Origin of the sequence: Scardovia inopinata JCM 12537, from assembly GCF_001042695.1 — a bacterium.
In the GTDB taxonomy this organism is placed as follows: Bacteria; Actinomycetota; Actinomycetes; order Actinomycetales; family Bifidobacteriaceae; genus Scardovia; species Scardovia inopinata.
This window is the reverse complement of the sequence record NZ_AP012334.1, coordinates 1,326,447-1,384,117: the sequence shown is the minus strand read 5'-3', so window position 1 is coordinate 1,384,117 and position 57,671 is coordinate 1,326,447. Positions and strand designations below refer to the sequence as shown.

General features: G+C 49.1%; 46 protein-coding genes and 1 tRNA gene (2 of these 47 cut by a window edge). 32 read left to right on the top strand and 15 right to left on the bottom strand.

From position 1 onward, the window contains the following. Positions 1-157: 157 nt before the first annotated feature. The 3 genes from SCIP_RS05615 to SCIP_RS05605 all read right to left on the bottom strand — a co-directional run bounded on the left by SCIP_RS05615 (position 158) and on the right by SCIP_RS05605 (position 5,003). Positions 158-1,291 carry an endonuclease/exonuclease/phosphatase family protein gene (locus tag SCIP_RS05615; protein ID WP_231288055.1) on the bottom strand — a complete coding sequence of 378 codons (1,134 nt, stop codon included), beginning with the start codon at positions 1,289-1,291 and terminating at the stop codon, positions 158-160. 244 nt (positions 1,292-1,535) lie between these two features. Further along, entirely contained in the window at positions 1,536-3,200 is a 1,665-nt protein-coding gene (gene ffh, locus SCIP_RS05610; RefSeq protein ID WP_006293686.1) for a signal recognition particle protein, read from the bottom strand. Between the two features lie 33 nt (positions 3,201-3,233). Continuing rightward, positions 3,234-5,003 carry a cysteine--tRNA ligase gene (locus tag SCIP_RS05605; protein ID WP_006293687.1) on the bottom strand — a complete coding sequence of 590 codons (1,770 nt, stop codon included), beginning with the start codon at positions 5,001-5,003 and terminating at the stop codon, positions 3,234-3,236. A 157-nt stretch (positions 5,004-5,160) separates the two neighbouring features. Here SCIP_RS05605 and SCIP_RS05600 point away from each other — a divergent pair, with 157 nt between their 5' ends. The 4 genes from SCIP_RS05600 (at position 5,161) to argF (ending at position 10,414) form a co-directional block, all read left to right on the top strand. Then, on the top strand, positions 5,161-5,880 hold the full coding sequence (locus SCIP_RS05600; RefSeq protein WP_006293688.1) for a type 1 glutamine amidotransferase: 720 nt from the start codon (positions 5,161-5,163) through the stop codon (positions 5,878-5,880). Further along, positions 5,880-7,856, top strand: a complete 1,977-nt coding sequence (locus SCIP_RS05595) for an ABC-F family ATP-binding cassette domain-containing protein (protein ID WP_006293689.1) — start codon at positions 5,880-5,882, stop codon at positions 7,854-7,856. Before SCIP_RS05600 ends, SCIP_RS05595 begins: the two co-directional genes overlap by 1 nt. A 201-nt stretch (positions 7,857-8,057) precedes the next feature. Then, positions 8,058-9,380 carry an arginine deiminase gene (gene arcA, locus SCIP_RS05590; RefSeq protein ID WP_006293690.1) on the top strand — a complete coding sequence of 441 codons (1,323 nt, stop codon included), beginning with the start codon at positions 8,058-8,060 and terminating at the stop codon, positions 9,378-9,380. After that, a complete protein-coding gene (argF, locus tag SCIP_RS05585) occupies positions 9,377-10,414 on the top strand; it encodes an ornithine carbamoyltransferase (RefSeq protein ID WP_006293691.1) in 1,038 nt (345 codons plus the stop codon). The genes arcA and argF overlap by 4 nt, the downstream gene beginning before the upstream one ends. On the opposite strand, the gene rnc is transcribed toward argF, so the two are convergent. Then, positions 10,386-11,201: a ribonuclease III gene (gene rnc, locus SCIP_RS05580; protein WP_006293692.1), complete on the bottom strand. Its 816-nt coding sequence runs from the start codon at positions 11,199-11,201 to the stop codon at positions 10,386-10,388. The two genes, argF and rnc, sit on opposite strands and share 29 nt — an antisense overlap. A 141-nt stretch (positions 11,202-11,342) precedes the next feature. Between rnc and SCIP_RS05575 the strand changes: the two genes are divergently transcribed. Then, positions 11,343-12,491, top strand: coding sequence for a quinone-dependent dihydroorotate dehydrogenase (locus SCIP_RS05575; protein ID WP_006293693.1), 1,149 nt, complete (start codon positions 11,343-11,345; stop codon positions 12,489-12,491). A 52-nt stretch (positions 12,492-12,543) separates the two neighbouring features. Here the strand turns inward: SCIP_RS05575 and SCIP_RS05570 are convergent, their stop codons facing one another. Together SCIP_RS05570 and SCIP_RS05565 are read right to left on the bottom strand one after the other, a co-directional pair. After that, positions 12,544-13,737, bottom strand: a complete 1,194-nt coding sequence (locus tag SCIP_RS05570) for an NADH:flavin oxidoreductase/NADH oxidase (protein ID WP_006293694.1) — start codon at positions 13,735-13,737, stop codon at positions 12,544-12,546. A 110-nt stretch (positions 13,738-13,847) separates the two neighbouring features. Further along, a complete protein-coding gene (locus tag SCIP_RS05565) occupies positions 13,848-14,507 on the bottom strand; it encodes a vitamin K epoxide reductase family protein (RefSeq protein ID WP_006293696.1) in 660 nt (219 codons plus the stop codon). An 89-nt stretch (positions 14,508-14,596) separates the two neighbouring features. On the opposite strand from SCIP_RS05565, the gene SCIP_RS05560 reads away from it, so the two are divergent. Next, entirely contained in the window at positions 14,597-15,454 is an 858-nt protein-coding gene (locus SCIP_RS05560; protein WP_006293697.1) for a PHP domain-containing protein, read from the top strand. A 66-nt stretch (positions 15,455-15,520) separates the two neighbouring features. Here the strand turns inward: SCIP_RS05560 and SCIP_RS05555 are convergent, their stop codons facing one another. After that, complete coding sequence (locus SCIP_RS05555; protein ID WP_006293698.1) at positions 15,521-17,170, bottom strand: ATP-binding cassette domain-containing protein; 1,650 nt, start codon at positions 17,168-17,170, stop codon at positions 15,521-15,523. Between the two features lie 302 nt (positions 17,171-17,472). Between SCIP_RS05555 and SCIP_RS05550 the strand changes: the two genes are divergently transcribed. The 6 genes from SCIP_RS05550 to SCIP_RS05525 all read left to right on the top strand — a co-directional run bounded on the left by SCIP_RS05550 (position 17,473) and on the right by SCIP_RS05525 (position 23,803). Beyond that, complete coding sequence (locus SCIP_RS05550) at positions 17,473-18,483, top strand: LacI family DNA-binding transcriptional regulator (protein ID WP_040591316.1); 1,011 nt, start codon at positions 17,473-17,475, stop codon at positions 18,481-18,483. Between the two features lie 156 nt (positions 18,484-18,639). Further along, positions 18,640-20,127: a sugar ABC transporter ATP-binding protein gene (locus tag SCIP_RS05545; RefSeq protein ID WP_006293700.1), complete on the top strand. Its 1,488-nt coding sequence runs from the start codon at positions 18,640-18,642 to the stop codon at positions 20,125-20,127. 43 nt (positions 20,128-20,170) lie between these two features. Continuing rightward, positions 20,171-21,127, top strand: a complete 957-nt coding sequence (locus SCIP_RS05540; protein ID WP_040591474.1) for an ABC transporter permease — start codon at positions 20,171-20,173, stop codon at positions 21,125-21,127. Positions 21,128-21,272: 145 nt separating this feature from the next. Then, a complete protein-coding gene (locus tag SCIP_RS05535) occupies positions 21,273-22,217 on the top strand; it encodes a D-ribose ABC transporter substrate-binding protein (RefSeq protein ID WP_040591318.1) in 945 nt (314 codons plus the stop codon). A 126-nt stretch (positions 22,218-22,343) separates the two neighbouring features. Then, a complete protein-coding gene (gene rbsD, locus SCIP_RS05530) occupies positions 22,344-22,739 on the top strand; it encodes a D-ribose pyranase (RefSeq protein WP_006293701.1) in 396 nt (131 codons plus the stop codon). A 32-nt stretch (positions 22,740-22,771) separates the two neighbouring features. Next, a complete protein-coding gene (locus tag SCIP_RS05525) occupies positions 22,772-23,803 on the top strand; it encodes a ribokinase (RefSeq protein ID WP_006293702.1) in 1,032 nt (343 codons plus the stop codon). Here the strand turns inward: SCIP_RS05525 and SCIP_RS05520 are convergent. Further along, entirely contained in the window at positions 23,800-24,027 is a 228-nt protein-coding gene (locus tag SCIP_RS05520; RefSeq protein ID WP_006293703.1) for a DUF3107 domain-containing protein, read from the bottom strand. The genes SCIP_RS05525 and SCIP_RS05520 overlap by 4 nt on opposite strands. Positions 24,028-24,082: 55 nt before the next feature. Continuing rightward, the gene (locus tag SCIP_RS05515) at positions 24,083-25,834 is read right to left on the bottom strand and encodes a phosphotransferase (protein WP_006293704.1); all 1,752 of its coding nucleotides are present in this window, start codon (positions 25,832-25,834) and stop codon (positions 24,083-24,085) included. Between the two features lie 157 nt (positions 25,835-25,991). Here SCIP_RS05515 and SCIP_RS05510 point away from each other — a divergent pair, with 157 nt between their 5' ends. Further along, entirely contained in the window at positions 25,992-27,467 is a 1,476-nt protein-coding gene (locus SCIP_RS05510; protein ID WP_040591320.1) for an ATP-dependent helicase, read from the top strand. 45 nt (positions 27,468-27,512) lie between these two features. Here the strand turns inward: SCIP_RS05510 and SCIP_RS05505 are convergent, their stop codons facing one another. Continuing rightward, a complete protein-coding gene (locus SCIP_RS05505; protein WP_006293706.1) occupies positions 27,513-29,360 on the bottom strand; it encodes a zinc-dependent metalloprotease in 1,848 nt (615 codons plus the stop codon). Between the two features lie 390 nt (positions 29,361-29,750). Between SCIP_RS05505 and SCIP_RS05500 the strand changes: the two genes are divergently transcribed. Together SCIP_RS05500 and SCIP_RS05495 are read left to right on the top strand one after the other, a co-directional pair. Next, entirely contained in the window at positions 29,751-30,677 is a 927-nt protein-coding gene (locus tag SCIP_RS05500) for a S16 family serine protease (protein WP_231288057.1), read from the top strand. Positions 30,678-30,874: 197 nt separating this feature from the next. Beyond that, the gene (locus tag SCIP_RS05495; RefSeq protein ID WP_048349274.1) at positions 30,875-31,309 is read left to right on the top strand and encodes a DUF3052 domain-containing protein; all 435 of its coding nucleotides are present in this window, start codon (positions 30,875-30,877) and stop codon (positions 31,307-31,309) included. 707 nt (positions 31,310-32,016) lie between these two features. On the opposite strand, the gene SCIP_RS05490 is transcribed toward SCIP_RS05495, so the two are convergent. After that, a tRNA-Val gene (locus SCIP_RS05490) sits at positions 32,017-32,090 on the bottom strand. A 161-nt stretch (positions 32,091-32,251) separates the two neighbouring features. Here SCIP_RS05490 and SCIP_RS05485 point away from each other — a divergent pair. From SCIP_RS05485 to SCIP_RS05435, 11 genes are all read left to right on the top strand, one after another. Then, positions 32,252-33,514, top strand: coding sequence for a DivIVA domain-containing protein (locus tag SCIP_RS05485; protein ID WP_006293709.1), 1,263 nt, complete (start codon positions 32,252-32,254; stop codon positions 33,512-33,514). Positions 33,515-33,599: 85 nt separating this feature from the next. Further along, entirely contained in the window at positions 33,600-35,363 is a 1,764-nt protein-coding gene (locus tag SCIP_RS05480) for an alpha/beta hydrolase family protein (protein WP_050752397.1), read from the top strand. A 55-nt stretch (positions 35,364-35,418) separates the two neighbouring features. Then, complete coding sequence (gene recO, locus SCIP_RS05475) at positions 35,419-36,153, top strand: DNA repair protein RecO (protein WP_006293711.1); 735 nt, start codon at positions 35,419-35,421, stop codon at positions 36,151-36,153. A 2-nt stretch (positions 36,154-36,155) separates the two neighbouring features. Beyond that, a complete protein-coding gene (locus tag SCIP_RS05470; RefSeq protein ID WP_006293712.1) occupies positions 36,156-36,947 on the top strand; it encodes an isoprenyl transferase in 792 nt (263 codons plus the stop codon). A 49-nt stretch (positions 36,948-36,996) separates the two neighbouring features. Then, positions 36,997-39,111: a hypothetical protein gene (locus SCIP_RS05465; protein ID WP_006293713.1), complete on the top strand. Its 2,115-nt coding sequence runs from the start codon at positions 36,997-36,999 to the stop codon at positions 39,109-39,111. A gap of 14 nt (positions 39,112-39,125) precedes the next feature. Next, a complete protein-coding gene (locus SCIP_RS05460; protein ID WP_006293868.1) occupies positions 39,126-39,731 on the top strand; it encodes a hypothetical protein in 606 nt (201 codons plus the stop codon). A gap of 14 nt (positions 39,732-39,745) precedes the next feature. Further along, positions 39,746-40,345, top strand: a complete 600-nt coding sequence (locus tag SCIP_RS05455; RefSeq protein ID WP_006293714.1) for a hypothetical protein — start codon at positions 39,746-39,748, stop codon at positions 40,343-40,345. 14 nt (positions 40,346-40,359) lie between these two features. Beyond that, complete coding sequence (locus SCIP_RS05450; RefSeq protein WP_006293715.1) at positions 40,360-40,575, top strand: hypothetical protein; 216 nt, start codon at positions 40,360-40,362, stop codon at positions 40,573-40,575. 108 nt (positions 40,576-40,683) lie between these two features. After that, a complete protein-coding gene (locus SCIP_RS05445) occupies positions 40,684-41,100 on the top strand; it encodes a hypothetical protein (protein WP_048349272.1) in 417 nt (138 codons plus the stop codon). After that, positions 41,090-41,392, top strand: a complete 303-nt coding sequence (locus SCIP_RS05440) for a hypothetical protein (protein WP_006293717.1) — start codon at positions 41,090-41,092, stop codon at positions 41,390-41,392. Before SCIP_RS05445 ends, SCIP_RS05440 begins: the two co-directional genes overlap by 11 nt. A gap of 186 nt (positions 41,393-41,578) precedes the next feature. Beyond that, on the top strand, positions 41,579-42,253 hold the full coding sequence (locus SCIP_RS05435) for a TetR/AcrR family transcriptional regulator (RefSeq protein ID WP_006293718.1): 675 nt from the start codon (positions 41,579-41,581) through the stop codon (positions 42,251-42,253). A 118-nt stretch (positions 42,254-42,371) separates the two neighbouring features. Here SCIP_RS05435 and SCIP_RS05430 read toward each other — a convergent pair whose 3' ends face one another. Continuing rightward, on the bottom strand, positions 42,372-43,625 hold the full coding sequence (locus SCIP_RS05430) for an MFS transporter (RefSeq protein ID WP_006293719.1): 1,254 nt from the start codon (positions 43,623-43,625) through the stop codon (positions 42,372-42,374). A gap of 249 nt (positions 43,626-43,874) precedes the next feature. Between SCIP_RS05430 and SCIP_RS05425 the strand changes: the two genes are divergently transcribed. The 6 genes from SCIP_RS05425 (at position 43,875) to SCIP_RS08085 (ending at position 54,417) form a co-directional block, all read left to right on the top strand. Then, the gene (locus tag SCIP_RS05425) at positions 43,875-45,212 is read left to right on the top strand and encodes a glycoside hydrolase family 30 protein (protein WP_006293720.1); all 1,338 of its coding nucleotides are present in this window, start codon (positions 43,875-43,877) and stop codon (positions 45,210-45,212) included. A gap of 82 nt (positions 45,213-45,294) precedes the next feature. Further along, entirely contained in the window at positions 45,295-47,403 is a 2,109-nt protein-coding gene (locus tag SCIP_RS05420; protein ID WP_006293721.1) for a beta-galactosidase, read from the top strand. Positions 47,404-47,412: 9 nt separating this feature from the next. After that, positions 47,413-49,926 (top strand): glycoside hydrolase family 3 N-terminal domain-containing protein, encoded by a 2,514-nt coding sequence (locus SCIP_RS05415; RefSeq protein WP_006293722.1) that lies wholly within the window; start codon positions 47,413-47,415, stop codon positions 49,924-49,926. Positions 49,927-50,225: 299 nt separating this feature from the next. Next, positions 50,226-50,984, top strand: coding sequence for an ABC transporter ATP-binding protein (locus SCIP_RS05410; RefSeq protein WP_006293723.1), 759 nt, complete (start codon positions 50,226-50,228; stop codon positions 50,982-50,984). A gap of 71 nt (positions 50,985-51,055) precedes the next feature. Further along, a complete protein-coding gene (locus SCIP_RS05405) occupies positions 51,056-53,653 on the top strand; it encodes an ABC transporter permease (protein WP_231288061.1) in 2,598 nt (865 codons plus the stop codon). A gap of 122 nt (positions 53,654-53,775) precedes the next feature. Then, entirely contained in the window at positions 53,776-54,417 is a 642-nt protein-coding gene (locus tag SCIP_RS08085; RefSeq protein ID WP_006293725.1) for a hypothetical protein, read from the top strand. A gap of 260 nt (positions 54,418-54,677) precedes the next feature. On the opposite strand, the gene SCIP_RS05395 is transcribed toward SCIP_RS08085, so the two are convergent. Next, positions 54,678-56,843, bottom strand: coding sequence for an ABC transporter permease (locus tag SCIP_RS05395; protein WP_231851920.1), 2,166 nt, complete (start codon positions 56,841-56,843; stop codon positions 54,678-54,680). A gap of 153 nt (positions 56,844-56,996) precedes the next feature. After that, on the bottom strand, positions 56,997-57,671 hold the 3' portion of the coding sequence (locus SCIP_RS05390; RefSeq protein ID WP_006293727.1) for an ABC transporter ATP-binding protein. 27 nt of this gene lie beyond the right edge of the window; 675 of the gene's 702 nt are visible here — the last part of the coding sequence; the start codon falls outside the window, past its right edge; its stop codon occupies positions 56,997-56,999. After that, position 57,671: a 1-nt sliver of a TetR/AcrR family transcriptional regulator gene (locus tag SCIP_RS05385; RefSeq protein ID WP_006293728.1), read on the bottom strand. Its footprint extends 623 nt past the window's final position; only 1 of the gene's 624 nt is visible here; its start codon lies off the right edge, out of view; only part of the stop codon is in view: it crosses the right edge, with 1 base visible at position 57,671. The genes SCIP_RS05390 and SCIP_RS05385 overlap by 28 nt, the downstream gene beginning before the upstream one ends.

Below are 57,671 nucleotides of genomic sequence, written 5' to 3'. Positions count from 1 at the left end.
CGGCAAATATCAAATATGCCAGGGAAGTCATGGCAGATACCTTAAGTAGGATATAGCAAACATGCTAAATAAGGCATAGCAAACATCCTGTGTGAATGTAGCGAGCTTGAGTGAGATATTGAGTGAGATATGCTGAAAGGTTCGATGTAGTGAGATTTCAGCGATTTTTAACCTGAAGGGTTGCAATGAGAGCTTTGTGATCAGTGTGTGGAATAGTTTGGGTAGTCAAGGAAGTCGCCTGGATCTGACCTGTGTAGAGCACGTGATCAATCTCGATGAGAGCGGGGAAGAAAGGCCAGGATGCTGGAAAAGTGAGGTTCATCCCCTTGTGGAGGGCATAGGAGGAATCTGTTAAACCGCTGGAAAGAACTGACCGTAATACCGCATGGTGAAGATTTGAATTGAGGTCTCCCATCACGACATTAGCTGTGACTTGACTGGAGTTTTTCAGATCTGCATTGTTAATCTTGCTGAAGGCAGACAGGGAAGAAATACTGGAGGACCAGGATGCCCCTCCCCGGCCGGGTGACTTGGGGTGAGTACTGGCAAAAAGAACTCGCTGTCCATTCACAGATAAGGTTACTGTGGGAATTTGAGAGGATGCGATGGAGATGGATTGTGGGTGGGCTTCGATCGGCTGAATCCGCGTCCAGATGGCATTAAAACCACCATTATCTTTTGAACTGTAATTTCCCAGCTGCCTGAAAGGAAGTTCCTGGCTGATTCCTTCACGGTCGAGACGATCCACAAAACGAGAGGTCACCTCCTGAACACAGAGGACATCAACCTTATGAAGTTTGACTTGATGAAGGATACTACTGGTATCTGCTCTTCCATAGCGAGCATTGATGGTCATAACTGTTATGGTTTGAGCTGCGGAAGTGGGGGTTGTGGAAGTCGCGGAAGCTGTGGGGGTTGCTGACCTTGCTGAAGCTGCGGATTTTGTTGGCGATGCAGAGGCTGCAGTCTGTGCAGTCTGATCGGGCATGGCAAGCAGGCTAGCAAGGGCATGGGGAAGGGGCATGAAATATCCAAGAGACCAGAGAACTTCTATGGCAATCAGCAGCAGGCTGACGAAGGATTGTGCCCAGGCGCGTCGGCTGAGAGTTATCAGAAAGATAATCAGCAGAGGGACCAGCAACAGAGGAATCAGAGCGGTTGCTTCGGGCAAGGGGCGGAAATGCTCCAGCTGCACAGGCAGATAGTGAAGGCACATCCATAGGAAGAGCAGGACTAGAAGAATCCAGATAACCATCGTATTTTTCTTTCGTTTAGTATGTTTGACCATCATTCCCCTCGCTAAGCAGTGATTTTACTGCGTGCTTTTCTACTCGTAATTCTCGTAATTCTTGCGTTCGTATGCCTTATCCTGATTTAAGCATGAACCTTATCCAGGCTTGGAGGCAGGACAGGTAACCAGATAATCAGGCATCGTCTGGTTACCTGGTTACCTGACCATCTGGCCAGACGACTGACCGATCACCCGATCGCCTGATCACCCAATTACCTGATCGCATGGTCACTTGCTTATCCAATCAGGCGTTTCCTCCCGGAAGATTGAGATTGCCGAGGGATCCCAGATCCAAATCTTTCAAACTATCCAGATTATTAGGTAGGTTTGTCGGCAGCCCTTGAGAAAGATGCCCGCCTACTCCCTGATTCGCTGATCTCTGCGGATTTTTCATGAAAGCAGAACCGGAAGACCTGCGGCCGCCCAATTTCTGGCGTAAGGCTTGCTCTTCTGCCTCCCTCTTCATGGGGTTGCCAGAACGACCGGATTTGTTCTTATTCTTCTTTTTGTTCTTCTTCGCTTTACGCGGAGAATTCATGCCTCCCATGCCCGGAAGAGAGGTCTGGCCGCCAGCGACTTTTTTCATCATTTTTGCAGCCTGATTGAAGCGTTGGAGCAGGCCGTTAACGGCGGAAACGGTGACTCCGGAACCATAGGCTATGCGAGCCCTGCGGCTGCCGTCAATAATGGCTGGATTGCGCCTTTCCTGTGGGGTCATAGAATGAATAATAGCCTCGGTGCGGTCAAGTTCATGCTCGTCGAACTGATCGATTGCCTGACGATACTGAGCCATTCCTGGAATCATTCCCAGCAGTTTTTTCATGGAGCCAAGCTGACGAACCTGTTGAAGCTGGGAAAGAAAGTCATCCAGACCGAAACTGCCTTCTGCCAGCTTTTCTGCGGCCTGCCGGGATTCTTCCTCATCGAATTGCTTCTGGGCCTTTTCAATCAGGGTAAGAATATCGCCCATATCGAGAATGCGGGAGGCCATTCGATCCGGATGGAAAACCTCAAAATCCTTCAGACCTTCACCAGTGGAGGAGAAGAGGATAGGCTTGCCGGTCACCGAAGCCACAGACAGGGCAGCTCCGCCTCGGGCATCACCATCCAGTTTGGAGAGCACTACTCCAGTAAAATCAACACCCTGATCAAAGGCTTTGGCTGTTGCCACAGCATCCTGGCCGATCATGGCGTCAATGACAAAAAGGATTTCATTAGGGTGAACGGCATCACGGATATTCCGTGCCTGTTGCATGAGCTCTTGATCGACTCCCAAACGGCCTGCGGTATCAATAATGACCGTGTCATAGAGTTTGGATTTTGCTACTTCTATGGAGTCGCGGGCCACCTTCACCGGGTCGCCAGCAGTCAAACCGGGAGAAACTACGTCAGAAGTTGCTGACTGTACACCGGGTTCAGGGGCATAGACAGGAACGCCAGCCCTTTCGCCCACAACCTGAAGCTGGGTGACTGCATTAGGCCTTTGCAGGTCAGCTGCAACCAGCAGAGGGGTGTGGCCCAGGTCTTTAAGCCAATAGCCCAGCTTCCCGGCCAAGGTGGTTTTTCCTGCACCTTGCAGACCTGCCAACATAATGATAGTCGGAGGATTCTTGGCAAAATTAAGGGGACGGTCAACCCCGGCTCCAAGAATATCGGTGAGCTCATCGTTGACGATGGATACCACCTGCTGAGCAGGGTTAAGAGCCTGAGATACCTCTTCGCCCAGGGCTCTCTGCCGGACTCGGGCAGTAAAACTCTTGACCACGGTAAGTGACACGTCCGCGTCCAGAAGGGCTCGGCGGATTTCCCTGATGGTCCCGTCAATATCGGATTCAGAAAGTTTTCCCTTGGACCTGAGATTTTTGAAGGCCTCGGTTAAACGATCGGTAAGTGAACTAAATGCTGCCATAATTGTCCATTTTAGAGGAAAGCGGGTAAATTGTTACTGATTCAGTTTCCAACTTGTGCCTTGGGGGCTGTCTTCAATAGTGATTCCAGCTTGGTTGAGGGAGTCCCGGATAGCATCAGCCTGAGCAAAATCCTTGTTCTTTCGAGCCTCCTGCCGCCTATCCAGCTGATCGCTGACCAGGGCTTCCAGGGCTTCTAGAGCACTGACAGCCGATGAAGATCCAGCGGGTGCTGCGCTGCTCTTCTGACCGACTGGGGAATAGGCAGGGAAACCGTCTCCTCCGGGCAGCCATTGAGGATCCAGGGGATCCAGGCCAAAGACGTCGAGCATTGATCTGACCTGAAGGAGGATTTTTTTCAGACTGGAAAGGGAAGATCTGTCTGTCTGCTGAGCATGACTTTCGTTGGCGTTCTGCCAATTCTCCTCATTGATGAAGCCGTTCCCCCGGCGAATGGAGGTATAAATGGCTGCCAGGGCAGGAGAGACATTGAAATCTTCATTCATGGCTGTAACAAAATCAGATGGCAGATTGTCTGCCGTCAAGGAACTGACTTCATCCCGACTGGGTTGGCCAGTCAGTTCTCCAGCCCTGTCAACGAAGTTCATGATTCTGGTGTAAGCACTTTTGGCCTCTTCCAGAGTTTGATCTCCCCACTCCAGCATGGACCGGTAGTGGACAGTAACCAGGGCGTAACGGACCATCCAGGGGCTGTAATGTGTCAGGACAGAGTCTATGGACAAGCCGTTTCCCAAGGATTTACTCATTTTTTCGCCCTTTTCGGTTACCCAGGCAGAATGCATCCAATAATGGGCAAAGCCCCAACCTGCAGCGCGCGACTGGGCCATTTCGTTTTCATGATGGGGGAAGCGCAGGTCAAGCCCCCCACCATGAATATCGAAATCGTCTCCCAGATATTTGCGGCTCATGGTAGAGCATTCCAAGTGCCAGCCTGGGCGACCGGTTCCGAAGGGAGTCTGCCAGCGGGCACTGGGCGGGTCTGTCGGCTTAGACGCCTTCCACAGGGCAAAGTCACGAGGGTCATGTTTGCGTTCGGACTGATCCGCTGGATCGGTGGGATTGTATTTGTCATTTCCTGGTGCATCAACGGAAGGAGCTATAGCATCGGCGATTCGAGCCGCTTCGGCCAAGGAATCCGCCTCAGAGGAATCCGCCTCAGAGGAATCCGCCTCCGCCAGGGAGCCGCTTTCGGTCTCGCCGTCAGGCTGCCCGGAGGAGACCCCTGACTCCTGATGAGTCAGGGCCCCATACTGGCTCCAGGAAGGAACATCGAAGTAGACATTGCCGGAAGGGCTGCCGTCTGGATTGGGAATAATATAGGCATGACCCCGATCAATAAGACGCTGCACCAGATTGATCATGTCAGGAATATGGCCGGTTGCCCGAGGCTCATAAGTAGGATTGAGGACTCCTAGGGTGTGATAAGCCTTGGTGAACTCGGCTTCGTAATAGTAGGCTCTGGCCCACCAGTTCTGCCCTTGGGCAGCAGATTTGTCCAGAATCTTGTCATCAATGTCGGTCACATTGCGCACAAAGACAACTTCATAACCTAATTTCATCAGCCAGCGGCGAATAAGATCAAAAGCCACTCCAGCCCGCAGGTGTCCAACATGGGGGGAGCTTTGAACCGTAGCTCCGCACACATATATAGTTGCCTTTCCGGGAGTGATAGTAGTAAAATCAACAATCGCGTGCCGGGCGGTGTCGTAGATGCGGACTTTCTGGGCGGCTGCAGAAAGGGAACCCTGGGGTTCTATGGTCAGGCCGTTTATTGTACTGGTCATTTTTCCTCGTGATCTATGGGATGTTCTGACTTACACTTTAGCGCATAGAGCCTATTCCTTTTTTTAATCTCCCTCTTTCTGTCCTTTGCTTCCCGCCCCGCAGCCCCAACCCAGTCCTCCCTGGTGCCTTGTTGGATACCCGTGACACAATAAAAATATGGCACAATCGCAGGTTCTTATTTTTCAGCATGTTCCCTGGGAAAAGCCGGGGAGAATAGCGTATAGTTTAGAGGATTGCGGGCTGGACTACTGCACCCTGTCCGTAGCAGGGGAGGAAAATCCTGATCTGCCGGAAGTAGCCGATTTATCTGGCCTGGTCATTATGGGAGGCCCCATGGGCGCCAGAGATTTTGATGCATATCCGGGGCTAAAGGCCGAAAACAGGCTGGCTAAAGCTGCTATTAAAGCCGGAATTCCTACTATTGGGGTGTGCTTGGGTCATCAGATTATGGCAGCCGCTCTGGGAGCTAAAGTGAAGTCTGGAGACAATCAGGAGATTGGCTTTTTCCCCATCAGCCGGCAGGCCAGGGATTCATATCTGCCCTTAGGAAAGCAGCCTCAGACAGTTCTTCACTGGCATGGTGATACGGTGGCATGTCCGGAAGGAGGAACCTTGCTGGCTTCCAGCCAGAAAACCAAGAATCAGGCTTTTCGATATGGATCAGCTTTGGGGATGCAGTTCCATTTGGAGGTTGATTCCCTCCTTTTTGAGGAATGGATGTCGACGAAGGAAATGACTGGGGGAATGAAGAAATCTGACATATCCCGTCTGAAGGATGATTTTGATCGTTATTCGTCCTCAATTCAGCTCTTAGCCGATTCTGTCTTTTCTGCCTTTGCTGCTCGCTGCATGACTTTTATGAGGGATAAGGCCTGATGCCCACTTTCGATCTGGGCCTGGAACAGGTCTCCTTGTCGTATGCCACCAAGGATATTTTTGATGCGGTAACTATCGGAGTCAACGAGGGCGACCGGATAGGGATTGTTGGCCGCAATGGAGATGGGAAATCAACTCTTTTGGATCTTCTCTCTGGCAACAAAGAGCCGGATAGTGGCAGAATTTCCCGCAGGGGCGGCCTGTCTTTGGGAATTCTTCAGCAAAAGGACTGTCTTAACAATGATGATACGGTTCGGCAGGCTGCCTTATCGGGCAGGCAGGATTATGAATGGGCTGCCCTGCCTTCTACCCGGGAGATTGTTGAGACACTGCTGAACGGGATGAGCCTGGATCAGAAGGTAGGCTCCTTATCCGGCGGGCAGAGAAGACGAGTGGATTTGGCGCGCCTTTTGGTTGATAATTGGGATATTATTCTTCTGGACGAGCCTACCAATCATTTGGATCTGCCTACTATCCACTGGCTGGCTGAGCATCTGAAGAACAGGTGGGCCAGGGGGACCGGAGCCCTTCTGGTAGTGACTCATGACCGGTGGTTCCTGGATGAAGTCTGCACTCATATGTGGGAAGTACACGACGGAACCATAGACCCTTTTGAGGGCGGTTACAGCGCATACATTGAGCAGCGGGTGGAAAGAGACAGGCAGGCTGACCTGGCGGAAACCAAGCGTCGGAATCTGGCCCGCAAGGAGTTAGCCTGGTTGACCCGGGGAGCCAGAGCTCGGTCGACCAAACAGAAGTTTCATCTGAAAGCTGCCCGGGAGCTGATTGCTGATGTTCCTGAGGTGCGCAACACGGTTCAGCTAAAGCAAATGGCCACATCCAGGTTAGGAAAGGATGTGGTGGATCTGGTTCATGTTACTCAGATTTACCCGGTAGATAGTGCGGAGAATAAGGGATCTCAGGCGAAAGAAGGAGTTCAGCCTGGGCAGTCTGGGCAGTCTGCTGACGATCTGGTAACGGTGGATATGACCGTCGACCTTCCGGACAATTCCCGGTCTGACACTCAGTCTGCCAGAAAGGTCTCTCTTACCGGCAAACGGGTCCTTAACGATGTGACCTGGCTGATTGGTCCCGGGGATCGCTTTGGGATTGTGGGAGCCAACGGGGTGGGTAAGTCCACCCTGCTGAAAATTATTGATGGCAGTCTGACCCCTACCCTGGGCAGGGTAAAAATTGGGAAAACAGTTAAATTTGCTCTTCTGTCCCAGCAATTGGATGAACTGGAAAAACTGGGGAAATATACGGTTCGTGAGGTTCTGAGCCGGTATAAACCCACATATCTGGTAGAAGGGAAAGAAGTTACTCCTAGTCAGCTAATGGAAAGGCTGGGTTTTGAATCGGCACAGCTGATGACCCCTATTCGTGACCTGTCAGGAGGTCAGAAACGGCGGATGCAGCTTCTGCTTATCCTTCTCGACGAGCCTAACGTGTTGATTATGGATGAACCGGGGAATGATTTGGATACCGACATGCTGGCCGTTATGGAAGATTTGCTGGATTCCTGGCCGGGAACCCTAATCGTGGTCTCTCATGACAGTTATCTCTTGGAGAGGGTAACCGATCAGCAGTTTGCCCTGATTAATGGCAAAATTCAGCATCTGCCCGGGGGAATCAATGACTATTTTGCACTTTTGGATCAAGCATCAACCCATGGCGGACCAGGGTCTCACCTTCTGCCTGGCCGGGAGGAGACTTCATCGGGAGGCTTAGGGCAGGCTGATGACAAATCTGTCCGATCAGCCAAAAGGGAGGCATCCAAGAAGTCGACAGCCATTGAACGTAAGCTGAAAAAGCTCAGCCTGGCCCAGGAAAAAGTTATGAAGCATATGGCTGATCACGATCCCAGTGATTACGAGGGCCTGAACGATTTGAATTCTGAACTGACTGATCTGAAAAAGCAGGCTTCTGATTTGGAAGAGGAATGGCTGTCTCTACAGGAATTTATTGAAAGTTAAATAACAAAAAAGATAAGCACAGGCAGTCAGAGAGATGGGAGAAAGTCGTTGGAAGAGCAGAAAAAATGAGAAGAAGAGCGGGGAGGCCATTTCGTATGGCAATACAAAAATATGCGGAAAACTGCTAAAAAATGAGGGAATCCTTATATTTTCCGTCAATGTGAGGGCTTAGGCTGGGGAAAAAGTTCAAAGGAGCCACCTATGACAGAAGCGAAAGCGATAACACAGGACCGGCAGAGCGCTGCGAACGATGAAGGTCCTATCCATGTAAAATCGGAAATCGGCCGTCTGAAGAGTGTCATTGTACGCAGACCAGGCAGGGAAGTGGAGAACATTACTCCAACTTTGATGGATCGTCTCCTTTTTGATGATATTCCTTATCTTCCTGAAGCTCAGAAGGAACATGATGAGTTTGCCAGGACTCTGCGGGATCTGGGAGCTGAAGTTCTTTATCTGGAAGATTTGACAGCCCAAGCTTTGGAGGACGAAGAGGTTCGACAGAAGTTCGTCAGCCAGATTTTGGCGGAATCGCATTATCGTCTAGGCTATGTTCACGATGGCCTTCAGGAGTATCTTTTGAGTCTTCCTGCCCGGCAGATGGTGCAGAAAGTCATGGCTGGAGTCCGTAAGGACGAGGTTGATATTAGAATCATCAGCCTGGAAGAGCTGGCCGAGAATGCCAGCTATCCCTTCCTGCTGGAGCCCATGCCCAATCTCTACTTTACCCGTGATCCCTCTGCCATTATAGGAGATGGAGTCCTGATCAACCATATGGCTTTCCACGCTCGCAAACGGGAATCTGTTTTTATGGATTATATTATTCACTATCATCCCAGGTTCCGTGACAGGGAGATCCCGGTCTGGCGAGGCAGGAAGGTTCACTCCCGGATTGAGGGTGGAGATGTACTGGTTCTCAACGATCATGTGGTGGCCATTGGAATTTCTGAGCGGACATCGGCTAATGCAATTGAGGACGTGGCCCGGTCTCTTTTTGGCCGATCCTCGTACGATACGGTTATTGCTATTGATATTCCACACGGGCATGCCACCATGCACCTGGACACCGTTTTTACCATGATCAATACCAATCAGTTCACTGTTCATCCCTCCATCATGGATGCCAGGGGACATATTGACACCTACATTGTGCGGCCGTCGCCTGAACATGCGGATAGCAGCCTGAAGAGCGGCCAGGGCAGCTATGGGGATGGAGCTATCCAGATTACTCATCAGACGGATTTGGGGAAAGTCCTCAAGCGAGCTCTGGGCCTGAGCGACATTGATCTTATTCCCACCGGCAACGGGGATCCAGTCGTAGCTCCCAGAGAACAGTGGAACGACGCTTCCAACACCTTCGCCGTTGCCCCGGGGGAGGTAGTGACCTATAACAGGAATTATGTGTCCAATGATCTTCTGCGTCAGCATGGGGTTATTGTTCACGAAATAGAATCCAGCGAGTTGTCCCGCGGCCGGGGCGGCCCCCGCTGTATGACCATGCCGCTAGTAAGGGAGGACCTTGCGTGACCTCATCAAATAATCCATTCCAGGGCCGCAGCTTTTTAGCCTGCAAAGATTTTACTCCTGAAGAGATCAATTATCTGGTTGATTTTGGTCTGCATCTGAAGAAATTGAAGAAAAATCACATTCCCCACCATTATTTGGAGAGCAAAACCATAGCCCTCCTTTTTGAGAAGACCTCGACCAGGACTCGTTCGTCCTTTGTGGTCGCTGCCAACGATTTGGGGGCGCATCCTGAATTTATGGGATCCGACAGCACTCAGTTAGGTAAAAAGGAATCGGTGGAAGATACTGCCCGGGTGTTGGGAAGTATGTTCGATGGCATTGAGTACCGAGGCTTCCGCCACAGTGATGTAGAGACCCTGGCCCGCTTTTCCGGTGTACCTGTTTGGAACGGACTGACAGATGACTGGCATCCCACTCAGATGATTGCCGATTTTATGACAATCAAAGAAAAGTTTGGGCATCTTAAGGGGCTGAATTTGACCTTTGTAGGTGATGGACGCAATAACATGGCCAACAGTCTCCTGGTCGCCGGAACCATGATGGGGATTAATGTGCGGATTTTAGCGCCTTCTCAATTGCAGCCGTCTGAGCAGGTGGTAGCCATTGCTACAAAATTTGCCGCTGAAACCGGAGCTAATTTTCTTATCACGGACAACATTGCTCAGGCTGTTCATGGATCTAATATTATCTATACTGATGTCTGGGTTTCCATGGGGGAGAGCAACTGGGAAGAAAGAGTGGCTCTCTTAACTGATTACCAGGTGACGATGGATATGATGAAGCAGACCGGGACGCCGGATGATCAGTTGATTTTCCTGCACTGCCTGCCTGCTTTCCACGATACTGCTACGGTTTATGGAAAAGAAATTCAGGAAAAATATGGAATATCTCAGATGGAAGTAACCGATGAGGTTTTTCGATCAGACTATGCCTGGCAGTTTACTGAAGCGGAAAACCGGATGCATTCCATTAAAGCCATCATGGCGGCTACCTTGGGGAATTTGTTTATTCCTCTTCTGCCACCGGTAGAGTAGCGTCCGGCAGGCTTGCGTCCGGCAGGCTTGCGTCGTTGATGGATTCAGTTTTCGAGTCCAGCTGATGCCAGGCTTTCTGAGCTGCATCCAGCTGGGCTTTGCGTTTGCTACTTCCTCGTCCCCAAGCTACATCCTGGTCATTGATAAGCAGGTAAGCGGTGAACTCTAGATGGTTTTCGGGTCCGCTCATCTCCATTCTGTAGGACACTTCGCCCAGGTTCATCTTGTGAGCCTTGATGACAATGGCAGTTTTCCAGTCCAGGGCTGGTCCTTCTGTGGTATAAAAGGCAAGATTATCATCGAGCAAATGATGGATGACCTGGCGGGCCTTGTCAATTCCCTGTTCTATAAAAACAGCTCCGATGAGGGATTCCACCACATCGCAGAGGATGGAAGGTTTATAGGCCCCCTTGTCTCTCTGCTCGCCGATTCCCAACAAAATAAACTGGCTGATCTTGAGCTTGTCCCGGGCAATTTCTGATAGGGATTCTTCAGATACGACCTTGGAACGAATTCGGGACATTTGTCCTTCGCTATATGTGGGATGATTTTTATACAAAGTTTCCGTGATAACCAGTTCTAAGACGGCGTCTCCCAGGAATTCCAGCCTCTCATAATTGTGGGCCAGGGGATGCTCGTTGGTGAAGGACCGATGGGTGAGTGCCTCGACGAACAGGTCGGGGCTGATGCTGGTTCCCAGGGTTGAGAAAAGTTCCTGTGCTGCTGGAGAGAGAGCCCTGTCGTTGGATTTGTTCTGCTGATCGTGCTGGTGTGTTTGTTCACTCATAGGGCCATTCTAAGCGGGTGCCAGTCCAAAGGCAGAGAAATCTCATGGAAGAGTGCCTAAGTTCGTATACTGTGTTGTAGAGTGGAAAGGCAGCTAAATGAAGGCTGCTGGTCTCTTCAGTACCATAAGCGAGGTAGCAAGATGTCGTATGTATCACAGTCTCCTGTGAGGAATTCTATCAATTGGATCAGTGAAAGAGCCTTTCAATTTGCTTATAAAAACGTTGTCAAATCATACGTTTTCAATCAGTCACCGGATGAAGCCCACGAGCAGATGGTACGCTTCTGCAGAACCAGTCAGAAAATCGGCCCCCTGATGTGGCTTCTTCAGCAGATGCTGGACTATACTGATCCTATTTTGGAGACCAGGGTCATGGGAGTAGATTTTTCCAATCCTTTTGGGCTGTCAGCAGGTCTCGATAAAAATGCAGATTTGCCCCTGGTGCTGGAGAAGGCCGGATTCGGATTTGAAACAGTGGGATCAACCACGGCTCGGCCTTGTGCAGGCAATTCCCGACCATGGTTCCACAGACTTCCCGAGTATGCATCGATGATGGTTCATGTGGGTCTGGCGAACGATGGTTCTGACCAGCTTATTCGCCGGGTGAATCAGGCGTATAAACGGTCTCAGACTATGAGGCTGTCTGTATCTCTGGCCCGGACCAATGATGATCACAGTGGGGATATCGAGGAAGGAATTGAAGATTATTCCCAGTCGCTGACCAGGGCAGCAGGCCATTCGCACATGATTGAAATCAATATTTCCTGCCCTAATACTCGTGTCGGAGAGCCTTTTACTCAAGCGGACAACCTGGACAAGCTTTTTGCTCGCCTTGATCAAATTCCTCATCCTCAGCCTCTATTAGTTAAGATGCCTCAAGATAGGACCTGGCCGCAGTTTAAGGATTTGCTTGATGTACTTGCAGAGCACAAGGTTGAGGGGGTAACCATTGCTAACCTGCGCAAAGACCGCACCGGTCTGGATATTCCTCAGGATTGGGCCGGTAACCTATCAGGGCTGCCCGCTCAGAAGACTAGTAACGCTTTGGTTGCCAGAACCTATCAGTCGTATTCGGATCGGTTTGTTATAGCCGGTGTAGGTGGAGTCTTTACTCCTCAACAAGCATACGACAAGATCCGTCTGGGAGCCAGCCTGGTTATGTTCATCAGCTCTCTCATGTACAGAGGCCCTCAAAACATTACTACCCTCAAAAGAGGTCTGGCGGATTTACTCAGGAGGGATGGGTACACCAGCGTGGAGGAAGCAGTGGGCTCAGCCTTGAGAAGGTGAGCCCTGTCCCCTGAGTACTAAAGTATTAACAAGAGATTAACGAGAATATTAATTATCTCCTGGTACCGTAGGCTCCCCGCACATATTGAACCGGGTAGGGGGCTTGATGCTTATCTAAGCCTAACTTAGCTGCCGCCCGTAGAGGCCAGTATGGATCTCTGAGGGCGGCCCGGCCGATTTCCACCACATCAGCCCTGCCCTCTTCCAAAATTTTTTCGGCCTGCTTTGGCTTGGTAATCAGACCTACTGTTGTTACAGGCAAGTCGGCTTTGGATCTGATTTCCTGGGCAAAGGGTACCTGATAGTTTGGCCGGGAGGGAATGGTGACACCGGAAATCATCCCACCAGTCGAAACGTCGATCATATCTATCCCATGCTTTTTCAGGGCTTTAGCCAGTTCAACACTCTGGTAAATGTCCCAGCCGCCTTCGGCCCAATCGGTTGCTGAAATTCGCATGATCACCGGCAAATCATCCGGCCACACTCCTCGAACTGCATCGGCCACTTCCAAGGCAAAACGGATTCGATTGGTAAAGCTTCCTCCATATTCATCAGTTCTGTTGTTAATTAAAGGATCCAGGAACTGGGAAATCAGATAACCATGGGCCCCGTGAATTTCTACCATATCGAATCCAGCGGTTCGGGCGCGTAAGGCTGCATTTTTGAAAGCATCCACTATCTGTTGGATTTCTTGGGTAGACAAGCCCCGGGATGGGGCAAAATTATTATTGTACGGGGTATCGGTGGCGCCAACGGTCTGCCAGCCGCCTGCTTCAGGTGGAACGGAAGCATTGATGTATCCCAAACCAGAGCAGCCAGATGAGCCCTTCCTGCCAGCGTGATTCAACTGAATGGCGGGAATAGCGCCGGACTGCTTGATTCCGTCCACAATCCAAGACCAGGCTCCAATCTGATCATCGTTCCACAAACCCAGGTCATAAGGTGAAATGCGTCCTTCAGGACTGACCGCGGTTGCTTCTGTAAGAATAGCTCCAAATCCTCCCAGGGCCCTGGAAACATAATGCTGGTAATGGAAGGAGGTGGGCTTTCCGTCCTGGGCAAAGGCAGAGTACATGTCCATGGGAGGCAGCCAGATCCTGTTGCGGAAAGTGACGGACCGTAGGGTCAGCGGTTCAAAAAGGAGAGGGGAAGAGGAGGCAGCAGACTGATTCCCTTGTTTTTTGACTTTGTGAGCGGAGTCCTGTGTTTTCTGGGTAGTATTGTTTTTCTTTTTATTTTTTGCCATTATATCCTCCTAATGTATCCTCCTGGGCTATGTACACCTCCATCATACATTTTTTAAGGGAGAAAGGAAGGATTTTTAGGGAGAAAGGAAGAAGGCTTAAAAATAAAGTTTTAGCCAAAAATTGCTGATCCATCCCGGAGGAGAATGAGAGATATAAGAACGATAATCCACACCGCATCAACCAGAAGATCAATATTCAGGCGATAGTAAGTTTTTAACTTTGCTGCCAAGAATCCTTGGGAGGGTAGATTTTGAACAGTGACAGTAGCATGAGAACAGGTCATAAACTGAATGGTAGTGGCAAACATGAGCCCTAGACACCAGGGGCAGAGGGCGTTAATCACATAGAGTGACTGAGTGAAAAGCCAGTAGGAGTAAAGCAGGGCTGCTGCGCTGCCCAACCAGGTGCAGAGGGCAAACCACCGGGGCATTACCATGCGCGAAAGGCCAATGACGGCAACGGTCACAAATACAGACTCGGCTGCGATTCCAAAGAAAGCGTTGGGGAAGCTGAGCCCTGCCAGAGAGATAAATTCCGATTGCCAGCTCTGGGCAACAGTTGAACAGGAGACCTTTGCATTAAGATCGCATGACAAGGTCTGCCCGGGGTGACGAGCCATTTGCAGGGTTTCTGCGCTGAGGGCAAAAGAGACTATCAAGGCGGCCAGGGAAGCCAGGAGCATAAGCAGATAGGTCCATACTGGTCCCTGACGGCCTCTGACAGGAGACGGCTCGGTTTCCCTTGTTCTTTTTCCCAAATCTGCTACCATATTTCCCCTTTGATATGAATTTTCAGCAAGTATCGCCTGTTTTGTGTGACGGCCTGCTCTTATTCTCCATACTAGCTTAAAATAATTATATGACTCAACATGAGTGGGATCTTCATTGTCATACTGTTTATTCTGATGGAACTTGCACTCCGCAGGAGTTGATAAGTCAGGCCCAGCAGAAAGGGCTGGCTGGAGTAGCAATTACTGATCATGATACGACTTCCAGTTGGCAGCCGGCCAAGGCTGCATCTTTGTCGGACAAGTACCCCCTGATTCGGGGAACAGAAATTACGGCAGAAGCAGGGAAAACTAGTGTTCACGTTCTGGCTTACCTCTATGACTGTGAAGATAAGGCCGCTCTGGAGCTTTTTGCCCGCACCCGGCAGGCTCGATTGGAAAGAACCCATGAGATGGTTGACCGGATTTCGCGTGATTATCCCATTAGTTGGGAGAGTGTTCAGGCCCAGGTCAAAAATGGGGCTGAGACCACTATTGGTCGTCCTCATATTGCCGATGCTCTGGTTGCCGCTGGCGTCTATCCTGATCGATCTTCTGCCTTTGCCGGCATTATTAATGCTCGCAGTCCTTACTACATTCCGGTTTATTCTCCGGATGTAGACACGGTTGTGTCTACCATGAAAGCTGCCGGCGGTGTGGTCGTTATCGCCCATCCAGGGGCAGTATCCCGTAACCGGGTTCTCCTGTCCGATGCAGCAATCAAACATCTCACCGATTTGGGTCTGGATGGTCTGGAAGTATGGCATAGGGACAATCCGCCTGATCAGAAGGGCAGATTGATGGCTCTGGCTCGACGTCTGGAACTACTGATTACCGGGGGATCTGACTGGCATGGAGCAGGCAAGCCCAATCGTTTGGGGGAGAATGTGACCGATCAGGGAACGGTAGAAGAAATTATCAGCCGCGGTAAAATCCGCTTGCTGCCCTGATGAGCTTTTTGCTCACAATTTACTACCTGTTATTATCTGTAAAATATTAGGTAATATTAGGTAATACTAGGCTTGCTCTGCCTTATCCAGCTCGATGACTCTGGTAAACATGGCCCTTTCCCTGTCTGAGATTTTGTGAGCAACCTCAATAACAGTTCCGGGAAAGCCGGTAAGAATAGTCTCGTGGATTTGCTGCGATAACTGGGGGTCGAGAGCCGATGTTGCCTCATCCGCGATGAGAATGGGGCGTTTCTCCACCAAGGCCCGGGCTATTTCTATTCTTTGATTCTGTCCTCCAGATAGGTTGCATCCATTGATACCTACCTTATAGTCCCAACCTTTATCCTGGACTAAATCAAGCAGACCTGCTTGACGGGCAATGGAAAGAAGTCTCTCTTCAGGGAGCTTTCTTCCCAGGGTAATGTTGTAAAGAATAGTGTCGTTAATAATAAACGGCTTTTGCTGTATAAAAGAGAAAAATCTATGGGCAGCCTGCCATTGTCCGTTCATCGTAACGCCATCTATAGTGTATGATCCCTGGTTCAGGGCATAGTTTCCAATCAGCACATTCAGCAAAGTCGATTTTCCCCAGCCAGATGGTGCTTCCAGCAGGATCTTCTCCCCAGCTGTAACAGTAAGATTAACATGCTGCAGGATTTGTTTTCCACCCAGCTGGATACCACCATCAGTAAGAGCCAAGGAGGAAAACGCAGCTGGTTCTTTCTGACTTCCATCCAGGGATGTATTTTTTCTTCCCTTGCCAGCTTTGTCGGTTTTCGTCAGTTTTCTTTGGAGTTGAAAGGATTTGCTTGCTGAAACAACCTGTGTCAATTTATTCCACATAGGGGCAGAGCTGCGGATATCATTTATCTGGCTAAAAATTGATACCACCGGGTTGATAAAGGTGTTCGCCAGCTGAGCGATCATCATGAATGTTCCCAGAGTAATATTCCCCTGGGTAACAAAATAAATACCGACGCCAAAAGGAATAATCATACTGCACACATAAGCTACTGCTTTGGTAACTTCTGAAGCGGTTTCCTTCATACAATTCGTTCTCTTTAAGGCCTGTTCCATCAGTCGGGCAGCCTGCCCCAGCCGGGAGATTAAGGCAAATTCAGTATCATATAGACGAGCAATGGCAGCTCCCGATACTGTATCGGTCACGGTTTCTGTATATTTTCTGTTCTCACTTTCCCAGGCTGATGATTCCTTTTCAATGCGCGGCCCGAAAATATTTTGCAGTACTCCTGGAACTAAAGAGAGCACAAGAAAAATAAGGGAAAGAACAACAGATCCCAGAAATGCTGAAATGATTGCGGCGAGGAATTGGATAGCATTGAAAATGATGTCAAGTTCAGACGTAACCCTGTTTATCTCTATTTGCTTGAGATCATTCGTCATGAATGACACATTCAGGCCGAGGTCATTGTGCTGCGATCGAACCAGATAGTCTGCACTTATATCTTTTATACGAATATTAACCGTAGCAATAATATCAGCTTTACAATATTGATAAGCAATTCCAATTCCGCCAAAAATAAGCAAACCCAGTACTGCGAAACCGGTCAGAGTCAGCAGGCTTCCCCGCGGTTTTTGTGCAAAATCAATAAATTGCTGAAAGATAAAGGCTACAAAAACAACCTGCAGGGATTCCGCCAGTGAAAGCAGAAGATACAAGCCAATCTTCCAGGGTGATGCATAACGTAATGCCATATCTCCTCCTCAGAATGAAGTACTACTATAGCATATCGATAAATAAGTTTGTATACATACTATCGAACAGGCTTGACTTGACAAATTCATTTTTTTGTTTTATGATTGCGGTAACGTTTCCGCATTGATATTATAGGAGATATAATATCGAAGCGATAACGTTTGCACATTATGCTTCTTCAGAGATGAAGATCAGCATAAGCAGGAAAAGTCACAACCAGACGGAACACAATAGAAACAACGGAAAACATAGTATCGAAAGACTGGGTTGCCTTTCGTGATACATTATGAAAGGGGGTGTGATGGCATACGTAACGATTCGCGATATAGCGCTGCGGTCAGGCACATCGGTTTCCACCGTGTCTCGTGCCTTGAACAATACTGGCAGGATTGCACCGGTGACCAAAAGCCGTATCGAGAAAGCAGCCAGAGAGCTGGGATACATTCCTGATTCTCGAGCTAAAGCTATGAGGTCAACAAAAACAGGCCTGGCTGGCCTGCTGGTACCGGATATCCGCAACCCTTACTTCGCAGATCTTGCGTATGCAATTCAAGACACACTGTTTAATGCAGGTTATTGCACGTCAATTGGCACTTCTTCAGAAGACAGTGCCCAGCAGGATGCCTACATTGTAAGCATGCTGTCACAGCATATTGACGGAATGATCATTGTTCCCAGGGGCGGCAGAACAGCCGCCTTGGAGTCGCTGGTAACCATGGAGATTCCTACAGTTTTTGTAGACAGGCACGTGAGCGGAATGCCCCAAATTCCTGTGGTGGATTCCGATCCTCTTCCTGGCCTTCAGGCAGCCCTTGGCGACTTTCAGGCGCATGGATATAAGAAAATTGGATATATATCCGGCCCTATTCTGGATTCGCCAACCCTGCAGGAAAGGGAGTATACCTTCCGCACTCTTGCCGGGGCTCTCTTTGGCGAGGAAAACGTGTTCGTAGAATCAACCAGCTTCAGCCACACCTCCTGCTTACCGGTTTTGCGCCGGATGAGACAGTCAGGGGTGAATGCTTTTATTTTTGGGTATTCGCAGGATGCTATTCAGGCTATATCTATCTTCGGGAGCCAAGGGGCAACTATCGGCGGCGATATTTCCCTGGTCTCTTTTGATGATCTGGAACTTTTCCAGCTGCTGACCCCCAAAATTTCGGTTGTTTCTCAGCAGGTTCAAAAAATTGGTTCTTTAGGGGCACAGATTTTTCTGAACCTGGTGGAAGGAGGCGAGCAGCCTGACTCTCAGCGGGTTGAAACTGTATATTTTCCCCGCCAGTCAGTTGGCTGCGCCGCCCAGGACAAATAATTCCATACAATCATCATTCACTGTATGTGCAAATTCCTGCAATGTATTGCTGACATGTCACCATGCAGCAGGCAGACAGTTAATCAGCCAATAATCTGAATCTGCCTGCTGCTGCCATTGATGAGACAAGGGAAGTCTCAACAGAAAGCAGGAATAATGACATATATTTCTCTTAAGGGAGTGTCAAAAGTATTTGGAAGCACCACGGTTGTGGATAAGGTTTCCCTGACCGTGGAGCCGGGGCAGGTCCATGTGCTCCTGGGGGAGAACGGTGCCGGAAAATCAACCATTATTAAGATGATGAGCGGCATCTATCAGCCTGATGGCGGACGGATAGAAGTTAATGGTAAACCGACTGTTATCCCCGATGTAAATGCTGCACGAGGATTGGGGATTGCTGTTATCCATCAAGAGCTGAATCTGGTACCGGAACTATCCATCATGGAAAATCTTTTCCTAGGGCATCTGCCTCAAAAGGGAGGATTTATTGACCGGAAAACCATGAAGCAGCAAGCGCAAAAGGCTATCGAGCTGATTGGTCTTAGCGAAGATGTTACCCGTCCTATGGGCGAATTGGGTGTTGCCCGCCAGCAAATGGTGGAGATTGCCAAGGCCCTCATGCAAAATGCATCAGTCCTTATTTTGGACGAGCCTACAGCGGCTTTGACCCGCAAGGAATGTGAACAGCTTTTTTCTATCATGGATGAGCTGAAGAAGCGCAAAGTAGCCATGGTTTTTATTTCCCATCATCTTGATGAGATTCAGCGGGTGGGAGATGTAGTGACCGTTCTTCGTGACGGGCATTATGTGGACACGGTTCCTGCTGATACCCCTGAACCTGAACTGGTCAGGCTCATGGTTGGTAGGCATATTGAGAATCAGTATCCGCATACAAACCATGTTCCCGGAGATGTCCTTCTTAAAGTAGATGGGCTGACCCGCAATGGAGCTATGGACCATGTTACTTTTGAACTTCATGCTGGTGAAGTGGTTGGTCTTGCTGGTCTGGTCGGTGCGGGCCGTACTGAGGTAATTCGAGCAATTTTTGGTGCGGACACTTATGATTCCGGTTCTGTGCTAGTCAGAGGAAAGAAGCTTCCCAAGGCTGATATTTCCGCCAGTATTCGCTCTGGATTGGGCCTGGTACCGGAGGACCGGCGTACTCAAGGCCTGCTTTTGGAAGCATCGGTTGCCGATAATCTTGGTTTGGCAACACTTTTGCCGACTTCTCACTGGGGTTTTGCTGACCTAAAAGGTCAGCGTAAACGAGAGAATAAGGTGGCTGATCAGCTAAATATACGCATGACAACGATTGATCAGACCGTCGGTTCCCTGTCCGGGGGAAACCAACAGAAGGTTGTTTTTGGAAAATGGACTACAGCCCAGGTGAAAATTCTCCTTCTTGATGAACCTACAAGGGGAGTCGATGTGGGAGCCAGGGTGGAAATCTACCAGCTAATTGACGACGTTGTTGCCCAAGGTGGAGCTGTTCTCATGGCTTCCTCAGATTTACCTGAAGTTTTGGGAGTGTCAGATCGGATCCTGGTCATGAGCAATGGAAAGCTCAGCGGACAGATGCCAGCTCAGGAAGCCAGCCAGGAAAAAGTCATGGCTTTAGCCGTTTCTCATATGGATGAAGATTAGGAAAGGAAAGTCTAGTATGTCTTCAGTAACAAAAAATAAAAAAATGGTTTCGGCAGGGGCAGGTAATGTAGTCAAAGAATTTCTTGCCCGAAACGGGGCCCTGGTCGGTTTGATCCTGCTCTGCATTATCCTGGCTATATCAACCCCGGCCTTTCTGACCGGAGCCAACTTGCTCAATGTGGGAATTCAGGCATCGACCATAGCCATTCTGGCTTTTGGTGAAACCTTCGCCATTGTGTCTGCGGGTATTGATTTGTCTGTTGGAGCCGTTGCAGCCTTCTCCAGTATGGTTGTTGCATATACTGGTTCATCTATGGGACTGCCTGCCTGGCTGACCATTCTGATTGGTCTGGCTGCCGGCGCTGGTTTTGGAGCCTTATCCGGCATGGCCAATGCTTTTCTTAAACTTCCTTCCTTTATTGCTACCCTGGCAACTATGTCCATTGCTCGAGGCCTGACTCTGGTTATTTCCGATGGACGGCCCATCAACACCTCAGGTCTGGTCAATTTCTTTGGCAGTACTCTTGCTGGCATTCCCATTCCTATTATCACCATGATCGTCATGGGAATTGTGGCAGCAGTAATTCTCAATTTCACCAGCATGGGACGTTCCGTTTACGCGGTGGGTGGCAATATGGAAGCCTCGCGACTGTCTGGAATTCATGTCCACAAAACTCAGATTATGGTCTTTGTTCTTTCCGGTATTTTTGCTGCTGTTGCAGGTCTGGTAATTGCTGGCCGGTTGCACTCAGTGCAACCGCAGGCAGCCAATGGTTATGAGATGGATGCTATTGCTTCCACCGTGATTGGAGGTGCCTCTCTGTCTGGCGGAAAAGGAAAAATATCAGGAACTTTCGTTGGAGCAATTCTCTTGGCCGTTATTCGCAACGGGCTTAATATTCTCAATGTTTCTTCCTTCTGGCAGCAAGTGGTGATTGGTCTGGTAATTGCTGTTGCAGTCAGCATCGATACTATGCGCCGCAAGCAGGATATCCACTGAGAATATGCGGGAAATCGGAGGAAAAGATCAGGATCATAAATTCATTAATCACAGGAAGTACATATAAAGCGATCACTTTTAGCAATTGTTGCTAACTATCGCAGTGAGTAATCACTATCAATAATCATGAAAGAAAGGAACTATTATGATTACTTTAGGAATGAAAAAACTCATCCGTACCAGTTTGTCTTTGGTCTGTGCGATTGCTGTTGCCATAGGAGTCGGTGCTTGTGGGGCATCGTCATCATCGGGGTCAGATAAGGTAGCTATTCTCATCTCAACCCTGAATAATCCCTTCTTCGTTGATCTGCGGGATGGTGCACAGCAGGAGGCAAAGAAACTAGGCATTAATCTGCAGGTATCAGATGCTCAGAATGATTCTACTACCCAGCAGAATCAGGCCCAGAACGCCCAATCGCAGGGAGTGAAAGCTGTCATCATTAACCCGGTGGATTCTGATGCTGCCGCTCCTGCGGTTGCTTCTCTGTTAAGCTCATCTGTCCCAGTTATTAGTGTGGATAGATCGGTTACTGGGGAGGATGTAAATGCTCATATTGCTTCGGATAATGTAGCTGGAGGTGCACAGGCCGCCCGAGAGTTGGCTAAGGGTCTGGGAGACAAAGGTAAGGTTATTATTTTGCAAGGAACTCCAGGAGCTGCCTCTACCCGTGACCGCGGCAAGGGATTCAAGGACGAAATCAAAAAGCATCCTGGCATTAAGGTTGTAGCAGAGCAGACAGCCAACTTCGATCGTGCCGAAGCTTTGAATGTAACCTCCAATCTTCTGCAGTCGCATTCCGATGTTGCTGGAATATATGCAGAAAATGATGAAATGGCTCTTGGCGCCATTCAAGCTTTGGGGTCTCAGGCGGGCAAGAAGGTCAAGGTCTTCGGATTTGATGGCACTGCTGATGGTCTAAAGGCTGTGAAGAAGGGAACTTTAATGGGAACCATTGCTCAGCAGCCAAAAGAGTTAGGCAAGAGGGCAGTTGATGCTGCCTATAATCTGATTAAGGGGAAGAGGGTGCCCAAGATTCAGTCGATTGCTGTGAAGACGGTCATCAAAGATAATGTAGCCAAATTTGACTAAAACCTGTACGGATATCGCCGTCAGCTTCGTCCCGGCGCAGAGCTGAACCTGTCTGGCGGCGGTATTTTTATGCATACATTTATATAGTATTCTTATGTAAACTGAAAAGAAAGGATAGTACATATTGTGCTGACACATGGGATTTTGAATGCTCAGTTGGCTGCAGATCTGGCTGGGCTGCGTCATAAGGATCGTTTTGTTATCAGCGATTGCGGGCTGCCGGACCCCCCAGGCATCGAAGTTGTAGATCTGGCGCTGGTCTTTGGTGTTCCCCGCTTTGAGGATGTTCTAGATGCTTTGAAGGACAATCTTACTTTGGAAAGTGCTCTCATGGCTTGTGAAGTAGAAGGGCATGCTCCTGAACGCTGGGTCAGAGACCGGTTTGATCTTCCGGTTTCCTTTGTTCCTCACGACGGTCCTCATGGTTTCAAAGCGGCAGTCGAAGGGGTAAAATTTATTGTGAGAACAGGCGAAACAACTTCATTCGCGAACGTCATTTTCCAATGTGGTGTACCCTTTTAAGTGTGAAGATTTATTGAAGGTAAAGGATGACAATGGTTACTGCACAAGAGCACAGTCGTATCAAGGATCTTCTGGGCAGGATCGTCTCAGGCACCAGAAGAGTATGCGTCATGGGATCAGCCAATGTGGACTATACGGTGACCACAGAGGAGTTGCCGTTGCCGGGGCAGACCGTAAACGGCGGACCGCTGCAGATTCTTCCCGGAGGAAAATCAGCTAATCAGGCGGCCTCGGCTGGTCGTATAGGAGCCCGAGTTTCTATGCTGGGGATGGTCGGACAGGATGACAATGCAGATTTCCTGTTGCGAAAGCTATCTGAGGCACATGTTGATACCTCTCATATGGGTTCGGCCCCTGGGCCCAGTGGTTCTACTGTCATAACGGTAGACAGCCACGGGGAGAACACCATTGTCTATTCAGCCGGGTCCAATGCCCAGGTTTCCCCGGATTATGTCCAAGCCAACCAGTCGGTCCTGCAAGAGGCTGCAGTCCTAGGCCTGTGTCTAGAAAGTCCTCTGGAGGCAGTTATGGCCAGCGCAACAATCTGCCATAATCGGGGAATTCCTGTTTTGCTGAATGATTCGCCCTTTTTGGCAGATCTTCCCCGGGAACTGATTGGTCAAACCGATATTCTTTTAGTCAATGAGCATGAATTGGCAGATTTGCTTAGGATAGAACCGGAACTTGTAGCCGTTGACGAACAAGTCGCTGATGGTTTTGGCCGATTCCATGATCAATGGGAGCAAATCCGCAGCAGCCTGGCCGCTTTTGGGTACCAGACAGCTATTGTAACCTTGGGAAGCCATGGGGCAGTTGTTCTCAATGGCAGTCAGGCAACTTATATTCGTCCTGTTCATGTTCAGGCTGTGGATACTACTGGCTGCGGGGACAGCTTTATGGGCACTATTTTATCTGGGATTGCTGCTGGTCTGTCCTTAACCGACAGTGCCTATCTGGCTTCATATGTTGCTGCTTATGCTGCTACCGGGATTGGGGCGCAGGCCTCCTACGGCAGCAGCCAGCAGATTCTTAATTTTTATTTCCCTGTTACAGAGAAATCTTAGCCCAAAGCTCCAAAGCCAACTGGATGACTGGTTTCAGAACCGATGATCACATAGCCAATGGATTGCGAGGGAATAAGAAACTTGCGACCCTTGGAATCTTCCAATTCGACTGGCATGTCCTTGCTAGCTGCTTCCTTGATCTTTGCGGAGACCTCATCTGCACTGGCGTCTGTATCAAAAGTAACCGGCCGGGCAACATGCCTAATACCAATTTCAACGTCCATAATTCTCCTTTAGTTGGTGAGGATCGTTTCTCTCAGTGTAACCGTTGGGCTGTGCTTATTGCTTCTCTTCTTGCCTGTCTTCGCCTTCAGATGAGTTATTCTGATCCTCCTGGTAGGAAGCGAAAGTTTCAGTAGCGATATCATCAGGGTTGGTATCGATAGCAATAATCGGACCGCTGTCATTAGTGTCATCGTTCAGATCTGAATCGTATCCGTTTACATCCCTGAGCTTGGTATTGCTCTTTGGCTCTTGGTCAGGGGAAACATGTGGAAGGGTGATCGTTTCTTCCTTATCTGCGGCTGAAGTTGCATGCGGGTCAGCTGTCTGAGGAGAAGAAGCCTGATTGTCAGAGGACTGGTCAGGGGCAGCGAAGCTGAAATCTTCTGATTGAACCGGATCAGAATTCCAGGAGACAGGCTGGTAAGGAGTCTGCGAATGGCTAGGATCAGAGTTGCTGGGATTAGGAGCGGCCGGTGGCTGAAGAATTCGGTTGTAAGCTGGCTTGCGACCCTGCCCGTGCTTCGGTGGGAGGGCTTTGTGGCCGACAACCGTCTTATCGTCGTCGTAATCGAAATTATTATTCCCATCATGGGAATATAAATTCGCAGAAGAGGATTTTTTCGCTCTTTCCCGCCAGGATTCTGCCTGTTTTGCTTGTTCTGTCTGTTTTATCTGTTTTGCCTGTTGAGGATCTGCCTTATTGTTAGTGGTCTGATTATTGTTTATCTGCTGACCATCAGGCTTTTGACCATCAGACTTTTTATTCGTCTGTTGCCTGCCCATAGACTCTGAGCTTGAGTTGTTTAGCAGGTCTCCAACTGTCAGGGTAGAGGGGGTGGAAGAGTGCGAAGAAGAGGAGTTAAGTTGTGAAATCTGATGAGCCAGAGACTCCACCTGAGACTTAAAACGCATAATCTTCTGTGAGTCAGCCCTCTCCAGAGCCTTAATAAAATCTCCGACCTGAGACATTTGAACCCATAAGCCGGCTCTAAGCATAATCATATCGTCCATCCGATTGCCCATAATGCGGGCATAAGCAGATAGAACAAAATTTCGGCGTGCCGGGTCCAACTGGGTAAAAATCCAGGCCAGATCACGGGCTGGATCGTTTATCTGCATATCTTCCCAGTGGCGGATTCCTGAAATTCCCGTGCTGGTAAAGAGAATATCTCCGTCACTAAAGCCGCCGTGAACCGGGCAGGAGCGAAAATCCCACAGATTGTCATTGGAAATAATTGCATCCCAATTATCCAGGATTTCGGTAGGAATATGTCCTGCTGCGCGTAAATTTACAATCCACTGAAGGAGCTGTTGATGAATCTGAGCGGAAGGGTAGGCAGGGTAATGAGCATTGACAATGAACTTTCCTCGCAAACGGTGAACAGCGCCAATGCAGGTCCCGGCAGCGGCACATTGTGTCTCCGTTAAACGGGAAAGAGGGTGGGCGTCCCCATTAACATGGGGCATAATAAGCACAGCTGTTTTCCCTGTACTCCCTTCTGGATCGTCTCCGGATACAAATGTTTCCAAGTGGTCCAGCCGAAAACCCAGAGCAGAGGGTTCGTGAGTGTTGTCCAGCACATAAGCAGCCCTGGCGCGGGTTTTGAGGCGCTTCTTGCCTTCTTCGCTGTCGCTGATGCTGACATCGTATTCTTCGCCTGTGGTGTCGGTAATGATGGCGGTAACGATGTCATCCTTATCTCCGGACAGGGCAAACTGTTCTGAGCGACGGGTTGTCGCTACTGTCAGCGTGGGCATAGCAGCCGACGCGAGTGCTGCAATTTCAAAGCTGGAACGTTGACTCACGGTTCCACCTTAATACATGGGGGCTACGCATGGAATTATGGAGGCAACGATGCATTTGCGGCAGCAGTGTATCTGTGGAAACAACGCACCTAGTTGTGAATTGTTGTGGATAACATGCTTCATCATTCCCCGTCTTTGTGTGAGGGAAAATGGAGATATGACTCATGATCTCCTTCTGGATTTGGACGACGCCCAGCGCTCAGCTGCATCAGCAGTTGAAGGACCTGTGCGCATTATTGCCGGTGCGGGGGCAGGAAAAACCAGAACAATCATGCACCGCATTGCTTATGCCTGCCAGACCGGGGCCTGGGATCCGGAGAGATCCCTTGCGGTCACTTTTTCCACTAAGGCAGCCCAGGAGATGCAGTCCCGTCTTCAGGTTTTGGGGGTTGGTCAGGTTCATGCAGCTACTTTTCATTCTGCCGCCCTTCAGCAGCTCAGGTCTGTCTGGGATGATCTGAGTGAATCTCCCTTTCCTCAGGTTACAGATAATGCTAAAGACCTTGTTTTTCGCGCACTGGCAAGATCAACCGGGAGGGATTCGTATCAGGAATTGGAAGTTCAGGACGTTCAGGCTGAGATTGATTGGGCAAAGGTGGGCTTGATTGCTCCCTCGGATTACGGGCGTGCCTGTCGTCTTCTGGGCAGGGTCCCTCCCTTGGGAATGGATTGCATCCAGATGAAATCTGTTATGGAAGCCTATGAAGAAGAGAAGGCTTACCGAGGCCAGATTGATTTTAATGATATCCTCCTCCTTGTTTGTCATATATTGGATGAGGATTCTTCCTCCGCCCGGCAAATCCGCAGTCATATTGATTCTTTGACAGTGGATGAATATCAGGATGTTTCTCCTCTTCAGCATCGCTTGGTTCAATTATGGCTGAAAGATAACCGCAATATTTGTGTTGTGGGAGATCCGGCGCAAACTATCTATTCTTTTGCTGGGGCGACCAGCTATTACCTGATTAATTTTTCCCGGGAATTCAGTCCTGTGACTGCCGATATTCAGCTAGCAACTGACTATCGGTCGACCAGAAATATTGTAAAAGAGGCTAATAAAATCCTTAAACCTTCGCCGGTTCGGGACGATTATTTGTTCTTGGAATCAGCCCGAGACACAGGCAGAAGAATTAGCAAGAGGATGTACAGCTGTGATGATGAGGAATCCTGCAGTGTCGTCGAGAAAATTAAGCGTTTGATTCATAAGGGTGAAAAAGCAGAAGATATTGCCGTTTTAATGCGAATCAACAGCCAGGGTAAAATTCTGGCTCAATACTTGCAGAAAGCGAAAATTGCCTATCGGGTTCGGACAGAATCGGGCTGGGTCAGCCAGGCGGGGCACGATTCGATGATGAATGCAGACGGATCTGTAGGACAAATCAGTCTGTCGACAATTCATGCTTCCAAAGGCTTGGAATGGAAGCGAGTTTTCATCATAGGATGCAGTGAAGGGCTGATTCCCTTCTCCTCCAGCAAAAGCGATGATGCCCTGGAAGAGGAGCGCCGCCTGTTGTATGTAGGGATTACACGGGCTCAGGATAACCTGGAGATATCCTATGCGCAGGCGGCCCATCCTCAGGAAACTGGTGGGGTGGGAGGAAGTGTGAGACAGCCTAGTCGGTTCCTCCTATAGACTGTTTCACACTTTTCCTGGCTATTTTCCAGCTCTTATTGTCTCTTATTGTTGGGATTGTGAATCGTCGTCGCCCTCATGGTTTTCGTTATTTTCCGCGTCATCGTCGCTGCTTTTCTGCCCATCGCTGCCTGATTCATTATTAGCCTGATTGTTTTGTTTCTGGCTGTCGTTTTGCTTCTTGGCCTCGGAATCATCATCGGCTGCATCGATTGCATCGGCTGCTGATTTGCCCTCACTGGCCAAGAGCTTATCTAGCTCTGCATCCCAATCAATTCCACCTGAGATTTTCGGCTCATGCTTGCTGCCGGCAGGATTATTATCTTCTGCAGACATATCTTCTGCAGACATATCTGCAGATCCCTGGTGGTCAATCTTCGCTTCATCGCCTGATACAGATTCCTCTGCTGTAGATGCTGCGGATGCTGTAGATGAAGCGGCGGGCGGTGCGGAGGATGCGGATGAGACAGATGGTGCAGAGGATGTGGATGAAGCAGAACTAGACTGCAGCAGCTGTGATAAATCTTGATCAAGCTGTCGGGCTTCCTGGTTATCCTTGGCTGACGCTGCAGCCAGTGCATCCTCAGGCAAAGTGGGGAGCAGGTCGGGATGAGACCAACGGCCATCCCTTCCTTCCTGACCTTCTGCCAGAGTAATAGTCTCCCATAGCTCTGCTGCTTCCCTCATTTTCTTGGGTTTGAGCTGCAACCCTAAAAGAGTTTCAAAAGTTTCTTCAGCTGGTCCTCCCAAAGCCCGTTCCCGCCTTTGCATTTCCCGTAGCTGATTGAGGTGAGGTATATGAGCCATGCCGGCTCTCCAAACTATGGTATCTACCCACCCTTCAACCAGGGCCATCAGATTTTCCAAACTGTGCAGGGCTTCCCGCTGCTCGGGGGTATCGCTCATACCAACTTTGCTAAGGTCTACAGCTCCGGCGAGAGAATCCGGATTCATTTCTTCAGCCTGCCGCAGCTGCTCCTCCATGGCATCAAGATCTATTGTTATTCCCCTGGCGTATTTTCCGATCAGAGCATCAAACTGCGGCATCAGCCAGCTGACGGAAGCAAAGAGACGGGCGTGTGCCTGCTCCACCAAACTGAGATATTCCAGAACTTCGGTATAGCTTAAGTTCAGCTCTTGCGCATAATTCTCAATATTTTCCGGGATCATCGCTCCGGCAGGATTCGGCAGAAGGGCAATACCCTGATCAAAACCCCCCAAAATCTTGCTGGAAAGCTGGCCTCCAGCCCTGCCAAGCTGCATGGCATAGGTGGTATTCCCTAAAATCGTCATCAGCTTCTGTGGGTCTTTCAAATCATCGGGTATGGGCATAGGGATAGGTCCGGCGAACATCCCTGTGATTTCGCCGCCCATCATTCCTCCCAGGCGCTCGCTGAAAACAGATGCCATTGCTTGGTTCATGGATTTAGCTACAGGCGCTGCAAAATGGGCCCACCGGGGGAGGGCTTGGGAGACCCACTCATCTCTCGTTAAAACATCGACAGTTCCCGCCGGGGGATTGAATTCCATTATTGAATCCAGCCATAAATTTGCCTGAGAAACAGCGGAGCGAACCTGCTGTCCGGAGATAGCGCTGATTGATGAAATTTTTTGATTTTGCTGGGCCATTTTGTGAGCTATTGATGAAGCTAACTTAATGTTGATAGGACCCTGATCCAGCATGCTGTCAATGTCTTGCATGGTGCTCAGACCGCTGGTAGTAAAGGCATCCATCAGAGAATGAACTTCCTGGGGATCCGGCAGCCCTCCTGGCGCGCTCATCAGTTGCTCCCTGATTTCTGGTGGCAGTGATGATAGTTGCTGCCAGGCCATCTCTCCCTGCTCGGGGCCAAAAGATTCAATCATCCATTGGTGGAGTTCTTCTTCTGACATGGGTTTATTCCTTACCGCTAGTCCTTAAATCGTATTCTAAATTATTACCGTAATTCTAAATTATTACCGTATGCCTAAATTAGCGCAGTATTTATTGCAGTATGACCTTCGGATCAATTCCTGTGTGATCTGCTTGGCATCTCCTACCAATGTACCCCTGTCTGTCTCAAAAAACAAATCTTGAGTCATGTTGTATCAACTTTTGCGCTGAGGACTGATTCCACTCATTTTGCTTTAGCTCGATAGGGTTAGGCTGGTTATACTGTGACCGCTATAATAATGAATAGGTTGCTAATAGATCAACAAGACACAACAGGACTCATACGATCGGCAAAACACACGATTAACAAGACAACTTATTAACAAGACAAAGGGAATAGCAGGTTTTACATGAAACAGCGCAAACGAACAGATTCTTCAGGTGCCGATGATTATTCATCGATGAATTCGGCCTATCAAGCCGCTCAAACAGGAGCTGGGTCTTTCGCCACCCAAAAAGTCCATCCGGCATCTGTCTCCCCTCGCTGGCACAGGTGGATTAGTACGTTCACCATAGCGGTTTGCATCGTTCTGCTTTTCCTTCCTTATTCTGCTTATACCATAGAATTCCCTGGACCGACGGGCAATGTGCTCGGGACAGTGTCGTCAAAGACAAATGCCTCAGAAATGATCTCCATTAAAGGGGTTAAAACGTATAAAGATTCAGGGAAATTGCTGTTAACAACAGTTAGTGCGACTGGTGTTCCTGGATATCCGGCGACAAATGCTCAAGTAATCTGGGCCTGGTTTGCGAAAAATACTATTGTAGTACCGCAGGAAGTTGAATACCCTGTTAATCAAAGTCCTCAGGATTATAAGAAAGAATCCACCAGGCAGATGAGTCAGGCACAATCTTCTGCACAGAATCAGGCAGTGGCGTTCTTGACAAAAAGAGGATACAAGGTCAGTAAAGCCCGCATCTCCATGAATGTAGACAACATTGGCGGCCCCTCGGCTGGCATGATGTATACCCTGGGGGCAATTGATAAAATGACTGCCGCCAACGAAACCGGAGGGAAAACCATCGCTGGTACCGGTACCATGGAAAAGGATGGAAAAATTGGACCGATTGGCGGAATTCGGCTGAAAATGGTTGGAGCTGTCAGGGATGGAGCGCAATGGTTCATTGCTCCCAGGAGCAACTGTAATGAGGTGGTGGGTAACATCCCAGCCGGTCTTCATGTGGTTGCGGTTTCCAACCTCGATCAGGCTTACAAGGCTCTGGTGGTTATTGGCAGCGGGCGCGGGTCTTCCCTTCCGGTCTGTAAAATTCGCTGACTGTCTTATCCTCGCTGCTGCCGCCTGCACAAGGCTGTTGCCTATGCATATTTCATGCATATCTTGTGCATACCTCGTATATATATCGTGCATACTCGCACGTATCTCAGTTTCCACATGCCGTTGATCTACGGGTAAAAAATTCTAAATCTAGGCTTAAGCGAGATTGGTATTCTCATTTTTCCATTATTGCTGATATGCTGAAAAACGTGTCCGATACGACTAATACAGATAATGTTGCAATGGAGTTAGGTTTTCAGCCCGGGGACGTGGTCCAGGAGTGGCTGTGGGATGATGATGTGGATGATTCCATCCGTGAGTCCATTGAGGAATTAACCGGTGAAGACCTGGTTGATGAAGAGTATGACTCCAGCGTTGATGGCGTTATCATCTGGTGGCGTGATGGCGATGCTGAGGATGAGTTGTCTGATACGATCATGGACGCAGGCGGCCTCCTTGAAGGGGATGGGCCGTTCTGGGTAATTACTCCCAAACCCGGTCGTGATGGCCAGGCAGGTTCCAATACGGTTCAAAATGCTGCTAAAGGCGCTGGCATGAATGCCGGTACGCCTGTTACTCTTAGCAACGATTGGAACGGGATTCAGCTGCGGGCGTTTGGTCACGGCCACTGATTCAATTTTCTTCTGGTTTGATTTTCTTCTGACCAATCCTCTACTGATTCTGAGCCTCAATTAGGTGTTTTTTGTCTAAAGGGGTTAAGTGTGTGTTTTCTTAATCGTGAGTGCGTGGCTTTTTGATTCAGCGAACTTTCTCTCCTCACCCAAAGCGCAGATAGGTGTGCTGCTTTCTACTCTTTGCTTGCTAGCCCTTTTTATATCTTCGAGTTGGGTGAGTGGGTGTTTTCCCTTCATTTTTCTTTTTAATTATTTATTGTTTATTGACTTGGTTTTGATCGACTTTTTACAGTCTCAATCTGCATTAGGCCTTCTACATTAGGTCTATTTCCGTCCTCACCCAATTGGCAGATAGGTGTGAACCCTGGTGTGTGGCGACTTATTTCTTTTCTCTCCTCACCCAAAGCGCAGATAGGAGATTGATGGCTTTGTTGTAGCAGGAAGGTTTTTTGTATCTTCGAGTTGGGTGAGTGAGGTGACTCTTGTCAAGCATTGGAACGATATCTTGATGTGTAACGATGTATTGGGGTTTGATGTCGCCTCAACAAGCAGGGAACGATAACTTTCTGTGGGTTTGTGGGCAAAATATGGGAATACGCCTGATGATGGTTTTTCATTAACCGATGTGAGGGGACTTTATTTATATATTGATGTTTAGGACGACCAATGCATACACCGACTAGTGCTTACACCGTTGATAATCGTGGGCGATGAGGGACTCGAACCCCCGACATCCACCGTGTAAAGGTGGCGCTCTAGCCAACTGAGCTAATCGCCCGACTTTCCACATGCTACAGCAGTACACAGACGAAGAGAGAATTTCGTGGTTGTTCCGTGTATAAATGGCGTAAATTTAGCGGCAGCGGTTGAAAAGTTTGTACCTTAGGAACAGAATCATTTTATTCTCACGCAGTTCTCGTTTTATTGGGGAGGATTTTCATGGCTAATGAGGGACGGGCAAAAGGGACACAACTTCCTCTAGCTCCGAAGAAAAAATGGGGCTATGATGTGGAGCAGGTGGATGAGTTCCTGCAGCGTGCTCATCAGCTATACGATGCTCCTCAGCCGCAGCTGAAGCAGGAAGACATTCAAAATGTTCTTTTTACTCTGGTTCGCGGTGGTTATGATATTGATGCCGTAGATAGGGCTCTGCTTCGGTTGGAACAGGCGGCTGTCGATAAGCAGACTTCTTACGAAATCGCTGATGAAGGCAGGGTTGCCTGGAGGACTAAGACCATTCAGCTGGCTCAGACGCTGATGCCCCGTGCAACCGCGGAAGACTCTCATCGCTTTGCAAGCGGCCGCGGCAAGGATCCGTCTTATGACCGCAAACAGGTGGATTCTTTCGTAGTAAATATCATGACCCGTATTTGTGATGAGTTGAGCATTGATTATGACCAGGCTGTAGAATCCAGTAATTTTGATTCTGATGAGGATTTCGTGCCTCGGTATGTATCTACTATTTTGTTCACTCAGCGCAAGGGGGCTAAGGGCTACGATGAGGGTCAGGTTGACATGTATCTGAACCGGGTTGCCCAGGTTGTGTCCCGGATTGTTGCCTTTGGCCGTCTTGAGGGGGTCACCGTCAAAGACGCCATGAGGACTGGAGGGAATAATCCCGCAGGTCAGGGTGAGCCGTATGCCCAGAATGCTGATTATAAGGGTCTCGCTTCCTTGGAGGAGTCACTTTTTGCAGGCCAAGACCAGAATCAGGGCCAGAACCAGTACCAGGGCCAGGATAATGTCGTAGAAGGCAGGGGTTCTAAAGATGATGGCCAGACCAATGAGGCAGGTACTGATCAGGAAAATGCCAAGCTGAATCCTTATGAGGGTGTTATGCCTGTCTCCTTCGCCCCAACTGGAGTTAGTCAGCGATTTCCACAAGAAAAGGAAAATCCTCAGAAAGCGGCACTATCTGAAAATTCCATAAATTTCGATGCTCAGGAAAGCTCTGTAGATTCTGGTGCACAGGATAATTTACATGATTCCCTCAATCAAGGTGAGAGCAACAACGAAGACAATCAGAATAATGATTACAAGCTTCCCGATTTGCTTTTCCCTGTCGCCTCGGACAATCAGGAAGTATTTGGCCAGGGGGGCTCCAGCCAGGAAGCCTCCATTCAGGAAAACTCCAGCCAGGAAAACTCCGGTCAGGAGAACTCCAGCCAGGAGGACTCCAGTCAGGCAGAGTCAGAAAATTAAAGAAGGGTATGATGGCAAAAAGAAAGAAAAAAGAAGAGAAAGGGAGAAAGAAAGGGAGATAGCGCCTACCCGTTAAGATAAGGGTGTGCATAGCAAACAGAAGACAAAGGCTCAGGATCAGCGGCGCTTTCCGGCCTGGCTTACCCGTAGCCTGACAAACAGGGCAGATGGATCCTGGACTCGGACTAAACATATCTTTGTTATGCTCCCTATGTTTATTCTTCTCATGGGGATTTTTGCATCCGTTTCTTACTTTACTGCCATTCCCTGGGAATATGCTCCCACTAATCAGACTATCTATACAACAACGAACAGTACTGAGGTCGCTTTTCGCCAGGAAAAAGAAAAGACCGGAGGGATGAGCCTTCCTCACAGGGGATCGTATAAAATTCTCTCCTTTACTCATTATGAGACAGTGACCTCCACCCAGGGGGGCAGGCAGAAGCTGAGGATGACAGTCAGAGTCCCGGCTGATTCCAGCGGCCAGGCTATGGCGGATCCGCAAAAATCGGTCTATTCCAAGGGATTCCCCGCCATGACATTTCTACATGGAGCCGGAACTGGGTATTATACAGATTTTGCTGATGTGGCCGAAGATCTGACTTCGGCTGGCTTTGTGACCGCAACCGTAGATAAACCTATATGGAATACGGCTGATTTCAACCGGGATTATCCGGCTTCTGCTAAGGCGTATGAACAGGTCTTGACATATCTGGCCTCGCTCAGCTATGTTGATCAGTCCAGAATCGGTACTTATGCTACTTCAGAGGGGGCCTGGATTGAGCAAATTGTTGAGAGGGAAAGCAAGTTGGTCTCCTTTCAGATTCTGCTCAGTCCTATGGTATATAGTCCCCGTCAGGCATTGGGATTCTTTGTGACCGAGGACCTGTCCATTATCAGGGCCAATCCGGGGTATGCCTCTATGGTTCAGCGTGTGCTCAGCTTTGACTCATCTATTGTGCATTTGCCTAATATGGATTTCCAATTTGAAAATAATGCCAAAGGACAAATGTATAAAGTTCCAACCTTTGTTGCTTATGGCAGCAAAGATGTGATGACTGCTCAGGTCAGTGGGGTCAGCAGGATTATGGAGCTGGCTCATAAAAACGGGAACTGGAATGTGACTGTTCGGGGGTATCCCATTGGCAATCATGTGTTACGGTTAGGCAATGAGGCTATGCCCGGCACTCTTTTGGCTGATCACTATGAGGATGATGTAACCAACTGGGCAGTAGGGACCAGCCTGGGGCTTAAACAGACTACATCCCGCATTGCAGGAGCCCAGATTTATCAATCTATTTCGATTCCAGATTACGTTCATGGCCACAAGGGAAGAACTATTCTCACTTTGATTGTTGCCGGGATTATGCTTCTGCTCCTGATCACTTTTATTATTTTATGCATCAGCAGTTTGGTTATAAAGATCGGTCATCTCATCCAGGGCAGGAAGGAACCGGTATTTGGTCTGACTCGGCGTTTAAGACGGGTTATCATGGCCAACAGCATCCTCTCCTTCTTCTGTCTGATTCTCTTCCTGGCAGGCATTGCCCAGTGCACCATCAGCATTGTCAACCTGGTCTGGGGCGCAGCCCCGGAATATTCTAATCTGACTTACTGGTCCTGGCCGGTAAGCCAAATCATGGCTATTATGGTGATTATCTCCATGAGCTCGGTATTCTCAGGCCTGATCGAAATTGCCGATCGTAAAACTGGTCAGCTCATGAAGCGAAGTCCGGTCAATACAGTGGTGGCAGACCGAAAATTTGGCATTGTTTTCTTCTGGGTTGCAGCAGCCACTATGTTTTTTATCATGCTTTTTCTGGCTCTGTTGGGGCTTTTCCTCTATTGATAGATAATAGCGGTTCTGATGATGGCAGCGGGCAATGGAAAGGAGGCGTAGGAAGATGCCTACATATCGCGATCAGGGCGTGGTTCTGCGAACCATAAAATTAGGGGAAGCAGACAGAATAATTACTATTTTGACTGCACATCACGGCAAAATCAGGGCAGTCGCTCATGGGGTGCGCCGGGCAAAATCCCGTTTCGGCTCCCGTCTGGAACCTTTTATGTGGGATGATTTGCTGATTGCCCAAGGACGTCATGATCTGGATACAATCTCTCAGGCTGTGGTCATCAGCCCTTATGCTTCCCTCATTGTGGGGACCTATGAAGCCTACTTGTCAGCCAGCGTGATTGTGGAAACTGTAGATAAAATGATTACAGATCTGAGGCAAACTGGCATTTCTCAGCGACAGCAGTACACCTTGGTAATAGGAGCTTTGGCAGCCTTGGCCGAGGGGAAGCATAGTCCTCAGATGATTGAAAATTCGTATGTTTTGCGGGCTCTGAGTTTAGCAGGATGGACTCCCCGTTTGGATTCCTGTGTGGTCTGCGGCCGGAGAGATCAGGTTGAGTATTTTTCTACTGAAGCAGGAGGAGCCATGTGTTTAACTCATCGTCTGCCCCGCTCCCATAAGGCATCCGGTCAGACTTTTTCTCAGCTGGGCTTGCTGCTTGCGGGGGACTGGGAGAGTCTGGACCAGCAGGATTTGTCCCCACAGGTGCGGGAAATAGTAGAGGAATGGTCACAATATTATTTGGAAAAGCCTATCCATTCTCTTCGTTTGATACATTCATAATTATGAGTTTTGAAGCTGTTGATTATACTTCTCTGTCGGTTCCGGACGCACCTTTTTCGCATCCTGACCGCATTCCGCACTTTCCTCAGGGGAAAGTCCCCCAGCATGTTGGTGTGATAATGGATGGCAATGGACGCTGGGCTCAACACAGAGGTCTGGCTCGCACTGAAGGGCATAAAGCAGCTGAGCCAGTAGTGTTCGATACGATTGCCGGAGCGATTGAAGCAGGGGTTCGCTACTTGAGTCTTTATACATTCTCTACGGAAAACTGGAAGAGGTCCCCCTCTGAAGTTCGTTTTTTGATGGGTTTTTCCCGTGATATTATTCATCGTCGTGTTGATCAGATGAACGAATGGGGAGTCAGGGTTCGATGGTCTGGCCGCCGGCCACGTCTGTGGAAATCTGTTATTGATGAGCTTGAAGTGGCTATGGAGAAAACCAAGCACAACACGGTGATGGATGTAGTTTTTTGCATAAATTATGGTGGCCGTGCAGAGTTGGCGGATGCAGCTGCACAGATTGCCAGGGAGGTTGCTGAGGGAAAGATCAAAGGCGACCGGGTGACAGAGAAAATGGTTGCTGAGCATTTATACAATCCCGATATTCCGGACTGCGACCTGGTGATTCGTACTTCCGGAGAGCAACGAACCAGCAATTTCCTGCCCTGGGAAGCCGCTTATGCTGAGCTTGATTTTGTTCCAGAATTGTGGCCGGATTGTGGCCGCCAGGTGCTCTGGCGCTCCATTGATCGCTACTGCCACCGAGATAGGCGCTTTGGCGGAGTCAAGGTCTGATGTGATAATGAGAGGGTAGGTTGAGATAGCAAAGCAAGAGAGGCTCTTTATGAGGATTAAGATCCGAGAGCTGAATACAGCACTCGCACGAGAGATCACAATGTTGGATCATAAGTCTGCCGAGTGCCAGAAATGGCTGAGCCGTTTTGCTTCCTATGACCTGGCTGATTTTGGTCTTGAGGGAAAAGGTTACAGTGCGCTGACTGCGCAATTCCATTGTCAGACCGAATTTCTGCGTACCCAGGCAGTACTTTTTGCTGCGGTAAAAAGCGGAGATGAGAAAAATCGCGCTGCTCTTCGCCAACTGTCTCCCACAGAGCCTGATGGGTCAGTTGATACGGATCATTTGGAAAAACTTATCAGCGATGCGCAGCAAAAAATTATTCAGTCAAGGGATATGCGTGACCGGGCTTTAAACTTGCCTAAATCGTCGCAGGATGATTCTTTTCAGGACAGCCTGGTAAAGGCTGCAGATAAATTGGCTGATATGTGCAATGCATCTATTCTCTGTTTTCAGAAGGATCTTGAAAAAGTTCACCATTACATTAGTATTTCTCCAACATTTTACTCAGAAGTAGAAGGCATGTCCCGCACTCTCTCACGGGCAGTAGCTGCTTCCAAGGCGATGGCTGAGGGGAAGCATGCAGATATGTCGTGGACTTCTGATGTTGATAATCGCTGGCGAGCTGTCATAGATAAACAGGTGAAGAAGCTCCTGACTAAAGAGGAGTGGGACGCTTACAAAAAAGCGACAAGAAATGGATGGCAATCTTCAGACTTTTATCAGGCTGCAGACAAACAGGGCAGGGAAAGGAAAAATAATAAGGTTTTGTGGAAAGCCATGGCGAAACTTCCGGCCTGGATGCTGACCAGTGAAATGGTGACTGCGGCAGTGAAGGCTTTCAATTCCATGGCTAATCGCAAGTATCCGGCGCATAAACCTGATATTGCTGCTCTGCAGGAATCAATCCGGTCTCTTTTCGCCAGCGACGGCAAGCAGTCCTACCAGGGTGGCAGGAGATTGTACGGATTTAAGAAGAGTGACCTGCTTAAAGCTATGAGTGCCACTTCGGATTTATTGATACAGAAACTGGATATGCCAAGCACTAAGGATTCACATCATGATAACAGTGCCTGGGTCAGCAGCATCATGGTAAATAATCTGCTGCACATGGCAGAACGAATTAAACCAACTACTGTCAGCCCCTATGCGAATAAATTTGATACTTCCATCTGGGGGAGTCAGAAAGAGCTGACAATTAATCTCAGTGCTTTTTATCCTACAAATAGTCTCAGCGCTACAGCACGCTTACTGACAATTTTGGTTGAACCGAGTTTAAAAGATATTACAACGGCAGATATAGGGCAAAAGGGAACGGCAAAAAGTCTTTTCCAAACATATATGGGAATGAGCGGGACTATGAGTGAAATCCTTAATTTCGCTGCTCATTTGCAGCAGTTTGGAAAGAAAAACGATAAGAATAAGGAAGACGATAAGAATAAAAAAATGCTGGTTGCACAGGATGCGCTTAAAGATGTTACAATTGATAATGTAAAGGGTAGTTTAGAACATTTTCTCACACGGCTGCTTCCTCAAAGCGCAGGTGGGGGTATAGCTTTACTCTTTCTTATACAGGACTTCGCCTCGGATGTGATCGATAGGACTTATAACTCATTAAAAGGTATGAATGTTATTGATCTTACGGATGCTCAGCAAATTTATGACAGTAATCCGGTTTTTAAAAATATTGGTGTTATTTTTAATTACGACCATATCCCCCAATCGCTCTTTGAAGATTATACGATGACACAAGCTAAGCTATTTATGCGACCTTCTGCGAAAGCTGATATTGAGAGCGTGATAAAGGCGTACAATAAACTGTTTCCAAAGGCTAAATTCAGTTTTCGCATGTTGAAGAATACTGTAGAAAGTGATCCAGTAAACATTCAAAGAGGCACAGGCGGCTCAGATTTAAAGAAGACTTATGATTTTATTGCCTGGTGTCGGCAGGATGCAGACTTGGTGTATAAGAATGATTATTCAGAGGATGGTAATTTTTATGAGGCTGGAACTCCAGCTAAGAGGCCGCCTAGTAATTATGATTACTTTACTGAACTTCGTAAATATCAAGAGTTTATTCCTGAGTCGGATTTTAAGAGGTAAGTGGGTGATGTTTTGTGTTGTCGGATAGGGAGTATGATCGTCGGTATCATGTGGCGGGTTTGGTTGTTTTCCTGGTTGTGGTGGTGACTACTTTAGTGGGTTTTGGTGTGTCGTCGGTGGTTCATCGGAGGGATGTGGAGCGTTGGAGGTTGGAGTCTTTGCGTTCGTCTATGGTTGCTGAATTTCAGGGTTCTCTTCGTAAATATGATCCTTTTGGGTATGCTCCGAAGGGTTTTTCGTATCGTGATGAGTTTGATCCTGATATGTGGCCGTCTGATCCGATTCCAAAGAGTCGGATATCTGATTTGCGGTTAGTGGTTTCTGCTTATAATTCCCGCTACCCAGCCAGGAGAGTGACAGTTTCGAGTCTTCGTAAGGCGTACGGTTCGGGTTTGAAGCGTAATGTTCAGACTGATTGGGTTCATGCGAAGAGGGAGCATGATTTTGTTGCCTGGTGTCGGCAGGATGCAGACTTGGTGTATAAGAAGGATTATTTAGTGGATGGTAATTTTTATGAGGCTGGAACTCCTATAGATAATCCTCCCAGTAATTATGATTACTTCGTTGCGACTGATGGTAGATATCGATGGTGTATTCCTGAGTCGGATTTTAAGAGGTAAGTGGGTGATGTTTTGTGTTGTCGGATAGGGAGTATGATCGTCGGTATCATGTGGCGGGTTTGGTTGTTTTCCTGGTTGTGGTGGTGACTACTTTAGTGGGTTTTGGTGTGTCGTCGGTGGTTCATCGGAGGGATGTGGAGCGTTGGAGGTTGGAGTCTTTGCGTTCGTCTATGGTTGCTGAATTTCAGGGTTCTCTTCGTAAATATGATCCTTTTGGGTATGCTCCGAAGGGTTTTTCGTATCGTGATGAGTTTGATCCTGATATGTGGCCGTCTGATCCGATTCCAAAGAGTCGGATATCTGATTTGCGGTTAGTGGTTTCTGCTTATAATTCCCGCTACCCAGCCAGGAGAGTGACAGTTTCGAGTCTTCGTAAGGCGTACGGTTCGGGTTTGAAGCGTAATGTTCAGACTGATTGGGTTCATGCGAAGAGGGAGCATGATTTTGTTGCCTGGTGTCGGCAGGATGCAGACTTGGTGTATAAGAAGGATTGTTATGACTCTATTGATGGCTTGTATCATAAAGCTGGGGATAGAGTTACATTAGATATTTCTAATTTTGATTTTTCGAGCAATGCTTATGATTTGTATCAGTTTGATCCGAAGGCGAAGTAGTGGGGTGATGTTTTGTGTTGTCGGATAGGGAGTATGATCGTCGGTATCATGTGGCGGGTTTGGTTGTTTTCCTGGTTGTGGTGGTGGTTACTTTAACAAATAATGGAATGGTTCATTTCAAAGGCGAGAAGGTGGAGCCTGATCACTCGCAATCAAATTATAGGCTAGCACTTACCGAAAATTATTTTGGTTTGTACTCCCTGGATACTCAAAAGAATTCGGGGGACTAGGAATGTGTGACCAAAAAGATTAAATAGCAGGGAAATGCGGAAGCAGGTGAATCATTATTGGTATCATTATTAAACAAGGATTTTTAGGTGTTGCTAAAGGAGTTGATAATGAATCCTGCATTAGAACGTGAAAAATCACGAAGATTCAATCTGCTCCAGGAAGAGTATGTGGCCAGGATGAACCGGTTGTCTGATCGGGAAGAAGAGCTGAAAGCTGCCTCGCGTCAGCTTGAGGAGCTGGATTCAGATTTTGAATCCTGCCTTCTGTCTGTCAGAGAATTTATTCGCGAACAGGCGGCTATGGGTTCCCTACCACAGCACTTTTTTGACAGGGTTCAGGAGCTTGATACTATTCGCGCCAACCACCAGTCGGAATTCGCAGACGAAAGAGCAAAAATCCTTCATGATTTGTCTTCTGCCCGGTCAGACATGGATTTATCCGACCGAGAATACAGCAGACAGATCCGTCAGCTCGATGAAGAATTTGATAAATATTCAAGGAGAAGGAATACTTATGGGAACTAATACAAGTGGGAAATCCAGCATAGGCCAGATAAAAAGTTCTGACTTTAACAGAGCTGAAGCGGCGAGGAGGCTGGGAGAGGGAGCAGATCATTACGGAGAGTGCAGACTGTCTTCCTTAGCTGGTTTGGGACCCGCTCCAGGGAATCATTTTCATGATGGGGCAGCAGCCAGGGCAGTCTATAGCAGTCTGAGCTCTTGGAAAACATTAGTAAAAACAGATCAGCAGAATATAAAGAAAGCTGATCAAAGCCTTTCACGCAGTGATCAATCTTCCAGCAAGAATTTCCAATAGCAGAGGATTATCCTGCACAATTTTGTTCCCTCCGGCTGCTTCAGTGCTCTTGGGCTATCCAGAGCATAAAGCAGCAGTGCATATATAACGATAAAATCGGGATGAAGGCGGAAACAAAAGCATCATCATATAATTGAGGACCAGGTATAACTTATGACAGAAAAATCCACAAATGCAGGTTCGACTATGCATAAAACGAAGGCTGCTGCCGACACGGGCAATGCATATGAAGGGACAGCCAGTTCGCGAGTAAGAAAAAATCCCCAGGAACGGCGCAAAGAGATTGTGGACGCTGCTGTTGAACTCATTGCCCAGAATGGGTATAACGGCATTTCTTTACGAAATGTCGCTGCAAAGTTGGGAATGACCCAGCAGGGTGTTCTCCATTATGTGAAAAACAAGGCAGGACTTCTGTCGCTCATCATTACCGAAGTTTATGATGTCCAGGGGACTCCGGAAGATTTTAGAAAATCAGGTCTGCCAGGCAGCGATAATCCCGAAGGCATGTCTCTGATTGCTTACTTTCGCTATCTGATTCGCTATAATTCTCAGCGCCGTACCTTGGTAAAACTGTACTGCATGCTGGAAGTAGAAGCTATTCAGGAGAATTACCCTCTCCGCGAGTATATGCAAAGCCGTCCTCAATCAGTGTGGGATTATTATTCAAAATTTCAGTGGAAGATCCCGCCTAGCATTGGCGGCTGGGGGAAAATGCGGCCCTATGTGCGCAAAGCTCTTGAGTCTATGGATGGAATCCAGCTGAGGTGGCTGCGAACACCCCCCATTGATATGTATGATGAGTGGCTGGAATTTGAAAAAATGATATTCCCCTCTCCCCTGTGGGATGATTATAGGATTTAAGGGTGACAAAGTCAGCATAAGGGCGAAAGTCACAAGTAAAAGCCCGGTGCCCATCCACAAGAAGAGGGCAGGCGCCAGGCTCGATGCACATCATGCATTAATTTTTTAATTTATACATCTACTTGGTTTTCTTAATGAGCATGATGAACACGCAGGCCAGGACTGCAAAAATAATAGCGGTAGGGAAGACCAGACCGTAACCTCCTGCTGTAACAAGGGATCCGGTAACAATGGGGCCGGCCATCTGACCCAATGTGGTAGCAATGTTCAGAATGCCCAGATCTTTGCCGGCCTCTTCCTTGTTGGGGAGCACGTCAACGTTCAATGCCTGGTCAACGGCACCATAAACGGCATATCCTAGTCCGGCGAATCCAGCGAAAAGCATCATGGACACAGGGTTCTTCATAACCCAGGGAAGAAGGAAGCCTATAGCCATCAGCAGGGAAGCGACAATAACGGGGATTTTCCGCCTGCCAATGAAATCTGATATCCAGCCTGAACCCAGAGAACCAATCAGGCCTACAATCATGGTGATGACCGACATAATAGAAATGGTGGCCCCAGCAGCTTTCTTTCCCTGCCCAATATAATCTTCCAGAACATAAAGCTGATAATTAAGAATCATGTAATAGCTGAAAATCAGCAGGGTCCGTCCGCAGAAAGCCAGCCAGAAATCGCGGGCTCCCTTGGTGGGAGGGCGGAAGGAGGCGGCCAGATCTTTCAGGCCTTCCCTGACTGTTGGCATATCTTGAGAAGAATGTTCCTTAGGCCACATGATGCAGGTAATAATACCGGCAATGCCCATCAGGATGCCTGCGAGAACAAAGCCGGGAATCTGGATGGCAATAAAGCGGGCACCAATCAGGGTTCCCAGGGCTGCTCCAATGGTGGTGCCTGCTGACATGAAGGCGGACATGGTGGCCCTCATGTTGTCGGGAACCCGGTCAGACAGGGTTGCGATAACAGGGGCAATCATCATGTTGAGACCAACCATGCTCAGGCAGTAGCTGATGCCAATCAGCCAGGGATTGGTGAAAACGCCGACCAGGAAAAGAGTAACACCGCCCAGAATGCCTCCAGACATAATCCAGGGGGTTCTGCGGCCGAGGGCGGAGCGGGTCCGGTCGGACAGATTTCCCACAATTAGGTTGGACAGAAGAGATGCGATTGCTGTAGCCACATTCAGAATAGTAAAAATTTTGGTGTAAGCATCACCAGAAGTATCTTTGAGATGCTGGGGAAGGAGTACAGCGGCCACAATGTTGAGGCCGCCCATCCACAGCAGAGCAAAGAAGAAAAAGGCCAGCATAAAGCGAATTCTTCCCGCCCGGGTAATCTCGCTGCTGTGTGACTGCGTTGGTGATTGAGACATAATAATCTCCCTTGATTTATCTCGGATTTTTTAACTACCTAGTGGTAGTTAATAATTCTCATGCTATCACTAAATTTTCGAGAAAATCCCAAAAATACTAAATTTGTTAAATGAATTAACTAAACACACCTTATTTTGATTCTGGACGAGAAGTGTACTAGGATAAACCTTATCTACTGTCCAGTAGATAACAAGGCACAATGAAAACAAGGCACACACAAGGCCCAGTCCATTTTTCAAGGAGGAAAAATGACCACGTGGATTTCTACAACTGAATCAGCAAAACTGCAGGAAAAAATCGTAGACCCTGTGCAGACAGAGCATTCTGAGGATCTGCAACTGACCGGAGAGGTCAAACAGGAAATCAAGGGATTTGGAGGCTGCTTCAACGAACTGGGCTACCAGGCCATTGAGCAGTATGTTTCTGAAGAGAATCGAGAAACTATCTACAAAGAGCTATTTAGTCCCGAAGAGCTGAATTTTACTTTTAACAGAGCCCCTGTGGGTGCCAATGATTTCGCTGAAAAATGGTACAGCTATGACGAAATTGATGGGGACTACAGCCTGGACCATTTCTCGGTGGAGAATGACGAGCACAGCCTGATTCCTTACATTCACCATGCCCAGAAGTATCAGCCCAATCTCCAGCTCTTTTCTTCTCCCTGGAGTCCACCAACCTGGATGAAATTCCCCAAGGTTTACAATTTTGGCCGTCTGGTGATGACTCCGGAAAATCTCACAGCCTATGCCCAGTACTTTGTTAAGTATGTGAAGGCATACGCAGAACATGGGATTCCTGTCTCCCGGGTCTTTGTTCAAAATGAAGTTTTTGCCGATCAAAAATTCTGCTCCTGCCTGTACAGGAGTGAAGACATGAAGATTTTTATCCGGGATTACCTGGGGCCGGCCTTTGAGGAAGCCGGGCTGGACACGCAGATCTATCTGGGAACCTTGAATGGTCCTGAAGACATGGCCTGGACTGCCGGTTACGGTATGAGGTTTGAGAATTACAATCGCTGGGTTGACAACATTCTTTTTGATGATAACTGCCGCAAGTATATTAAGGGAGTCGGCTATCAGTGGGCCGGTCAGAATGATATTCAGCGCACCCATGAATCCTGGCCGGAGCTGGATCTGCTGATGACCGAATCCGAGTGTGGTATGGGCGATAATACCTGGGAATATGCAGAATATATATTCCATCTGATTAACCACTACATCAAGAATGGGGCCAGCGGCTACACATACTGGAACATGGTTCTGACCGAGATTGTCAGCACGTGGGGCTGGCAGCAGAACTCGCTTTTCAGGGTCAACTCGCAGACAGGAGAGTTTGTCAGAACCCCTGAATACTACCTGATGAGGCATTTCTCGCATTATGTAAAGCCAGGGGCCCGGCTCATGGAAACCAGCGGACATTTTAATTCTATGGGAATTGCCTTCCGGAACCCGGACGGAACAATTGTCCTCCTCGTTCAGAATGCCCTTGACCGTGATATGCCCTTCACCTTTGCCGATCCCCAGCATGCAGACAAAGGATTCAAGGCCCTGCTTCCCGCCCGGTCTTTCAACACTTTCCTTGTCTGAACAGATCAGGTAAAGGGTATTGACAAGCTATCGCTACATCTAACTACATCTATCAGAAAAAACACAAAAAAGGAAGTGTCTCATGCCTAAGAAAGAAACAGACGCGATTCTTTATGGGGCCGCCTACTACGATGAGTACATGCCTCGGGACCTGGACAGGATTGATACCGATATGGATATGATGGTTCAGGCAGGCATTAACGTCATCCGAATAGGGGAGTCCACCTGGTCTACCTGTGAGCCGCAGCCGGGAATCTTCGATTGGACTCATATTGACCGTTCCCTTGACGCGGCTGAACGTCATGGAATATCAGTAATCGTGGGAACTCCAACTTATGCCGTTCCCACCTGGCTGGTGAAAATGTACCCTCAGGTTTTGGCGGAAACCGTGAACGGACAAGGCCATTACGGGGCCCGGCAAATCATGAATATTGTCAACCCTGCCTACAGATTTTATGGGGAAGGCGTGATTCGTGCCCTCATAAGCCATGTTGCTGACCGGAAATGCGTTATTGGTTATCAGGTTGACAATGAAACCAAGTATTATGACAGCGTTTCTGACGACATGCAGATTCTTTTCGTCAAATATCTGCGTAAAAAGTTCCATGACAATCTGGAGGATCTGAACGCAGAATTTGGTCTGGATTATTGGTCTAACCGCATTAATGCCTGGGAAGATTTCCCTGACGTGCGAGCCAGTATCAATCAGTCCCTGCGGGGAGAATTTGACAAGTTCCGCCGGGCCACCGTAGCCGAGTACCTGCAGTGGCAGGCAGACATTGTCCGGGACTATGCCCGGGAGGATCAGTTTATTACTCAGAATTTCGATTATGAGTGGGTTGGCTGGTCGTATGGTCTGCAGCCGGCAGTCGATCATTTCAAAGCAGCCAGGGCAATTGATATTGCCGGAGTGGACATTTACCATCCCAGCGAGGATGAGCTGACTGGCAAAGAGATAGCTTTCGGAGGAGACCTGTCCAGATCTCTGAAAGATGGAAATAATTACATTGTCCTGGAAACTCAGGCTCAGGGTCAAAATGGATGGCTTCCTTACCCCGGCCAGCTGAAACTTCAGGCTTTCAGCCATCTGGCCTCTGGAGCAGACGGAGTTATGTACTGGCACTGGCACTCCATTCATAATTCTTTTGAGACTTACTGGAAGGGCTTGCTCTCTCAGGATTTCGAGTCCAATCCTGTCTACGAAGAAGCCGGTGAATGCGGACGCTTCCTGCAGACCGAGGCTGGAAAACATCTGATGCATCTGAAGAAAAACAACCAGGTGGCAATCATGGTCAGTAATGAAGCCTTGTCTGCCCTGTCCTGGTTCAGCCTGGATACTGGTTTCCCCGGAGGAAAGGTGAGGTACAACACTGTGCTCCGGCGGGTCTATGATGCTCTCTTTGACCTGAACATTGAGGCTGACTTCCTTCCGACCGATGCCCCTGTGGAGAAGCTGGAAAAATATGCACTGATTATTACCCCGGCTTTATACACTGCAGACCAGAAGACTATTGACTGCCTGAAGCAGTATGTTCAGGATGGCGGACACCTTGTTTCAACCCTGAGGTCTTTTGTGGCTAATGATTATGCAACTGTCTGGCATGACAGGGCTCCTCACACTCTGACAGATGTTTTTGGAATGACCTATAACACATTCACCTGTCCCCAGAATGTTCCCCTTGCTTTCAGGGGGCCCTTAGATTCTGTGCAGCCGACTGATTCCCAGGCTTTGATTGAGCTTATCAATCCTGGCTCTGACACCGAGGTGCTGGCGGCCTATGACCATTATGCATGGAATAAATATGCAGCTATAACCAGGCATGCATATGGCTCTGGTGACGCTGAGTGGATTGGTACCCTGGTGGATGCTGCCTCCATGAGGAAGATTCTGGCCGAGGCTGCGGATAATGCTGGTGTTTCAGGACTTGGCCGGGGACTGGCTGGCAGGATTTCCCTGAGGACTGGCACAAACAGTCTGGGTGAGCGGGTGACTTATTTGCTGAATTATTCAGCCGATCCAGTGACCCTGTCTTCTCCTGTTTCCGGTTCTCTTCTGCTGGGCGGGGCTGATAAGACGGGTCAGGCCTTTCCTGAGCTCTCCGCTCTTCCTTCCTGTGCCCAGGGAGATACAATCACTGTGGACAGGTGGGGAGTCCAGATTATTCTCTCCCGGTCAGAAGCTGCAAAGTGATGGTGCCTGATGAAGATCGAAGATGTGAACAGCGTAAAGAAGACAAGAGCTGCCGGTTCTGAGCCCTATTGGGACCCCTCCCTGAGTGTGGACGACAGGGTCAATGACCTGATATCGCGGATGAGTCTGCCCGAAAAAATCGGACAGATGATGCAGTTCGATGCCAGATCTGACCTGGAGAATGCTATTGAGAACAAGCATGCTGGATCAATCCTGCATACCTCTCCTGAAGACCTTCCCCGGGCCAATGCTCTGGTTCAGAAGACCCGGCTGCGCATTCCTCTCCTGGTAGGGGACGACCTGATTCATGGCTATTCCTTCTATCCCGGAGCTACTATTTTCCCGGAGCAGCTGGGCATGGCCTGCAGCTGGGATCCGGAAAAAATAAAAGCAGCTGCACGGGTTACGGCTCGTGAAGCTGTTACTACCGGTGTCCAATGGACCTTCTCTCCGGTTCTGTGCATTGCCAGAGATACCAGGTGGGGAAGGGTAGGAGAAACTTTTGGTGAAGATCCTTACCTTATTGGCGAAATGGCTGCTGCCATGGTCAAAGGCTATCAGGGGGATTCTGCCCTGGAAGGTCAGCTGCCCAGGGATGCTATTCTGGCTACAGCCAAACACTTCGCCGGTTATTCGGAGACTCAGGGAGGAAGGGACGCTTCTGAGGCTGACCTGTCTCACAGAAAGCTGGCTTCCTGGTTCTTGCCTCCCTTTGAGAGGGTAGCCCGGGAAGGAGTTGCGACCTTTATGCTGGGCTATGAGTCCATTGACGGCATTCCGGTGACCCTGAACCGGTGGCTCCTTCATGATGTTCTACGCGGACAGTGGGGATACAAGGGTACCCTGATTACCGACTGGGCCAATGTGTCGCGGTTGGTTTGGGAACAGCATGTTCAGCCGGACCCCGTTTCTGCTGCTGTTGCTGCTGTTCGTGCCGGGAATGATTTGATTATGACCTCGCCGGAATTTTATCAGGCCGCTTACCAGGCCATTGACCAGGGGCTGCTGGCTGAATCTGAGCTGGACCAGCCAGTCAAGCGCATTTTGGCCCTGAAATTCCGCCTGGGGCTGTTTGAAGATCCTCGTTTGCCAGAACCTGCGGCCGCTAAGAAACTTATCGGCTGCCCGGAGCATGGACAGGTAAACCTTGATCTGACCCGGGAATCTGTGGTTCTGCTTCGCAATAATGGTCTTCTGCCCTTACTTCATAATTCGCCTGCAGCTGATGCGGATTCTGCTTCTGCCGAGGCTGGTCCCGCTTCTGCCAATGCCGGGCTCGCACCTGCCAATGCCGGGCTCGCACCTACTGATGCTGAACCTTCAGGCGGTCCTGCTCCGCGTCGGATAGCCCTCATTGGTCCTCTAATTGATGATGCTCAAACTCAGCTGGGCGATTGGGCCGGAAGCTCAGGTCAGGTCACATGGATGCCGGAAGGTCATCCCCGGGAAACAATCACCACCATTCAAGATGGCCTTCAGAAGTTGGTTCCTCAGGGATGGACTGTGACCTCTTCGCGGGGAGCAGATATTCTGCATCTGATGCCGGATCCGGAAGGGGAATTCTATCCTGATGGTCAGCCCAGGCCCCTGGTTGGGGTTCCAGCCCAAACCGACAGTGCCACGCTGGAAGAAGCCTTGAAAAATGCCCGGGAATCTGACTGTATTGTGGCTGTGGTAGGGGATCTGATCCAGCTGATGGGGGAGGGATGCTCAACGGCAACCTTGGAACTCCAGGGAGCTCAGAATCATCTTCTGGATGCCTTGAAGGAAACAGGCAAGCCTTTGGTTGTGGTCCTCATGTCCAGCAAGCCTCAGGTTTTGCCTGCCAGTGCCCTCACTGCCGATGCTCTTCTTTGGGCCCCTAGCCCGGGAATGAAGGGTGGTCAGGCAATCGCTGAAATACTCCTGGGTCTGACTAACCCTTCTGGCCGTCTTCCCATTACTTTTCCACGTCATGCAGGGCAATTACCGGTCTACTATAACCAGATTCGCGGTCAGCATGGCACCAGATATGCGGATTTGACTGAAGATCCGGCTTTTGCTTTTGGAGAAGGCTTAGGATATACCACTTTTGTGTATGGGGATGTGAAACTATCAGGCTCAGGCGAAGAAGCCAAATCGGTGGAGACAGAGAATGCAGATTCTGCATGGGCTCCTGTCTCAGATAGAACTAGTTCTGGTGATAAATCGAACCGGCTTCCCCTTTATCATAGGGGTGATTCTATTGAAGCTTCTATTGACCTAACGAATACTGGGCACAGACCAGGTACCGAAATTGTTCAGCTTTATATAGGCGATTTGTTCACGTCGGTCAGCTGGACCGACAGGGAGCTCAAGGCTTTCCGACGGGTGACTTTGCAGCCAGGTGAAAAGCAGACTGTTACCTTTACTATTCAAGTTAACCAGTGCACCATCGTTAATGCGGATGCACAGCGGATTGTGGAAGATGGAACGTTTGAAGTTTTGATTGGACATTCCTCCCGAAGAAAGGATTTGAAGGTTGCCCGCTTTATAGTAAGTTGATGTTTTACAGCCCCTATAAATGGTGACTTTCTGAGAAACAAATGGCGACTGTCCGAGCAGAAACAAGGTAGCCACCATTCGTTTGTTTTTTAGTTTTTTTGATAAGTATGTGAATAAAATAAAAAAACGAGGTTCTTCGGCGCTTCGTTTTTTCTTTGTCCTTATAATAGCTCTGGTATGTTCTTCAGATCGTGCAGGGGAAGAAGAAAGCAGCTTTTTCCTGAGTGAGATTTGTGGTACATCCACTGAGACTGCAAGAGAAACACACTAAGTGTGCGTTATAGCAATGAGGAGAAGCTATGTTAGCTATATCAGCCCAGCACGTGACTAAAGATTATGGTCAGGGCAGCGGAGCCGTTCACGCTCTGAAAGATGTCAGTGTCAACTTTGACCAGGGCAAGTTTACCGTTATTATGGGTCCTTCCGGATCAGGAAAATCAACCATGCTCCATACTTTAGCCGGCCTAGACAGCGTGACCGGCGGTCATATCTTTCTGGATGGTCAGGATATTACCGTCATGAGCGACAAAGAACTGACCCTGCTCAGGCGGCATAAGATCGGTTTTATTTTCCAGAGTTTTAATCTCCTGCCCATGTTTGATGCCCGGGGGAATATTCTTATGCCCCTAACCCTGGCCGGGGCCAAAGCAGATAAAAAATGGTTTAATACCTTGACTACTACTTTGGGACTGACGGATCGCCTGGATCACAGACCTCATGAGCTCTCTGGCGGTCAGCAGCAGAGGGTTGCCATTGCACGGGCTCTGATTACCAAACCCTCGGTTGTTTTTGCAGATGAGCCAACAGGAAATTTGGATTCTGCTTCCAGCGCCGAAGTCTTGGGATTTCTCAAGAAATCAGTCACTGAGCTAGGACAAACCATTATTATGGTAACCCATGATCCTGTTGCTGCCTCATATGCTGATAGAGCCATCATGGTTGCTGATGGGCGGATTGTTGCCGATATTGACCATCCTCAAGCGGATCAGATGAGTGCTCTTCTGGTAGCCGAACAGGAAAAAGCCAGAGCATCAGCTGCTGCTGGTTTGAGTCGGTAAGAAGTCGTAGAGATTTTATTGTGAGAAATTGAGGATAGTAGAGAACTATGTGGTCTTTAACAATACAGCTCATGAAGAAGAGCATCAAAATGCTTATCCCCGCAGGAATTGCCATTCTAATTGGCGCTGCCTTTATAACCAGCACCTTCCTATTTGGCAATACTCTGACGGACAGTCTTAATCAAGCGACAACCCGCGACTTTGGCAATAGTACATACACAATTTCTTATGCCAGCAAGGCTGATGATTCTCAAACGAATTATTCGCTGGGAGATATTCATATTAACCAGATTCGTGCCCTTGATGGGGTGTCGGGTCTGAGCACAGGAATTGATGCGTATGTTTCGCTGAGTTATCAAGGAAAAACAAGCACAACTATGGCTCTGCAGGTCCCTTTTGGCAATGCCAGCAGGCCGGCGACTATCAGTCGGGGAAGGATGCCTTCGGGCGAGGGTGAAATTGCTCTTCCTCAGGCTCTGCTCTCGCGACTGGGAGCTGGTCAGGGTAAAACCATTCTTGTTTTTGCAAATTCATCTGCCAGTCAGTCAGCTACCCGGTATAAGGCAAAGATTATGGGAATTACTGAGGACACCAGCGGTCTGTATGCTGGTTTTGGAGGTGCCAGTCTCCTGTCCACTGACCTGGCTGTAAAAATCTCCCAGTCAAAAAATCTCGCTTCAGCACCCTTTACCAAAGTATATATTACCTTGAAAGATCAGGATTCCCAGGCACAGGCTGCAACGATCAAACAGATTCGCAGTTTTCTCCCCAAAGGGGTGAACCTGCAAAGCAAGGAGGAAGCATCCCGCGAGTTGGTAGAGGAGAATGAAATATCCTCTAAGATTGTGACCACCTTTCTTTTAGTCTTTGGCATTATTGCTCTTTTTGTGGCAGCCCTGGTGATTTCCAATACCTTCCAGGTTATGGTGGCTCAGCGGAGGCGGACTTTGGCGATCCTGCGAACAATCGGTGCAGGCAAAAAACAGCTTTACCAGTCTGTTGTGATGGAAGCTTTTCTCCTGGGGTTGGTCGCGTCTGCTCTGGGTATCCTTGCAGGCGTTGGAATTATGGCCCTGGTTATCAAACTAGGGGTTCTCAAGGCTACTGGTGCCAGCTTGCATTTGGTTCTGACCTGGCAGGCCCTGCTTGTTCCTCTTATTTTTGGCACAATAATGACGATTTTCGCTTCTTTGAGCTCAGCCCGGTCTGCGACCTCGGTGACTCCGCTGGAAGCCCTGCGTCCCTTGGAGATTACAGCTGAAAAGAAGGGAGGAAAAGCCCGGGGAATTTTTAGTGCCCTTTTAGTTCTTGTGGGATTAGTCCTGGCCTTTTGGGCTATCCGAGTCACCATGAATCAGATATCGCTGCCTTCTGCCAAGCAGTCGAGTGATACCCAGACAATAGCACTCTTAACTGCCATTGCGGCTTGCATAATGATTTTCCTGGGATTGATACTGTCATCTATCTTTTGGCTGCCTCGGGCCATGAAGGGTGCGGGGAAGCTGGTATCCTTGACTGGCCCGGCTGCCCTTATTGCACACGGAAATATTCAGAAGAATCCGCGCAGGATTGCCGCCACTGGCATAGCCCTTCTGATTGGAGTGACTCTGGTATCAACCATAGCTACTGGTGCCGCTTCAGGGAAAGCGACTCTTACAGGATCCCTATCCGATCATTACAGTGTGGACGCTGTCATTACTGGCGACGGGGCAGATGCTGATGCCGTGAACAAGGTGAAAGCTGTCGACGGGGTAAAGAATGCCATTTTGACCCCAATGACAACAGGAACAGTGACCGATGCCAGGGGAGGGAAGAAGTACATAGCTTTGGCTGCTGTCAACAGCAGGCAGGATTTGCAGTCTGTTCTGCGGGTTTCTCTTCCCCAGCATGCCCTGGATAGGGGAACGATACTCTTGCCTAGCAAAATCGAAGGGAAACAGTGGTCTATAGATCACAGTCAAGTGACCTTCACCACCGATAATGACCAAGCTGCCAAGAAGGATCCTTTGTCACTGACTGCAGTCCAGACACCTTATCAGTCTATTAACAATAATTATGCTGCAGTAGGTTTTATCAACTCTTCCTACTTTGCCGATAAATCTTTGACCGCATACCAGGGAGGAAACATGATTCTGGTTTCCCTGAATGTGGATAGCTCTCAGGCGGGTACCGTTATCAGCGCTATTAACGATGCCCTAAGCAAGTCGGGGAATATCAGTGTTTCCGGAGTGGCTGCCACCAGGTATACCTATGAACAGATTATCGACCGAATCATGCTCCTTTTGGTGGGACTCCTTGCTGTAGCTGTGCTGATCGCTCTAATTGGCGTGGCGAATACCCTTAGCCTTTCGGTTATTGAAAGAACCAGAGAATCGGCAACTTTGCGGGCCCTGGGAATGACCCGAGGGCAGCTGCGGCTGTCTCTGGCTGTGGAAGCCCTGCTTTTGGCCACGGTCAGCGGGTTACTGGGAATTATCCTGGGAACGCTTTTTGGCTGGTTGGGTTCTTTTATGATCTTCAGTACCATTGGCAAGATGGTTTTCCCGGTGAGCTGGGGAATGGACTTCCTGGTCTTGGGAATCTCAGCTCTGGCAGCGCTTTTGGCCAGTATTATTCCTGCCCACAGGGCTGTGTCTACTCCGCCTGTGGAGGCCCTTGCTGAAGCTTGATGAAGAAACTTGGTGAAGACACTTGATGAAGAAACTTGATGAAAAATCCAGTCAGGTCTCTCCAATTGTGTCTTTTCGGCCCTCTCTTTCTTCTTCTATCCCATCCCTCGTAAGATAGAACTATGTTGGTTGATTACAAGACACAGAAACTCTATTATGGGTTTCCTATCTTTATTCTGGGTTATGAAGACGAGCTGCACGGCATGAATATTACAACATGCAGCTCGTCATATTATCTGGCTGACACTGTTACTCTGGGACTGGTATCAACAACAAATGCAGCCCGGCAGATCGAACGGGCTGGCCGTTTTACCATGAATATCATCGACGAAAATCTTATGGAGCTGGCAGAATTCGCCGGAATCAAAGAGGGCCGTCCAAACCAAAGCGGGAAAGCCGGAACTGATAAACTGGAGGAATCCGGCGCTGTTTATCGGACGGTCGCTGGTTCAAGCCCAGCCGCAGGAGCTCACCTGAAGCCATCGGCGTGTCGCCGATGGCTTTTCTGTTTCCGATTGATTGAAGTTGCAACATCAGGGAGTCGTCCATCAGGGCCTCGGTGGTTGTTCCGAGAAAATCGGCAGACTTCACTAAGTCCGCTTACCGACCATGCAATACGCCCTTTCATCTTGTTGGTCATGGTAGGCCTTTGGATACCGAGGAACGAAGCCAAGGCGCTTTGCGATTTATCTTGCGCGGTAAGCAGCATTTTAACGTTCCATGCAATGACGAGTTCTGCGTATTGCACCTCATCGTCCATGTAATAGTGCCGAAGAACACTGCATCGACATCTGACGGGTCAGCTCTTGCGTTATCCATGCAATTACGAGAGGCTTCATGTGCCAACGTCAGGGTGTCTTCGTCGCTTCCTAAAGAAGTCGGCATTCCGTTCCGAATTGTTTGACGATTAGATCAGCCGATGTGTTATTCCACTGTGATACGGTGTCGATCACCGGCAATCTTCGGATTGGCACGGAGATTCCTGCAGAGCTGATTCCTATAGTCATAGATTCCTCTTTTCTTACTATTCGACGCTTTTCAGCGCGGACGAGAGATCGATGTTGGCGATTCGTTTCGCGATGACGAGTTCGATAATCAGCATGTTGCATAACACGAACAGGGCCGACAACGCGATGTATGGTGTGGGAAGATATGCGAAAAATTGCGCGTCCTTGGAATCGGCGATGGACACATATGCGTTCAGGAAGCCTATGCCCAGGGGGATGCCGAGGGTTGTGCCCAGAATCCAAGTGACGAAGCTGTCTTTGAGCATGATGGACCGGATTTCCTTGATGTGGAAGCCGAGCACTCGCATGGTTGCGTATTCCCGGTATCGTTCGGTGTAGTTCAGTGTGCCGATGCTGTACAGGATGAACCATTCCAGCAGTACCGCGAAAACCATCAGCAGTGTCAGGATGCTTTGGAAGGTGTCCAGTACTTTGTTGGCCTGCGCCTTGTTCCATGCGAGGGAGTCCACCCGCTGCACCGCCGGATGGTTAACAACGGAACTGGGCACGCGGCCATCGACCATGATGCTGGTGGGGTGGAACGTTTCGCCGAGGTTCTTCCAATATGCTGAACTGAGGTATATGCCTTGCGGGCTGCTGACGCGCACGATGTCGATAACGGTCATGATGACCGGTTTTGACATGCTGGCCGAGTCGACGCTAATGGTGTCGCCGCTGGTGACTCCGAGAGCTTTCGACAGTCCTTCAGAAATGTACGCACCATCGGTTTGCGTAGTGATTGGCATAGATTCGCGCTTGTCGTCACGTGCCGTGAGGAATATGCCGGGTGTGGCGATGGACATGACGGATGACTGTTCGTGATGCGCCGTTGTAACAGTGATGGGCAGTTGTTCGAGGCTTTGCGTGTTATTCGGCAAGTCGCTCATGATTGTGTCGTAGTCTGTGTCGGTATATCCGCTGGCAAGCTGGATCTGCCGACCGTAGCGGAATACGTCGCCATATGTCATATCGTTGGTGGTGGTGAGCGAGAGACGCACACCGAAGCTTGCCATCACCAGAACGGTCGCGCCGATAATCGCCACGACGGAGATGCCTTCTTTGACCATGGAACGTGATTTATCCCGCATGATCCAGTGCCATTGCCAGTGTTGTTGGCTGTCGCGGCGCGGGTTGCGCGGTGTTGATCGCATGGTGCCGACGCCGCGCATGGTGTTCGTGTCCAGGATCATGGCGGGCGTCAGGCGGGTGATGCGGAATGCTGGAATGATGGAGGCGATGCTGGCGATGATGATGATGCCTAGCATCATGAGCCAGCTGGCGTTGTCGATGCGGACCTGCCAATGGGGAAGATTGAACAGGAACCGTTGTTTGTCCAGAAACAGCCGTCCCAGAAGCGCAGGTCCGAGGAACAGGCCGAGGAGGGCGCTGGGAAGCGTTGCGATAATCGCATATATCTGATATCCGGAGATCAGGGCGCTGCGAGATATGCCCAGCGCTCTCATCAGTCCCAATGAGCTGCGCTGGCTGTTGACCAGTCGGCTGATAGTGGTGATGGTGGTCAGCGTCACCAATACAATCATCAACGTGGAGAACATGTACGACATGCGGTACATGCTTGCGGTTTTGGCTTGGAACTTCGAAATCTCGGTTTTGGCGTCGCGGCCTTGCACGCTGACGGCTGCGTTGCCTAGCGTGTCTCGAACGGAGCGGGCGATGCAGCCGGTATCGCAGCCGGGTTCGGCTTTGACCGCTATGCTGTTGATGCGATTCAAAGTCACGGGCAGCGATGCACGATTAGTGTATGCGTACCCGTAGCGGTCGTGATTCGCCACCATGTCGTTCATTGGGCTGGTGTAGCCGATGTACTCCGGACTGGTGATGAGGCCCCGTACAGTCAATGCGATCGGGGACTTGTTTACATTGATGGTGACTGTATCCCCGGTGCTGATGTGATTGGCGTCGGCGAAGTTCTTGTCAATCCAGATGGAGTTCTTTTTCTTAGTGTCGAATTGTTCGCCGTCATTGACGAGTGGGCGGGACACTTCGTTGGAGTCTTTGAGGTTGACGGTGAGCAGCTTGTTCGCTCCGTTACGTTTCATCGAGGCGGTGACGATCAGCGATCCGTCGGCATGCGACACGTGCTTGGCATTGTTGACTTCATCGGTGAGCGTCGCATCTGCGGATCGCACGCTCGCCCACGCATCGGCCAAGTTGGTTTGCATAGACCATCGTTCGAATTCGTAGCTCATACCGTGGGCCGCAGACAACAGTCCTGAGAAAACGAATAGGGTAAGGAACACGAGCACTGCTATGGCGCTTAGGGACATTGCGTTGGTTCTGCAATCCCTCAGTATTTTCTTGAGCATAGAAGACGCCTACCACTGGATTTGGGTAATGGATTCCGGATTGTTGTTTCGCTGCACGGATTCGGTTTTGCCGTCTTTGATGGTGACGACCACATCGGCGATTCGCGCAATCGATGAATTATGCGTTACCACAATCACGGTTTTGCGGTATTGGCGAGACATCCGCATCAGAAGTTTTAGGATCGACTGTCCGGTTTTGGAATCCAACGCGCCTGTAGGTTCGTCGCACAGCAGCAGCTGCGGGTTCTTGCACAGGGCTCGCGCAATGGCCACACGTTGGAGCTGTCCGCCGGACAATTCTTGTGGGAAGGCATGGATTTTCTCGCCGAGACCAACGTCGGAGAGGACGGCTTGCGGGTCGAAATTCTTTCCGCCGAAGCGTGCGACCATTTCCACATTTTCTAGAATGGTGAGGTTGGGGATGATGTTGTAGAATTGGAACACAAAGCCGATGGAGTTGCGGCGATACTGTGTCAAGGCGCGTTCCCCCATACCGGATATATCAGTGCCATCGACTGTGATGGAACCTGATGTGGGTGAGTCCATGCCGCCCAACATGTTGAGCAGCGTGGTCTTTCCCGCGCCGCTCTGCCCAAGGACCACACAGAAATCACCCTCGTCGAGGGAGAAGCTGACATGATCCAAGGCCATAGTCTGCACGTCATTGCTGTTGTATTGTTTAGT

What these genes read in the sequence shown, in the direction of transcription:
- SCIP_RS05615 (WP_231288055.1), bottom strand. Translation starts at nt 1,291, where the DNA reads ATGATGGTCAAACATACTAAACGAAAGAAAAATACGATGGTTATCTGG.
- ffh (WP_006293686.1), bottom strand. Translation starts at nt 3,200, where the DNA reads ATGGCAGCATTTAGTTCACTTACCGATCGTTTAACCGAGGCCTTCAAA.
- SCIP_RS05605 (WP_006293687.1), bottom strand. Translation starts at nt 5,003, where the DNA reads ATGACCAGTACAATAAACGGCCTGACCATAGAACCCCAGGGTTCCCTT.
- SCIP_RS05600 (WP_006293688.1), top strand. Translation starts at nt 5,161, where the DNA reads ATGGCACAATCGCAGGTTCTTATTTTTCAGCATGTTCCCTGGGAAAAG.
- SCIP_RS05595 (WP_006293689.1), top strand. Translation starts at nt 5,880, where the DNA reads ATGCCCACTTTCGATCTGGGCCTGGAACAGGTCTCCTTGTCGTATGCC.
- arcA (WP_006293690.1), top strand. Translation starts at nt 8,058, where the DNA reads ATGACAGAAGCGAAAGCGATAACACAGGACCGGCAGAGCGCTGCGAAC.
- rnc (WP_006293692.1), bottom strand. Translation starts at nt 11,201, where the DNA reads ATGAGTGAACAAACACACCAGCACGATCAGCAGAACAAATCCAACGAC.
- SCIP_RS05575 (WP_006293693.1), top strand. Translation starts at nt 11,343, where the DNA reads ATGTCGTATGTATCACAGTCTCCTGTGAGGAATTCTATCAATTGGATC.
- SCIP_RS05570 (WP_006293694.1), bottom strand. Translation starts at nt 13,737, where the DNA reads ATGGCAAAAAATAAAAAGAAAAACAATACTACCCAGAAAACACAGGAC.
- SCIP_RS05565 (WP_006293696.1), bottom strand. Translation starts at nt 14,507, where the DNA reads ATGGTAGCAGATTTGGGAAAAAGAACAAGGGAAACCGAGCCGTCTCCT.
- SCIP_RS05560 (WP_006293697.1), top strand. Translation starts at nt 14,597, where the DNA reads ATGACTCAACATGAGTGGGATCTTCATTGTCATACTGTTTATTCTGAT.
- SCIP_RS05555 (WP_006293698.1), bottom strand. Translation starts at nt 17,170, where the DNA reads ATGGCATTACGTTATGCATCACCCTGGAAGATTGGCTTGTATCTTCTG.
- SCIP_RS05550 (WP_040591316.1), top strand. Translation starts at nt 17,473, where the DNA reads ATGGCATACGTAACGATTCGCGATATAGCGCTGCGGTCAGGCACATCG.
- SCIP_RS05545 (WP_006293700.1), top strand. Translation starts at nt 18,640, where the DNA reads ATGACATATATTTCTCTTAAGGGAGTGTCAAAAGTATTTGGAAGCACC.
- SCIP_RS05540 (WP_040591474.1), top strand. Translation starts at nt 20,171, where the DNA reads ATGGTTTCGGCAGGGGCAGGTAATGTAGTCAAAGAATTTCTTGCCCGA.
- SCIP_RS05535 (WP_040591318.1), top strand. Translation starts at nt 21,273, where the DNA reads ATGATTACTTTAGGAATGAAAAAACTCATCCGTACCAGTTTGTCTTTG.
- SCIP_RS05525 (WP_006293702.1), top strand. Translation starts at nt 22,772, where the DNA reads ATGGTTACTGCACAAGAGCACAGTCGTATCAAGGATCTTCTGGGCAGG.
- SCIP_RS05520 (WP_006293703.1), bottom strand. Translation starts at nt 24,027, where the DNA reads ATGGACGTTGAAATTGGTATTAGGCATGTTGCCCGGCCGGTTACTTTT.
- SCIP_RS05510 (WP_040591320.1), top strand. Translation starts at nt 25,992, where the DNA reads ATGACTCATGATCTCCTTCTGGATTTGGACGACGCCCAGCGCTCAGCT.
- SCIP_RS05505 (WP_006293706.1), bottom strand. Translation starts at nt 29,360, where the DNA reads ATGTCAGAAGAAGAACTCCACCAATGGATGATTGAATCTTTTGGCCCC.
- SCIP_RS05500 (WP_231288057.1), top strand. Translation starts at nt 29,751, where the DNA reads ATGAAACAGCGCAAACGAACAGATTCTTCAGGTGCCGATGATTATTCA.
- SCIP_RS05495 (WP_048349274.1), top strand. Translation starts at nt 30,875, where the DNA reads ATGCTGAAAAACGTGTCCGATACGACTAATACAGATAATGTTGCAATG.
- SCIP_RS05485 (WP_006293709.1), top strand. Translation starts at nt 32,252, where the DNA reads ATGGCTAATGAGGGACGGGCAAAAGGGACACAACTTCCTCTAGCTCCG.
- recO (WP_006293711.1), top strand. Translation starts at nt 35,419, where the DNA reads ATGCCTACATATCGCGATCAGGGCGTGGTTCTGCGAACCATAAAATTA.
- SCIP_RS05470 (WP_006293712.1), top strand. Translation starts at nt 36,156, where the DNA reads ATGAGTTTTGAAGCTGTTGATTATACTTCTCTGTCGGTTCCGGACGCA.
- SCIP_RS05465 (WP_006293713.1), top strand. Translation starts at nt 36,997, where the DNA reads ATGAGGATTAAGATCCGAGAGCTGAATACAGCACTCGCACGAGAGATC.
- SCIP_RS05445 (WP_048349272.1), top strand. Translation starts at nt 40,684, where the DNA reads ATGAATCCTGCATTAGAACGTGAAAAATCACGAAGATTCAATCTGCTC.
- SCIP_RS05440 (WP_006293717.1), top strand. Translation starts at nt 41,090, where the DNA reads ATGGGAACTAATACAAGTGGGAAATCCAGCATAGGCCAGATAAAAAGT.
- SCIP_RS05435 (WP_006293718.1), top strand. Translation starts at nt 41,579, where the DNA reads ATGCATAAAACGAAGGCTGCTGCCGACACGGGCAATGCATATGAAGGG.
- SCIP_RS05430 (WP_006293719.1), bottom strand. Translation starts at nt 43,625, where the DNA reads ATGTCTCAATCACCAACGCAGTCACACAGCAGCGAGATTACCCGGGCG.
- SCIP_RS05425 (WP_006293720.1), top strand. Translation starts at nt 43,875, where the DNA reads ATGACCACGTGGATTTCTACAACTGAATCAGCAAAACTGCAGGAAAAA.
- SCIP_RS05420 (WP_006293721.1), top strand. Translation starts at nt 45,295, where the DNA reads ATGCCTAAGAAAGAAACAGACGCGATTCTTTATGGGGCCGCCTACTAC.
- SCIP_RS05415 (WP_006293722.1), top strand. Translation starts at nt 47,413, where the DNA reads ATGAAGATCGAAGATGTGAACAGCGTAAAGAAGACAAGAGCTGCCGGT.
- SCIP_RS05410 (WP_006293723.1), top strand. Translation starts at nt 50,226, where the DNA reads ATGTTAGCTATATCAGCCCAGCACGTGACTAAAGATTATGGTCAGGGC.
- SCIP_RS05405 (WP_231288061.1), top strand. Translation starts at nt 51,056, where the DNA reads ATGAAGAAGAGCATCAAAATGCTTATCCCCGCAGGAATTGCCATTCTA.
- SCIP_RS08085 (WP_006293725.1), top strand. Translation starts at nt 53,776, where the DNA reads ATGTTGGTTGATTACAAGACACAGAAACTCTATTATGGGTTTCCTATC.
- SCIP_RS05395 (WP_231851920.1), bottom strand. Translation starts at nt 56,843, where the DNA reads ATGCAAACCAACTTGGCCGATGCGTGGGCGAGCGTGCGATCCGCAGAT.